Below are 54,858 nucleotides of genomic sequence, written 5' to 3' on the forward strand. Positions count from 1 at the left end.
ATGAAAAAACAGCAGCTTCATCAAAGCAAAATTTTTATTTCACTTTCTCTAATTGCGATCGCGGGTAGTGGATGTACTAAATTACACAACAACTCTCAGTTCAGTGGAAGCAATGAATTTACACCTATGTCCAACTCTGAGGAGTGGCAGGTGATTAGGGTGAGTGATGGGGATACGATCGTAGTTCGTCAAATGGACGGGCGAGAGAAAAAGTTAAGGCTTTGTGGAGTTGACAGTCCTGAGATAAAACATGGTAAGCAGCCAGGGCAGGCACTAGGTATAGAAGCAAAGGCTAATTTACAGCGATTAGTCGATGAGGCTGACAAAACTGTGATGGTGACAGAGATTGAGAGCGATCGCTATGGCAGAACTGTAGCTGAGGTCTTTTCCTCTAAGAATGGGGTGGAAAAGTCACTTAACGAGGAGCAACTATCAAGCGGATTGGCTATGGTCTACAGATCCTATGTAAAGAAATGTCCTAATGCGATCACTCTTGGCAAGGCAGAAGAAATAGCAAAGAATAAAAAGTTAGGTGTTTGGGGAGACTCTTCTACTGTCCCCCCTTGGGAATTTAGAAAACGGCAACGTCAAAATAATGGTAATTGACCGTTAATAATAGATTTGCCCACAACTTCAACGATTTTAAGCCAGCGCTTTTCTGAATAAAATCTCTGGCTTTTATACCATTCTTGTGGATTTCTGTCTCGCTTACTAGAATTACATGATAAACAAGCGGGGATAAGGTTTCCCAAACAATTAGGGCCACCTTGAGAAGACGGAACAAAATGATCTAAAGTTAAAGAACTCTTTTTTCCACAGTAAGCACATTGATTATTAAAAAGTTCCTTTAAATTTTGAACTTGCTCCAGTGTATAAAATACAGAGTGATTATTTAGTCGAGCTGCTTTTCTACGATGGTTGGATAATAATTTAACCCTTCTTCCTCCTTCAGAAGTAGAGTAACGGCGGTTTGTTTCATTAATGCGATCGCGGTTTTGATAGTAGTAACTGCGCTGAGTTTGCTTTCCTTTTTCAGATTGGTTATATCGCTTTTGTGTCGCAGCACGTAAAGCTTTGTTTTGGTGATACGACTCTCTAGCCAATTGATTATTGCGATCGCTAAAGAAATATTGTTCCAGTCGCTCCGTTACATTCCGGGCATCGCGGCTAAAAACCATATCCTCTCAAGTATTCCTTATCCCCCGCCGCCGCTCAACCCTCCATTTCACTCCGCTCCTTCCACGTTCGGCTCACTGCGTTTCGGTGCTGGTCGTTGAGTACCTAAAACCTCGGAAAAGATTGCTGTTACTTCGTAGTTATTTCCCTTCCTTGGAGTACCAAAGAAGGAGTCTTTTTTTAGAACCAAAGAGCTATTTTACCATGCCCGAAGACGGGCATGGAATAACTCTTTTTGGGGTTCTAAAAAAAGAATGGCAAATTGTTTTTTTACTAAAAGATAAAAAAACAAATTGCAGGAGGAAAAGAAGAGAAAGAAAAAGGAGAGGTAAAGGTATCTTTGCAATCAAGAAAGATACTCAAAAAAACCAGTTTTCGCATTCCTTCTTCACTGCTCGCTGCGCTCGCACCCGAAAAATAAAAGCTATTATAGCGCGTGTACAAGCTATAATGGATATAGTTAGATTTTTTACCAAGGGGGAAATTGTCATGCTAAATAGAATTGGTTTCGTTGATAAAGTTAAAGTTTGGAATTTTGTTAAAACTTACGAGAATTTATTAGAAGTTGAAAGATGGAATGGTAAGCAAAATTCTAGCGGTAGAAAATGTTTATGGTTTGGTTTAGGAGTTGAGTTAGGTTTTAAAAGTACAGTTTTCGAGGGTTTTGAGATTAATAATAGTTTAAGAAAAAAATGCAATGATTTATGGTGTGGAAGTGATTGGAATAGTATTTTATTATATAAATATCAAGCAGGTTGTGAGCTAAAAAATCACGTAGATCGGGATATTTTTGATAGCAAAGTTATTGTAATTAATATCAGCGAGGATAGTTTGTTAGACGGAAATGTTGAGTTTTATTACAACGGAAATATCGAAATTCTCAGCAATGGGGAAATTGTAGAATTTAACAGCAAAATATCTCATGGGATAAAAAAGCTTAAATCTGAGCGCTGGAGTTTGAGCATAAGAAAGATCATTACTGCGTAATCTTCACTGCTCGTGGGTCTTCCGCTACGCGCCCTGACCCACATCGCCGATCGGCTCCGTTCCCTGCGTTGCGTTCCGGCACTGTCCGCTTTAAGTGGCCAAGTTTTTGCATTTCGCTTGCAGCCCCCGCCGCTCCCAGTACCTCCACTCCACTCCGGTCACTCCGCAAAATAGCCCCAGTTTTTAAAAACAAAAAGAGTATTATTTTATACTATGCTTTCAACCATCTTCGACCGCTATAACTGCTTTGGTTTCTCTGGCTCCCGCAAGTGGGCCCAGTCTCCAGCCCCGTTGTCTAGTGCTGCTGCTGCTGTTTCCCCTGGCTCACGCGTCTTAGTCGGGTGCGCTGCTGGTGTCGATGCGTTTTTCCGGTTGGCTTTTCCTGCCGCCGAGGTGTTCGCGGTTTCCAGTGGCCAGTGGGGGCGAGGTCGTGGGGCGTTCGCGGCGCGGTCTGTGGCGTGTGTCCGTGCCGTGGGTGCTGGCGGGGGCCTGTGGGTTTCGTTCCCTACTTCCCCGTGTCCAGTTGGCCTCGTGCCGTCTAGTTCTCAGTCGCGCTGCTTTTCCGGCTCCGGCTCTGGCTCCTGGGCTTCGCTTGCTTTTGCGCTGGGGTCTGGGTTGCCTTGCGCCGTGTTTTTGGGGTCGTTACCTGTTCCCCCGGCGTGGGGTCTGTCGCCAGTTCCAGGTTTAACTGGGTGGTTTGGTTGTTGTCAGGTTGTTGCCCCGTCTCAGTCGCCAGTTCAGTTGTCACTGTTTTAGCAGTTTGGGCGGCCAGTTCCCGCCCCAGCTTCTCTACGATCGCATCTCTGCAAAAATCCCGATAGCGATCGCCCGCCACACTTTTTATTTCCTCTAAGAATGAAGGCGTTATCCGAATGGTCAGCGCCTGGCTTCTCACCTCTTCATTACCAAAATCAAATTTATACCTAGTCCCAAAATCGGGATTACCACCAGTCCTAGCCATATTTTTATCTATAATCTGCATTTTTATATTAGCCTGTACACGCGCTATATTATTAAAAATTCTGTAAAGACTTATCACTAATAGCGCGTGTACACGCTATTAGTGATATAATTAAGGTGTACCCGACCAAGGAACAAAGGCGAAGCCATGACACCTGACAAAAAAGCATTATTAGACAAAGAATGCACAGCCTCAATTTTTATTCCTGAGCTTAACGATTATGTAGAGATTGTTGGCGGCAAATGCGAACAAATCGACGGCAAGCAGTACCTAAGAATTATTTGCGAAGATTCCAAAGGTAACGAAGTTTGCCTAAATCCTTCAGATTTAGAGCTTTACTTTAAGCGGTTTATTGTTCCGTTTTAATTAGTTAACCAGCGATCGCCTTGGGTGCGATCGCTTTCTCTTCGAGACGCTGCGCGAACATCCTCTAAGAATTTATTGCGTATCCGACCATGAACGACAAAATTATCAAATCAGCTTTAATCGCATACTTGAACACTGCTAATTTAACAGATCAAGAAAGACAGGAAGCAATAACAGAACTGGAAAGCAGACAAGAAAATACAAGTGAATTTTGGGCAAATTTCTTAAGCGAAGATGAGGATTTAGCCTATCACTACTCAGATATTTTAGATGCTCAAGGCTCTGGTTTTTATGAATCACTACCAGAATTTTAGTTAGTTAATTTGCGATGGTCTACGACCGACCGTAGGTCATCGCACCTAACAGCGATCGCTTCCTCCCTTCATCTTCTAAGAATTTAAAGGTATCCGACCATGACAAAGTACGCGAGTTTTGATCTAGTCAGAAGTGAGCAGGTAAAAAGGGCAACTTTCTTTGTGATTATTAAACACGAAGACGGCATTTATTCCACTGGGATTTTAATAGATAATCCAGAGCAAAAAGGCGAGGGCGGCTGGCATCTTTTCGGTGAGCAAAAATTTAAGACAGAGTTGGCCGCAGTAATGGCATTTAACAAGCTTTGTGCAAGTATCCCCGTAAGAGTTCACGGGTAAATTTTAAAAGCGATCGCCCTTTGAAAGCGATCGCTCTCCTTCATCCTCTAAGAATTTAAAGGTATCCGACCAATGCAATTAATTTTTAACTCAGAGACAGACGCTTTATCTGTCGTAGAGCAACTTTACAATTTTGAGCGAGTAGGGAAGATTTTAATAGCTGAAAACATCGATTTTAGAGCTTTAGAATTAGCGGTTAGTTTGGCTGAGGTCAGTTTTCCCGCTTTTAGTTTTCCGATTGTTAGTAGCTTACGATCGCGGCTACCATTTCCACGCCATGAGCGGGAATGTACAGATGAAAAAACCCCTAAAATTTATGTAGCTTGCTTATCTGCTTACAACGCTGGGCATCTCCACGGGCTTTATATTGATGCGACCCAGGAACCGGAAGAGATAGAAGACGATATTAAATGGATGCTTTCATGGTCGCCAGTAGTACATGATAAAGCGTGTGAAGAGTGGGCGATACATGATTATGAAAACTGGATGGGAATCAAAATTGATGAGTATGAGGATATCGGTAAACTTGCAAAATTAGCCACTATTTTAGAAGAACATGGTAAAGCTTTTGCTATTTACTATAACTACTATGGCAATGATGTCACGGTAGAAGACTTTGAAGAATATTACTTAGGACTCTACGAAAGTAAAGAAGATTTTGTATATCAGCAGTGGGATGAATGCGGACAGCTTCAAGAATTAGAAAAGCTGGGGATTTCTAGTTATTACATTAATTGGGAAGGAATAGCTAATGATTGGTTTATCGATTCTTACCTTTCAATAAAAACTAGTTACCAAGAAGTACACGTATTTATTCGCCACTAATAATCCTGTTAGCAGCGATCGCTATAGTTGCGATCGCTTCATCCTCTAAGAAAATGCACTCGACCCACTGCGCTTTAGCTGTAATCAGGGAAAAATACTTCTCCCTACTACCGGATAGTGCGATCGCACCTTTAGAAACTGCTATCCAACTGTCAGAAAAATATCATAAAACTTGGTGGTCAATTTGGTGGAATTCTTCAAATGTTCGTACCAAAAACCGCATCAAAGGAGAATGCAACCATCTGGCTTTTGACTGCTACACCGCCATGATGGAATGTGCGATCGCACTTAATAATTATGCGGCAGAACAACAAGCACTTAATATCAAACCACCTAAATTATGGGTAGCCATGATTTCAACTCTACACTCCGCTTTTGAGTGGATAGAGAAAGAAAATTATTCAGAAATCAACCAACGTCAACTACTAATAAATCTGGATGTTCAAACCATGAATAAGCTATTTTCCGCCCACGCACATACCCGCGCTAACTACAATTATTCTATTTTTCACCAATCTTTACTGCATGAAAATAACGGTGAAGATTATGCTTTACGCCATATCTACAGTTTAGAAAACACAAAAGTATTACTTACAAAATGGGGCTGGTCAGCAGAGCAAATAAAGGTTGGGATTGACCATGCAACTGTTGATGTTTATAAGAGCGTTGTTTATCTCCACATCCCTAACAAAATCGAGAAGCGTAAGGAAACAATTAAAATTCGTGGCATATCTCGCTTCATTTCTAAAGCTGACTTTGTAAGCGTGTTAATAGAGCGCTGCTGGTCAAAGGCTGACCCCTACAAATTGCAGCCTGGGGATAATTGGGATGAATTAATCGCAATGGGTAACACTGGTGATTTTTACGAACTTAAACTTCACCGATATGAAATAACTTGTACTTGTCATGCCTACAGTGGTATTGAGAAAGCTTTTGCACAGGATGCAGTTGCAACTAAACATTTAATGCTGCACGACACTGTAAAAGGGCAGATACCTGATAAACATATCTTCGCGGTGTGGAAATATTTAGGCGCACAGACATTACAACAGTACGAATACTGCTGGATGGAGCGCAAGGAAGCTGCTATGAAGGAACAGGATAAATGCTCATGGCAATATGACCCTGAACCAGAGTTATCGGACTGGTGAGGTAGTTCGATCTTGGGGGTTTCCCCCATGAGAAACTACCGAACCCGTAAGGGTGAAACCCATAAGGGTAACTTTTCTGGCCGCCAGCCCACAGCCATAAGTGAGGGTATTACAAGGTATCCGACCAAAGATCCTATGTACCATTCACCATTTATGCACTTTTTCATATTACCTCAAGGAGCAAACAATGACACCTGAACAGGGAAAACAGATTTTGGAAGAGGCTTTGAAAAATATAACGGAGGTTTTTGAAAGTAAAGATGAACTTCTTCACTGGCACGAAAACTTTGGCAACAGCTTAGAAACTGCCATGACTTCAATTGAAAACTGCATTGATGACTTGAAAGAAAACGACGAGTAAACCTTTTTGCGATCGCCTAGATATCAACTAAGCGTAGGCAAAGCCCGCCGCAGGCATCGCTACGCGGGGTTACACAACCTAAACCTATCAATTTATCCTCTAAGAATTTATCATGACACCAGAACAAACTGATCTTTGGCTTGAAATTCAAAACCGCCAGATGCTGGCACTTGAGCAAATAGCTGACTGTTTAAGCCAACTGGCTCCCAAAACTGCACCAAACTATCAGCGAAATATTGAGGAATTTAAGCGTTTTGATTGGGCCAGTGTTGATGCAACTGTTGAACGTAGCGATCAGTATGGAGCGGCCATAGTAACTTGGAAAGGTTATCAGTTTATTAGGCGATCGCCCTCTAATAAATTTGGTGCGGCTGTTTGGTTCTCTCGCTGCACTGGTAAAGATGATACAGGTGAAAATCTCTATGAGCGGCTGATTACGTTTAAACCAGTCTCAGATAAAGAAGTCGAGCCATTGCCTGAGAAAGTTAGCCGTTATTTGGATCGCTAACTAAAAACAAACTCTGGTCAATGTGGCCAGAGTTTAACTTTGCTCCAAAACCACTGTTAAATGACTAATGACCAATGACGAATGACTAATGACCAATGACTTTTGAGCAGCCAAAAATGGAGCGAGGCTTAGACCCAGGACAGCAATAGGAGCCGCCGCGTTGCCGCAGCAGTTTTTTTCTTTGCTGTGTCTGGGTCTAAGGGCTGGCTCAGGGAACGCTTCATTTTTGGCTGCCTCCGCGACGCCGAATAGCCCGTCATAGACATCGCTATTCTGACTTAACTAACTCATAAAGAAGCGATGCCTGCGGCGGTAAACTACGCACGTTTGCACCTTATGAAGTAAATCCCAGAGACTACCTTCACTCGCCCTCTTTCAAAAGCTTTTTACCTTTGGCGATATAAGGGGCTATCTCCTTACGGATAACGTCACTCATGGTAGTAGCATTAGCCAAACACCAAGTATCAAAAGCTTTTTTGTCTTCAGTGTCTATAACAAATTGTATGTAATCTTTTTGGCGGTCTAACTTTTTTCTGGGCATGACTTCAATATTTGTTTACCCCATTTATATCATGATAGATATCATGATATAATATCAAGATGAGGGACAACAAATACACACCCTCACAAGGAGGTAAATTGACCCAATCAGGTAACGGAAAAAGGGAGTACAACCCGGAAGTTGAGTACGAACGGGTTGTTGACGACAGCGACGTGTTCTACAAGGTAAACCCGGAAACGGGCGACCGAGAAGACGTAGTAACAGCGAAAGACGTTATGGATGAAATCGACAAGGCATTGTCTGAACAAGACGAGGAGCCTGAAGATCCCGCCTAGCGCCTAATTAGCAGCCTCTAGCCCCACTAGGGGCTGCTTCTTTTCTAAAATAACACAGCGACCTGAAGCTCTCTTCACTTTTTTAGGCTTACTACTTCACAGGCCGGGTGCGGCGAAAGTAATTAACGGAGGAATAGAATGAATATTTGCATTCCCAGTTATCTTAGAGTTTTTTATCACGAATGTGGACGCATACAGCACATACTAGGAAGTTCATTTTACAATTCATCTGGTGAACCGCCTGATCTGGAATTTGCTACCCGTAAATACGAAATTTCGCGTGAATATCTGGCGACCGAGCTGTTTCGTGCTAGCGACGGGAGGTCAGGATATTGTATCGGTGATCTAAAGCAAAAGCAGTTTTATTACTGTGGTATTGATGTTGAGTCGGTACGCGAATGTTTGCGATCGCTCGGTATTGGGCGTGAAGATCCAATGGAGAGCCAATGATAAATCTCTAAAAAAAAGGGGCCGAAGCCCCAACAAACTAACCAGCGAGAACCAAACGACCGCCAAACCGACGCGCCAACTGAGGCCGCCCCAGCCACACGCGCACAACCACCGCCGGAGACAAACACGGAACTGACACCCGCCAACGCCGCCCAGTAAACCGAACTGCAAAATAAGTGTTGTCAGCGCCGAAGAACTCAACACCCACCGTAGCTGCAAACCGTAACGCTGCCGCCTCAGAAGCGAACGAAGACACACACACCCAACTAGAAAACGACCGAGACGACGGCCGCACCACAGCAAGCCCAAGGCCAGGGAAGCAACGGGCCAACTCGACAACCTCAACCGCCAAGGGAGCGGGACAGCCAACGAACGACCGACGAACGAGAGTGGACATGGCAAACCTCAACGCGAAACGACAAACCGAGAAACCCCCCGGCTCTTTCTTTCTTTGCGTAGCGTGTCAAGGGCGGGGTGGGGTCTGGGGTGTCCCCAGATATAAAAACTACGTAGTATCAGTTTCCCCCGCTTGCGAAGCCCTTGATGCGCGTAGCCATCCTGAAACAGCCGGGGTAGCCTCAGCGGCAATGAGCGCTCCCCTTGGGGCGGGGGGGGACATCGACCGGAGGGAGTCAAAAAACAAATTGCGTTCGCGTAGCGTGCCGTAGGCAAGCATCAACTTCTTATTTCGCGTAAGCGATTTGTTACCTGCGATCGCCGCCACAAAAAATATACTTTAATCCCTATGCAGTGTACACAGCATTAATGGTATTATTTAAGAATAGTATTCGACCAAAAACTATGCCAAACTATCACCCTAAAACAGAACATCTACCTAAGCAAAAAACAGCGTGGCAACATCTGCCAACTAAAGCGGTAAGAGTGCCTGAATTATTCTTAGAGGAAATTGAAGCTTATGCGCGATCGCTCGACGGACAAACTAGCCCATTCGAGACAATAATCTCTGCATTAGATAAACTGAACCCTGAAGAGATAGAGCAAATCAAACTAGCTATAGAATCCTTGTCTAGTGAAAAATTAGAGCTAGTTACAGTAAAAGAAGTACAGCGCAAAGCTCGCCACGGGGATACTCCCCGGTGGCAGACTTTGCCCCAAGAGCAACAATTATCTGATACTGAAATTGCGGCGTACACTGCAAAATTTGGGTTTGTGCCTTCAAAATATCAGATAGCGATCGCTGATTGGATTCTAAGAGGAAAGGGTCACGGGTGCTGTAACTCAGTTGCTGGATCTGGTAAAAGTACCACACTTAAGATTGTGGCTAAAACCCTTGAAGAATCAGGCTTAAGACCCAGTGAAATTAAAATCTGTGTATTTGGTAAACTCAACGCCCAAGACTTAATCAGAAAGTTTGGGCAAGCTTGGAAGGAATCGATTAGTACTTTGCACAGTGCTGGTTTCTCACTAGTAAAGAAAGAGCTTGGAATTAGGAGCAGTTATGATATTGAAGTTAGCGGACAGAAATATAAACGTATTGCCCAAGACTTAGACTTAATTGCTAAACGTGGTAATCCAGTCGGTAGATTAAAGACTGAGAAAATTATCGGCAGTGATAACGACTTTCTTAAGCTTATAGACTTGGTGAGGCTGACTAACCAACAGCCAACACAGGAGACAATAAAGGCGATCGCATCTCATTTTGAAATTGACGATGTTTGGGAACCTGACCTTATAGCTCGTTGGATTGAGTATTGCTTAAGTATTGGTGAGCAAAAGGCGATTAAGAAGGAGTGTTTGGATTTTACCGATCAGATTTGGTTGCCCGTAAAGTGGCGATTAAATGAGGCTAAATGGTTTCGTCCCTATGGCTTTGTACTGGTCGATGAAGCCCAGGATTTAAATGCTGCACAGCTAGAATTAGCTTTGATACTGGCTGGGTCAACCGGGCGTATTTTGGCAGTTGCAGATCCGAGACAGGCGATAATGGGCTTCGCCGGTGCCGACAACAAGAGTTATGAGAACATTGTCAGCCGCACCAGTGCTGTAGAGTTACCACTATCAATTTGTTATAGATGTCCGCGAAGGCACATTGCTTTGGTCAAAGAAATCTATCCCCAAATTCCCATTGAGCCATCCCCCAACGCTGCGGAGGGTTCTATCACTCAGATTCAAAGCAGTGATGTTGAGAAGTTAGTCAAGCTCGGTGATATGGTCATTGGTCGGAAGACTGCACCACTGGTTAGTTTGTGCATCAGGTTAATTAGTAGAGGTATTAAGGCAACAGTCAAAGGTAAGGATATTGGGGAATCTCTTAAAAAAGACCTTGAAGATATCGCTAAAATGCCGGGATATAGTTTTGAATTCTTCAATGATGCGACAGCGAGATATAAACAAGCTAAATCGTTGCAGTATCAGGGCTTAGATAATGAAGATCAGATGCTTGAAAACCTCAAGGATAAGGTGCAAGCGATCGCAACTATTTATCAGTGCCAACCACAGGCAAGGGGTATTGATGATTTAAAATACTACATTGATAGTTTGTTTAGTGATGAAAACTCGCCAATTACTTTAAGTACTTGCCACCGGGCTAAGGGATTAGAGGGCGATCGCATCTTTATTTACAAACCTGATGATATGCCCATGACCTGGAAAAATCAGCAACAGTGGCAACTAGAGCAGGAAAAGAATTTACTTTATGTGGCGTTGACTCGTAGTAAGTCTGAATTATTTATTGTGGGTGAATGTAGTTGGTATACGGCATCACCAGCACCAGAAACAGATAAAACAGTAAATACTAGTAAACAGTCTACTCATGATGATTACTTCTCCTTATATAGAGAAGCACGAGAAAAACTTGATAAGGAGTTAAGCCCAATCTTTAAAAATGCTGATTCCAGAGCAAAGTTTATCAAAACTGTGATTGATGAAGATATTGATTTAGGGATACTTGAAGACTCAGGCAAAATTAAATATACATCTGCTGAAAGCAAAAAAGCTGTGTACACTGCAATAGATAATTATTGGGTAAGATTTGGCGTTGCGTCTCGCTCCTTGGAAGAAATCGAGAATGAGTACGACACGCAACTTGACGAATATGATTTCTAGTTTCCTCTAAGAATTTAGCGATCACTTCGTGGGGCTACGCCTACGCCCCTCAACAAGCGATCGCCTACGCCCTTTATCCTCTAAGAATCTTACAGGTAAATTTTTTTGCACCTATTTAGACTCTTTTTCTGACCGACGAAACTCTACCAACGCTTTAAAAACTGTCTCTGCGTCGAAACCGCTAGCATTCTGTATATTAATTGATACATCAGAGTTGAGACTGACAAATGAACCTGTAATTACTGTTAGCCCTGATTCAGCTAAACCTAAAACTCGTGCTTTGGACTCAGCTGACAGCTTTTTCATCTGCTCTGTAAGCAGAACTTCTTTTTCTTCTTGTGACAAGCCATCTAGCAGTCTCTTCACCTCATCCAGCCCCACAAATTTAATTCCTTCCAGCATAAATAGATACAGCCTGATAGTTGATAGCTATCAATGATACTTGCTTATGCGCGATTAGACAGCGATCGCCGAGTCAAACCCCGTGTTGTAGTTACCTGAAATAGCCGAATTATGGCGTGTTCTCTTCCACTTGCGACCAATTGCTAATAATGCTGCTTCCATTTCATCATCATCAGCAGCCTCAATCATTTCCGCAAGCTTTTTACTCGTGTCCTTTTCTGCTAATGGTTCCTCAGCCAATAGCTGACAAAAATATTTTCTAGAGCCAGGGGCAAGCTGATCCATCCCCTCTAGTAAAGCTGCAAATACCTCTGGGCTTACCCATTTATGCCCGGAGCGAAACTGGGATAGGTGATTTTGGCTTATACCAGCTAGCGCGGCTAATTCCTTTCCTTGAATGCTGTATCGATCCATCGCCTGCTTAAATAGCTGGTAAATCTGCATAAACTTTTGTTTCCTAGTTTTATAACTACTAGATACAATCTACAATATAATTTATCTACTAGATAAACTCGATCAATTTAATTTATTTAAATTTATTAGGTTGATCAGACTACAATTCTACTCCAAATAAAACAGCCCTGATAAGCATACAGCTTATCAGGGGGATTTAAAAACTTGCGACTATAGTATGACAATCCTGTGTTTTTCTCAAGTATTGCCAGATGGATTTTTGTGTCTACTGGCTGTGACTGAGGTGCAGTCATGACAGAGCAACATTATCGGATGACATTAAGCGATGCGATCGCCAAATATCAAGGACATGATCTAACAGCAAAAGGGCTTGTACATTTTTACATCCTAATCAAATGTCGCCCCGGTTGGAAAATTCGCCTTGAACATCAAAAAGTTTGTGAAGAATTAGGCATTGCTAAAACTGCTTTTTATAGCGCTATCAGTCGATTACGCTCTGAAGGTTCAATTGATTGGGAAGCTCCAAAGGGTATTTTAGTGTCAATAAGTGGCAGTTTCCGCGAATGCGGAATGGATTCCACGATTGCGGAAACTGAGTCCGCAAACGCGGAATGGGATTCCACAATTACGGAAACTGAGTCCGCAAACGCGGAATGGGATTCCACGAATGCGGAAACAAAATCGCCAGAACCAATGAGTAGTGGATCTTTCAGCGATTCCCCAGATTTATTAACAGATTCTTATCAGTTTTTTAGCAACTCTCTCTCAGAAGGCGAGAGAGAGAATTTTATTGAATTTGGTAAGAAGAAGGCAGCCCAGTTACCCAAAGCACCTGAACTTCCTCTTAAATGGATTGAGAAGAACTTTGACGAGTTGCGATCGCAGTGGTACAAGTCCACGGGTAAAGTGTCCCCGGTGCAATCAGCAAAATGGGAAACTGACCCGCGTACTCGTGATTGGCTAGCCATCATCGAGGAGACTGGAAACCCTTTAGAGTTCGCGTCTGACAAGGAAAAAATAGAGTTTGTAAAGTGGTGTAAAGAAACCAAGCAGTTTAGTTGGCTCAGGGAGGGTAATCATGATTGATGACCTCCCAATCTTTGAGCGATCGCCAATCAACGAACAAACCGAGAATGAGGACAAGGAAATTTGGCAACCATCCTGGCATTGCTTCTGTTGCCAGGACACAGGGCTAATTTACAGGCATCTAGTAGAGCTAATAATTCCCAACTTCGATCCCAACCGCGATCGCATCCCCGTTTGTCAAGGCTGCAATAAATTTGACAACTACCATCTCAAAGAATACGGAGTGTTAGATTTACGATTTGACCTCTACATCTGCAAAAAATTGGATGCGATCGCTCGTGATGGGTGGAAAAAAACCACGGAGCAGCAGTTTGAAAAGTATAGAAATCAACTTGCGATTGCAACTGGTCAAATTGCTCAAGATCACAGTCTTGCAGTTGCAAACCGCACCTCTAATGATGAGCGCGAAGTACAGCAACGCAAAGCTGAAGTAGAGGCCATTAGCCCCCAAGAGTGGAAGGCGATGAATGAATCTTACTTAGTAGGTAAAAAAGATGAGTAAAGTTTCCTCTAAGAAATGGGTTATAGGCGATCGCTTTCAATCCAAGTGGGATAAAAGCATTATTTGCACCCTAGTAAAAATCAGGGAAGGTGGTAAAAAACCTTACACGCTCGAACATGACAACGGGCGGAAAGTTCATTGTGATGAATCTTCGCTATTAGATATGAAATTCTTAGAGGAAGAAGGAGCGATCGCATCGTGCTACTTTTACACGTCAGTTTCTTTGCAGGAATTGGAGGCTTTGAACTTGGAATCAAAGCCGCCGGAGCATCAGAACTCATCAAGACAGAACTCTTCATTGAAAATAACCCCGACGCTCAACGAGTCCTCTGTTACAGATTTCCCAATATCTCCATCCACAGCGACATCAAAGACTACTACTCAAAGCCGGGAGAATTCAACCTCTACACAATTGGATTTCCTTGCACAGGAACATCAATCGCAGGAAACGGAACCGGACTTGACCACCCAGAATCAAAACTCTGGTTTGAAGCCTTGCGGTGCATCGCAGACGGTCGTCCCAGTTTCATCATCATTGAAAATCCTACAGGACTTGTCAACAAAGGATTACGAGCAGTTCTTGGGGGACTCAGAATGGTTGGCTATGTCTGGGACGATCCGCAAATCATATCAGCTGCGGAACTCGGATCGCCCCAAGAAAGGGAAAGATTGTTTATCATTGCCTACACCAACAACGTATGCGAAAGGCTCAACGGGATGCAGACCAGCTGGGGCAACCAGATTGGAGCAGAAATTAAGGACATATATAACCAAGGGCGACAAGTTAAACCCAGCAGTACCGGGGTGGATGATGGGGTTCCCCGTTGGTTGGGCGGAATATCCTTTGATGGACACTGGCGAGACAATATCAGTGCAGCTCCCATTTATCCCGGAGTACGCCACCACCTCAATAAACGGCGAGATTGTAACGACCTCTACGCCCGATCAGTCTGCCCCCTCCAAGCAGCGATCGCAATTAAGCGAGTCTGTTACCTCGCCAATCTCGCCGCAACAGCTTAAGCAGTCAGATTTAAAACTAGACCTTTATATATGCGATTCTTCCTTAAGCATTGGCAAAGTAACTGAAGTTTGGCAAACCTGCTTTACTGTTGACTGGAAAAGTGAAACTAAGTGCTACTTCTGGGAAAGAGATAATCAAATTATTGGTGAGTTAGCGTTGGCGCAGCCCGCCGCAGGCATCGCACCCCAAGAATTAGTAGAAAAATTCTTAGAGGATAATCAACCTCAACTCTGCACAAAATGTTTTCAGGTAGTAGCCAAGTCTTACACCTGTGAAAAATGTCCACCTATCGAGTGTACACAGCAATCAGGTGATGTAGCTTGCCCTTCTTACAAAGTTGGGCGCACGGAAACCGTGACGCACCCACTTTGCGCTAGTTGTGAATCACCATTAATCAAACTTGATGACGGCTGCGGGGTGTGCGGATGGATACCCGAAAATTTCTTAGAGGAAACAGAGCCGCAACAGGAAGCTGTGCAGAAGCCAAAAGGTAGACAGCGCAAAGGATGCCTGTACAAATACATTGAGAATAAGAAATTGAAGAGTGGAGCGATCGCTTCTTACCCCCGTGTAATCGGTCACAGACACCCCAATAATCCTACTCATTGGAGATGGGGTTATAACTGGGAGGAAAAAATAGATGGGGAGTGGAAAGGGCGGAGTATTGGAAGTGTGCCAGTAGGTGCGATCGCACTTATCCAATCAATGCAAAATGAAGGGGTTAGTTTAGAAGAAATAATCGGCTTTATCAGGAGGGCTAAAAGTAAAAAGCTATTAGCTATGTAAGAGGGACGAAACTGTAAACTATCAACTTTAAAATGAGGTAAATTTATGCAATTAGGATTATTCCTTGACCTTGACGGAACCACGCGAGAATCGACTGAGGGTAAATTTATTCAGACACCCAAGGGACAGCGAATAATGGCGGGTGTACATGAAGCGATCGCCCATCATAAGCGCCAAGGTTACACAATCATTGGAATTACAAATCAAGGTGGCTGTGACACCATTAATCGTGATACTGGGAAGCCTTTGAAAAGTATTGAGGATGCGATCGCCCAACAGCAATACACCCTTGAATTAATCCCTCAACTGGAAGCAATATATTTTTGTCCAGATATGAGGGGCTTGATAGTGTATCGAGTCACTAGGAATAGTGCTGTTAAGCTTGCTGACCACACACCAGACGATGATTTCTTAGAGGAAAAATTTAGATACAGAAAGCCTGGGGCTGGAATGATCTATCAGGCTGTATTTGACTTTGGAATTGATTTAACTGTCTCATGGATGATAAGCGATCGCCCCGAAGACGAACAAGCCGCAGCCGCAACTGGACTTAACTTTATGTGGGCTGACGTGTGGCGAATGCGCTTTACACCTGGAATGTATGAAATCAGAACAGCCACGCCGCAGCTCTTAGAGTTTTTAGAAGGGATAAATTTAAATTAATGCTATTAACAGAAGCTGAAATACAACAAGTTTTAGAGCAAGTTCAAGCTGCTTTTCCCAACTTGACTGATTGGGAATACAACAATGAAAAGAATGAGGAGTATCTCGGCTTCTCTGTTTGGGGACATTTTGTTAATAACCCCGAAGAACTAATGCCACGGCGTTTTTTTATTACACTCGATACTTATGAAGACAAGTGGCAAGGATGTTTGAGCGTAGGACAACCCAGCTATTTGTGGTCGAGCGCTGATGTAGGCGATGCCCATTTAGTAGATACGGAACCAAGTGATACTTTAGAAGAGGCAATTTCAGCACTCAAGGCGAAAATAGTAGAACTGTTGGCAGCTTTTTCTGCTTAAGATAAGGAGCGATCGCGTGCAGAATGTATTGAGTAATAGCTATCCTATTAGATAGGGTTTTAGCTTTAGCAGGTGTATAACAATCAACTACAGCAATGTGAACTATGCCAAAGAGAGATGGAGAATTTAACTATCCATCACTTAGTTCCGCGACAAAATACCAAACGCAAAAAACAAGACCCAGGCCCAACAGCAAATATCTGTTCTGCCTGCCATCGTCAGATTCATGCGTTGTTTGATAACAAGTTACTTGCTAGAGAACTCAATACTCTAGAAAAACTCAGTAATGAGCCGCAAATGCAAAAATTCTTGGTGTGGGTAAGAAAGCAAGACCCCGGTAAGCGGATTGCAGTTCATCGATAAATAATAAAGTGTTTTGAGAATATTACACAGCAACTTGCTCCCAGTTAGTATTCTCCTCAAGAATATCTATTTCCACTTGAGAAAGTAATTTAGGTAGCATTTGTTGTAAGTCACTCAGCACGATTTTGACATCCTCAATCTGAAGTTTATAGTACTCAGTTAAACTCCCAATGGGATAATTAAAGTTACGATAACGATGTTTAAAATATAATTCAACATTACCTCGGTGTAACCAAGTTCCTAGTACCTTAATAGCAACAGTTTGGTAATGTGCGGCTAAATCTAGTTTGATTTCTGCTAATCGGTCTTTAATAGGTCTAGTGGTTACTCCTATCTTGTACAGAATACCTTTATCTGTTTGAACCTCTAAAAAATACAATGTACAAGATAAGATACGTTTAAATTGAGCGCGATACAGTTTTAAATCAGTGAGTCTGTATGCCAAGTCTGGGGCATTTTTGTACTTGGCATGGTCAAAAGCTAGCTTTAGCTTTAGTAGCTTTTTCAGTAATAATGGCTCTTGCACTTCGTTAAATAATTTCAACTCTAGCGTTCCGATGGGGATTTTTCCCAAATTCGTGAATTTATAGGCAGGCGGTCGAATGTAAACATTTTTTCTCAACATTCCTGCTTTGAGTAAACCAGGAGTAACTAAGTAGGAACTAATAGGATAACTTTTGACTCCGTACTCCTTCCATAGTAGTTTTAACTGTGCTAAATCCTTGCCAGATAGCTGAATATTGAAATTGTCATAAAGTGGCAGAGTTGGGAATTCTCGGTTAGCTATGGGGCGGCAGGTTTGGTCATTATGAGCAAAATGATGCTCTTTCACCTTGCCTTTTTTAGCCGTTAGACCACTATTACAGTAAGGACACTTAAGTGAAGTCTTACCTCTTGTGATATCTTCAATACATATCAAGATACCTTCTTCATTTACACCATATTTTAGCCACATTGCCACACCATTATTGAATAGTTAAAGTTGCTCCTACAAGTGTGCTTCAACTTTTCAAAAATGTATCTATCTTCTGGATTAGTGTAATGTTGATTTGAAGAATGTAAATGCAATGGAGTGAAGCCGCTTCATATTTTAAAGCTGAAGTATCTGTATAAATTAGTACTGAAAAATTTCTTAGAGGAAAACTCAATAACTCAACTTTCCTCGCTTGAATCTCAAGAATGGGAGAACGCCAACGGCGGGGCGTAGCAAACATAGCATTGCCTCAAAATTGACGTGCAGAGGCGATTTTAGCAGAATTGGTAGTGCTTGGGGTGCGATGCCTGCGGCGGGCGGAGCCATCGCACCTTATATCTAATTAGGGGGCTTTGGGTTTGATGAATTTGAGGGTCATGCGATCGCTCTCTCCAATGGCAAGGAAGCGTTGCCTATCTTTTTGACCTTGGCTCAAGGTTGGAGGTAGTGTCCAAACTCCGCCCGGATAGTCCTTGGTATCTTTTGGGTTGGCATTAATCTCTGATTTGCCTACCAATTTGAAGCCAGCCTTCTCTACAGCAGCAATTACCCCATCAAGAGACATATAGCCAGTTTTAATACTCTCTTCTAAAGAAATATCTGGTTTGCCACGGTGTTCTTCCACTCCCAGAATGCCCCCTGGCTTGAGTGCTTTATAAGCCGCCGCATAAACCTGCTCGTCATAGCCAGCTTTGACCCAGTTGTGAATATTGCGGAAGGTAACAACTAGGTCTACAGAATTGTCTGGGGCTAGGGTGAGTTCGGTTGGGGGATTGATTTGAGCGACTTTGACCTTACCAAAAACCTCTGGATTAGCTGCTAGTTTTTCTTGGAAAGCCAAAGCAGGTTTACTTGTGCTGGAAGCAAAGTTAGTAACTATGAGTTGCCCCTTTGCCGCTAGAAATGGGGCTAATATCTCAGTATACCAGCCGCCCCCTGGCCACAATTCAACCACAGTCATATTTGGACGCAGACCGAAGAATTGCAAAGTCTGGGCTGGGTGGCGGTACTTGTCTCGGTCACGATTTGCAACGGAGCGATGACTGCTGGTGAGTATGGTTTGGAGCGTGATTGTGCTGTTGAATGTCGCTTTTTCGCTCTCGTTGGCTAGAACAGTTGGGGGCATTACAGATGCCAATACAAGGATTGCTAGAGTCAGGGCTTTCAGTAAGCCTTGGCGGCGGGTGAGATTTTGTGCAAATTTCATAACTGTTGTTTTTACTTTCCGCTTTAGCATAGGGCAAATAGCGTTCTCATAAATGAGTGCGATAACGTACCCGTCTACTATAGGTATTACTCTCCCGTTATCCTCTGGTGCGATCGCTACTCGCGTTCGCTCTCATTCAAGCGTAGGCGCAACCCCTTAAAGTAGACATCGCACTCCTAAACCCGTTAACAGCTTTACTTGATTCAGTTCTAGGGGATAATCAGCTAGTTGGCACGCTCCCCGTAATACCCTTGGAACCCAATCAGCTAAACCTATTTCCAGAAGTGAAGCCCACGCCAGCACGTAGAGCAGAGTCGCTGGTGATGAGTGCTGATGCCCTGCTGAAGTGGAAAGCGCAAATTTTGGACTATCAGCAACGGGTGAGGGAAACCAAGCCAGTGCAGCAGGCGACATTATTCGACATTGCACCAAAGCACTGCGACCCAGACCGGATTGATCCGTTGCAGTTGTCAGTGCGATCGCTCTCTTTTTGGAGGATGCCAGCAGACAGCCCCGGCGATGCGTGTCTGTACTTCATCGTTGACTCTGCGGCTGGACTAGTGCTGTATGTGGGTGAGACGTGCAGAAGTAATAAACGGTGGAAAGGGATTCATGCCTGCAAAGACTATATCGCCAGCTACCAGGATTTGCATTATCGCTATGGAATGAAGACTGCGGTCAATGCGGCATTTTGGTGGGATACTCCCACAGACCGACGCGCACGGCAGGAGTTGGAATTGAGTCTGATTTTGAAGTGGCGCAGTCCATTTAACAAAGAAAACTGGGAGCGCTGGGGGCAACCGTTTGGGAAAGATTAGAGCGATCGCACTCTTCATCAGCTAATTAAACCCAAGTAAAACAAAGTCAACATCAAAATACTGGTGTTATGATTGACTTTTTTCAGATTAATTCTCACAAAATATAAGGCAGAAAAATAATGAAAGTGCGACCGCTACCTATTTTAGTGACAAGCGTAGCAATTTTTGGTGCTATTTTTGGCTGTCTACAATTAGTAACAGCTGCACCTGCACCATTATTTAGACCAGTCCTTAAGGATATTCGCAGCCAACTTCCGAAGGACATGGTGATAAGATTACCTGCCTTTGTACCTAATGCTGATATCAAAGGTGTAAATACTTATGCAATAGTTCGCGGATACCAAAGTGAATACGGGGGAGGTTTTTTTGCAGTTGACTTTGCTTCAGTACCTGATTGTTCAGCTACTTTTTGCAATATGGGAAATATCTTTGTGATGCGAGATAATCCTAAAGATGAAAACAGTGGACTAAGTGAGGATTATCGCAATGCTAAACCAATTAATTTAAAATCAGGAATTCGGGGTTTTTACTTTTATGCGCGTAGTGGCTCTGCTGGTTACAGACATCATGTTTTTTGGAAACAAAACGGCTTATTTTTTGAGGTACAATCTAGGGCTTTATCTAAGCAGCAAGTTATCAATATGGCAATTTCAATGGTTCAGGAATCTACTATTAAAAGTGCGAGATAATTATTAAACTCGCTTGTGTGCTTCGCGCCATTACTCGAAGTTTCCTCTAAGAATTGGGAAGCGTCGCTATCCTCTCAATTCATGTACACGTTGCCATTCCTGTTGTGTAATTTTGTAATTTGTAGCGTTCGGCTGACGAATTACAATCAAGTTTTTCAACACGAGGTCTTCTTTTAAGTTTTCCCTCACCAGTGGCTTGTCTAACAATTTGCTGGTAAAGCGAATCTTGGCGCAAGGTTTAACACCAACGCGACTGGTATCAATCCAATAGCCAATATCAGGGGGGTTAGTGATAATCTTGGGGGACTCGATAATCTCTGCGATCGCATATATTCCTGCCTTATCCCCAGCTTTCCAAATCAGCACTCCATCACCAGGGGCCATATCTTTGGCGTAGCGAGTTGCCAGCCACGGCATCTGCTCAAAGTCGCGGATGCCGTCTATAATGCGGTAATACTTGGGGTTGCCTTGAAACAGCCAGTAACTCATTGTTTGGTAGATTTCCTCTAAGAATTTTTTGGGCTGGGCGATCGCACCTAGATAAATTTCCCTTAAGAATGGGAGGATGATATTGATGTTCATGAAATTATGCCCTCAATAAAAGTGCAGCTAAATAAACTTTGATACTGGTAGATTTAATCCCTTCATCTAGAATCAGATTTAATCTGTCTGTATCTTCTACTAATTGAATAACGAAATCCTCATTATCTAAACCTGCCTTATTACCATCGGTATACTCTTTTAAGAGTTTTTGTACAGACTTGTTTTCCCGCCAAGAATTGAGCTTTTTGAGCGTACCTCTGACTGCTGCACGGTCTAAACCCTCTGGCAAGCTATCAAACATACTCAGCCGACGCTGAATTTGGGTAATGCGTTCAGATGTGACACTGATATTTTCTAAGGTTTCTGGTTGTTCTAGCTCTGCACTGCGTTGTTGCTTTAATTTCACCAGTTCGTTGTAAATTGATTGAGCGCATGATAGTAAATACTTTGTAGAAAATATATTGCTGGCTACTGGAGTTTTGATAGCAGTAGCGATCGCTAAACCATAACCATCTTTTTCTCCTATTCGGTCATTCCAGAATAGGGTTTGCTGTTTGTCTGTAATTGGTTCGCCATTGGGGCCAAAATATTGCACTGTTAACGCTACTAATCCAGTTGGTTCATCTAGTTCATTTGTACGCCCTACAGCAATGGGGTTAGCTTGATAGTCTTCACCTAATTTTTTTAGCAGTTCACTCAATTCTTCACTGTGTAAAATTTCATTCTGGGTATAAAGGTCACGGTTAGTTTCCTGTTTTTTATAGGCATCTTCTTGTAAATTGCCCTGTTCCATTTTTCTGGCTTTGACTAAGCTTTGAAGAAAGTCAATATATCCTGGTAAAATTTCATCATCAAATAGGGTGTCACCATAAATAGAAGCCCCCAATGTGTTGACACTGGAAATGGTAGGGATGTTGGGGTTAGGCTCAATACTAGCGATGTCTCCATCCTTTTGGGCTAAGTCTCCTACCAATTTTTTATGCAGATTTGATAGGCGAGAGGCTTGGCGTAAAAGTTGGCTTTCACTGTTGGCATAATAAACATAAATGTTCTTAGCTTTATGTTGTTTTGGTCGGTCAATCCGTCCAATGCGCTGCTCCAAAATCATAGGATTCCAAGGCAGATCAATATTAATCAAGTAATCAGCATCTTGTAGATTTTGACCCACTGATAGAGTTTCTGAACCAATTAATACTGCAATTTCTTCTTCTGGTTTGGGGCGTTCTGTGAGATTTTTACAAGTTGCATCTGGGGCAAACAGTCTAAATATTTCTTGGCGATTTAAAGTAACTGGACTACTTTTTGGTTGCAGTACGTGACCTGGACTTACTTTTTGAGCTTGCTCTGAATTGCTGGGGTAATACAGTTTTGTAGAGCCAATCAACATCCCAATACCTTTAGATGCGATCGCACTGTCACGAGCCATATAACGGTAGTAATCAATTACGGTGTCACTGAACGTAGAAATTAGCAGTACCTTATGACCTTGACTTACCAGTTCTCTTACTTTTTGCGTAACTTGCTTGCGTTTGTGGTCAACAAGAAATTCATCTACTAACAGGTTTTGAATCTGTTCTAGCTGATGTAAGTCGCCTTCACAATCAGTTAGCATTCGGTTATAAACTGATTGAGCGGTGATTGGGTCTTTTTGCAAGGCATCAGTAACTTTATTAATAGAACTAAGTAACTGCTGACGCTTTTGCTTTTCTTGTTCCGGCTCAGTTTCTTCGTTTTCATCTTCCTCCTCTTCATCTTCACCCCAACTTTCACGGTCGAAGTCATCTTGCTTATCTTTCTTATCTGATTCAAAATTGTAGTGAATCAGCAAAAATTCTTTCAGCCCATCGGCATCTGGAGAAACCGATTCTAGACGTTGCTGCATTTGCCTAATACGATTACCAAAGTTTTTAATAGTCCGATTGAGGGCATACATACTGGATTCAGCCCGTTGCAAGAAAAATCGGCGTTGGTTAGCTAGTAAGCTTCGCTGTTCAACATTACCTGTTAAATAGCGAATAGGGTCAGCAAAGGGAATGAAAAGACTGGTTTCAAACTGGGTAAAAATTTGGTCAAGTGCCTGTTCGGTACTGAGTTCAAAATGCACAGGTAGCCATTCTGCTATCCGTTTGGCATACAAGTTTAAATCTGGGGTGGCTTCTCGCAGCATTTGTCTAGTGCGCTGAAGAAACAGTTCCCGGTAGGTGCGGCGAAACAGTTCAGTATTATCTGTAAAATTTTCAACCCCAATTTCCCGGTTTTGAAACCATTGGGCAACTTCTGCGGGAAACTTTAAATCATTGAATCCTTCAGGACGACTGATAAAGGGCGAGAGAATGTTATAAATATCTTCCCGGCGATTGTTCCAAGGTGTAGCGGTTAACAGTAGAAAGTAACGCTGTCTGCCAGACTTGCGATCGCTTTCTTGAATTGATGCACAGGTTTTATGAATACGGTTTTTATAATTGCGAATGCCTTCGTGGGCTTCGTCGATGATAACTAGGTCAGGGCCACCGTAGCGATTGAAGTCTGCCAGGAAGTTACTACCTTTGCGGCTCATCAGGTTTTTATTGTAGAGTTCATAATCACCTGATTTAAACCCAAGTTCAGCCATTTCTCGTTCCCAGTTGGGGTAGAGTTTCTTAGCAGCGATGATCGCAATCTTAGCTTGACCGTTCTGCTGGCGATACAACCATGAGACAGTAGCCGCTAGCCGAGTTTTACCCAAACCTACGGCATCAGCACAGACGGCAACACCAAAATCTTGCATTACTCTTAGACAGTGTTGCGCTCCAGACTTTTGATGTTCAAATAAAATGCCTTGATTTAACAGTTCATCCAATAAATCACTACGTTCAACCCGGAACTGACGGGGGCGCTGCTGTGCCAACCAGTAGAGAAAATCGTTAGGTGTGCCGTGATTCCCTGCCAAAATGATTTCTACAGCTTGTTTAAACCCTTCTATCTCACTGAAATCTGGTATTTCTAGGGATTGGCTGACTGCTGGGGGATTTTCGGGTAAGTTGTGATAAGTGCCTTCGGTGGTTGTAACTTTGAATTCGGTTAACTTTGTCGGCGGATGTTCTGGGTCTACCTCAACTTGACCAATAATCCGTTCAGAATCTTGGCTATCAATGGTGATTTTAACCAATTCATCATTTACAACCTCAATGCTTTCTATTTTGTCTAAATTTTGACCTATGATTTCAACTTGGGTGGTTTCTCCAGGGGCAAACTCATCAGGATTGATAGATTCAATAACTGGTTCTTTTAACTGGGCACGGCGATCGCGTTCCGTCAACACCTGCTGTAAAAACTCTTGGGTTAAGTCAAAGGTGATGTCATCTCGCTGCCACTCAGCATCAAACTGACCAATACTTTCAAATATAGCTTCTGCATCTAAACGAGAATCCCAAGAGTAGAGAAAGGTTACACTCTCAGCATTTTTGGAATGTGCTGCACGAGTGAAATTATCTGAGCCTTCATGCAGAATGTGGTTTTCTAACTGGTCGCTCATGATGCCAGTTTTTTTGTGATAAATAGCTCGTCCTGATTCCATTTTGACGAGTTTAATTTGCAAAAAATTGAGGCGAACTAACTCTGCCAAAATTTCTGTACCACTAAAGGCACTATCTTCTAAACCCTTAAGGAATTCAGTTAGGGTAAGATGAGCAAATTGGGCGCGGTAATTAGGGTCTTGTAATTTCTCCAGTTCTTGGACATCCGCTTGCTTAGTGAATCCCTGCCAGTCCATCAATAAGCGAATTTGACCTTCAGTTTGCACAATTGAAGCAAGAGGTTCTTCATATAGTTTCAGCACACCACTATCAAAGTAAGCCGTAGAACGGCGATAAATTTGGGTGCGTTCTAGGGCAGAGCCGATGAAGACATTGTACTTATCTAGCTGATCAGGCAAATTGAATCTACGAAGACGACCTTTAATTTCTAAAAAGCTGCCTGCAAGTAAAGCTTTTTCTTTGGTTACACTTTCTTTATGAAGAAATTTTTCAATAACATTTAAATTACTAATTCGCAGCAAAGAGACACTAGGTACATTTCCATCTTTAATGGGAGTATATTCAAAAACCTTAGCGCTTTTTGGATCAATTCGTAGTATTCTGTAAGTCGCTTGTTTCCCACCAATACCTAAGAACTTCACAACTGTTTTTAACAGCCTGTCAGCATCGCGGTGCTTGAAGACGAGCCAGTATTGATTGTCAACACCTTTGATGGGATTACCTTGGAGTAGGTAGTAGGGGCGTTGTTTGCGAATTAGGTCTTGGATAAAGTTCTCAAGCATGGATTAGCATTTCTCGAAAATTAACGAAGTTAATATTGTCAAATATTGTCAAAGTCTAGGCTAATGTACTCAGGAAAATAAAGTTTATTATTAATTTTGATATTGAAAGCTTCTTCTACCCAATTCTGACAAGCTGTTTTAATTAACTTTCTAGCCTCATCAATAGGCATAGTGTCTTTGATATCTTTATTAGGTATAGCGTGTCTAGCTTCATCTCCAGCTTCAATAGAGAAGTTAGCTGTTCCAGTAAACTTGTTCCAATTTTTTTTCGATGTAATTTGAGCTAATTTTTGTTCACCTAATTTTTTTTTTAAGATTTCATAAATTTTGTATAAATCCATCCATTGTATATTTTTATGACTTCTGCCCATTAATCGGAGAACCTTATGATAGTTATCATGCTCATGTCTTCCTTTCATTAAAATATCAATATGGCTGCGAAATTGAGCATAAAAAGCAATATCTGATTTTTGCTTATAGTAAATATTAGGACGAATAGAACCGGGGATAAATTTCGTAAAAGTTAAGTTCAATAAATAACAAACGCCATTGAATATTACCAACAATTCTTTTGCTTTATCTAAAGCTTCTGATTCTTGTTCTACAGAATTTAATAAACTGGAAGTAAAATAGTAAAAAGGGTGTTCTGAGAGGTTATAATCTACAATTATTCTACCTTCATCACTTCCATAGTTTGGAAATTGAGTGAAAGAATCTAATAAACTACCATTACCATAAATATCCAATAGCCATTTATACATTAAAATCTTCTCCTAATAAATGGGGAAACTAGGAATTGCGTCATCAATTAACTGCATTAACTTAATAGTCTCTTTGAGTGCAATAATTACACGCTGATAATGTTGAATATCATCATCGTTTAGGGTGCGCCCTTTGCGGTCTTTAAGCCATTTTTGGCAGACTTGATAACCACCTACGTAAAAGTTCCAAACTTCTTCTGGTATGCCTGTAAATTTATCTCCTTTTTTGTTGATTATGACAGCACCATTAGTATATTTTGGGTGTCCTGCATCAACTATTTTATTACCACCATTTCCTGTAAATTGCGTGATAATTTTGTTTAATTTAGGTGACTTCATTAAGTGAAGCGCTACTAATTCTTCACCGTATGTTGCTAGTTGGGTGAAGATTTTATTGTCGCTGGTGAGAGGTACGCGGGGAAAGTCGATTTTGAGGAATTCGGCGTAACGGTTGCGGTAGGTGGGAGAGTGGAAGATAGCGTAGATGTAGTAAAAGATTGCTTCTGGAGTGGGGGTGTAGCCGAGGTTTAATTCTATTTTTTTAAGGAAGTATTCAGAAAAGTTAGGGCGTTTTTCTTGTTGAAGTTGTTGGGGTTTATTTGTGTCGGGGTAGAGATAAAGAGGAAATATTGAAGCTGCACCTCTTGAACAAGCAAAACTTCTATCAATAGCTGGAATTTCAGACACAAGTACATGAGAATATGTAACTTTATCTTGCATTTGTCTAATAGCTAGTAAACACAAATTATCTTTACCAGCAACATGATTAATTAACTCGCGTCTAGGACGATCTATTATAGTTGTACTATAATAACAAAAACGCCAATCAAAAGGACGATACAAGCAATTAATTATTTTATCTTCCCATTTATAATCATCTTTAATAACTTGACGGACATCTTTTATTTGCCAATCGTTATTTTCTTGTAAATCATATTTTCTGACATAATCTTGATTAGAAATATTTTCATCTCGGATTTCTACAATACGTTTATAAATTTCTTCTCTTTCAAAATCAATAGCAAAATTATCTCTATGAGTTTGAAAGCCTAAAACATTAACAGGCAGAATATCATTAATTTTAAAATACTGCTCATATTCTGCAAATAAATCTGTATTTTGAGGAATTAATAAATAAAACTCAGATTGTGGTTTTACTTCCTTAAAATTAGTAGTATTAACTGTATTTTCAGCCAATACATTATATTTATATTTCCTTAAACCGTATAAATGAGAATGATTAATATATTTGTCTTTTCCCTTAATAGCTAAAGTAATACTTACGCCTTGTTGAATATCAAAAACATTTTCATCTTTACTTCCATCAAAGTCAGTTTCTTTTTTCTTGCTATTTCCATGCAAATCATAAATATAAATCCCGTCGAAACTATTAATTAAATGCTGACGCATTCCCCTAAAAGTGGGATTATCTAAGAAACCGTGATTACTAATAAAAGCTAAAATACCTTGACCTGATTTATCAATTCGCCATTGTGCAAATCTAATAAATTTAACATAATCATCTTGTAACCATTTAGAATTTTTTTCACCCAATGGTTTCCCATCTACAAAGTAATAATTATTAACTAATTCCTTAATCCAAGGATTATTATTTTCAGAATGCCCCGAATAAGGAGGATTACCAATTACTACCATAATAGGCTCTTGTTTTTTAATTCTAGAACCTGCTCTAGCTTCTTCAGCAATTAACTTTTCCATTTGAGGGATATTCAAAGTTAACTGCTGTGTTTCTTCCCTTGATGTAATATCTTCTAAAGTATTAATTAAATAAATTTCTAATCGGTTACTACTATCAACTTGATACCCAGTCTCTTCTAAAAATAGCCCTATTTTCAAATGTGCGATTGCATAGGGAGACATCAACAACTCAAAACCAAATATTCTAGGTAATAACCGTTGTTTAACATAACCAGACCAAGACTTATCATCTAAGCCGTCTGTGAGTGCTTCTGGTGACTCCTGAAACCGTTGATATATGAGTTTACAAATCCATAATAAAAACGTACCAGTACCACAAGCAGGGTCAAGAATCATCACCTCTGGATCAGCCAAACCCAAAGGTTTATTAAACTTTTCCTTCACTAAAATATCCACAGAACGCACCATGTAAGACACCACAGGCTCAGGTGTATAATAAACACCCCGACGTTCTCGCATTTGTGGTTTATATGCTGCTAAGAAATCTTCATAGAACCGAATAATAATATCTTCCTGTCCAATCTTCTTCTCAAAATCCGACAAAATTGCATCCATCTTGGTGGCGCGGAGAATACCAAAGATATCTGCGATCGCACCTATCAACTCATCCCCCAATTCTTCAGCTTTCCGCTCAGATACATCTTTAAACAGCTTGCGGAGAAATGGGTTAGTTTCTGGTAACTGATGCCAAGCTGATTCGCGGTCAAAATGCGTTTCCTTCTCGCGTCCCTCGCGCTTATCCTTTACATAGCTGAATACCTTTGCTGTAAACAGTGCATAAGCAATGGTTTGGGCGTAGATATCGGCAAAACTGTAATCCTTCTCATTATCTGAAGTCAATTGCAGTGTGGGCAGTAGCTCCCGTTGAAAACTCTTCAATAGGTTGTGTAAATACCCATCAGCTTTTTCTTTTTTATAGACCGAAGGAATTGCCTGCTCAATTCGACGGGCTGCTTCAGCCAACAACTGCGCTAGTTCCTTCGCCGTCTTAATCGGTTCATAGAAAACCCACTCCACTAAGGGAACCGAACTTAGCCCCTTAGCAGCAATCGGCAGTTCCCCTTGTTTTAAACGCTTTAATCGTGCTATTAGTTGCGGTTCATTCCAATCAAAAGTCTGGATTTGCCGTTGGCGTAGTCCACCTTCACTTGGCAGCACTAACGGCACTCGACCTGTAGCTTCTTTAGTTGGCAGAAGCAAATACATCACTGGTTGCTGTTCAGCAACTCGATTTGTGTAATGCCCATAAATTTCTTGTTGCTGTTCTTTTGATGTCAAAAATCTTTTGATTTCTTGGTCTGTTGCCCCTGATAGTTCCTCATAAAAGCCAACAGCAATTGGGCAAGTCTCCTCAGCTTCTGATTCATCCGTACCAGGACGCAAATACCAAAACCGAGAACCTTGAGGGTCACGCTCTTTCACCGGATATCCTAACATCTGCCGCAGCGCTTCAAGACGATTTATATCTGTACCACCTATCACATCCTGCAACTGTTCTTTGGTGAAAACCATTTGTGTTCCTCGTGAATCTCTAATTGCCACGTCAAATCTGCGTAGGCATAGCCCGCCGCAGGCATCGCACCCAAAAGCGATCGCTCATACCAAAACTGAGCAAACAACTAATTCGGTAAATACTTAACCAACAAATCCTGCCCCTGAGCGCCCATCTCTTCCAACATCCCCTCAATCTTCTCCATCGCTAGCGGCGACGGTTTAGAGCGTCCATTTTCCCAACGATTAATCGTGGTATAAGTAACGCCTAGAGTGGCTGCATACTGTTCTTGCGTTAGCCCAGCCAAAAGCCGCAAATCACGAATGATCTGCCCCACCTCTGGCTGGTTGATAGCCAAGGGTTTTTTGATAGTCATTTAATGAAAGAAACTTTACCTTCTAGCTTAAGTAGCTGATGCTATATTATTTGTTACATATTAACCATGCGAAATTTCCGCTTCCATCAGTGAATACGCGCAATTTGTGTTTTTATAGTAAAATTTCTTGCTTTAATGAAGGCAAGTTTTTTAAGTGATGTTGAACTTGAATTCTTAGAGGAAAAGTTGCTAGGGGAGTGCGATCGCTTTCCCGTTTTCCTCTAAGAATAGGAGCGATCGCCTTTATAGAATTCTTAGAGGAAAAATTAAACGAGGTAGAGGAGCGTAGTTTACCGCCGCAGGCATCGCTCTAGGAGTGAAAATCAGCTTTATTGATTCAGTTGTTGTAAAGCGATTTTGAAGAGTCAGCGATCGCCCAAAGCATCCACTGATTCAGTTGCTACTATGGGCAGATATACAGAAATCCTTATACTGAACCTGAAACATCCTCTTCTTTTCGTGGAAGAAACATCAACCACATCAAAAGCCCCCTTCAGAGGGGCTTTTTTATGGCGGTGACAGCAGCGATCGCCCCTGCGTGATGAAAGATTCAAGCGAACGCGAGTGGCGTCTCGTAGAGAAGAAATGTAGCAGACAGGCGCTCGTTCTGGCATCTGTGCAGAATTCAAGCGAGTCAAAATTGCTTTTGGTGCGATCGCTCTTTTCCTCTAAGAAAATGCCTGCGCCAGACTTAAGAGCGAAAATAAGTGTGCTTGAAAGCGTTGAGTTTACGGAATTGCTTGTGGTATATCTGTATCTAAAAACAAATTTAGATGCTGCCACCTACTATGTCCCAGGACTTTCCGGTCAAAATCGTCGTGGTTTCTGCTTTACAGAGTGTGCAAAACTTTTGTTGTGTTAGATATATCACAACTGAGATTTGACCAATGCCATTCTAAAAGGTGTAATGTAATCTTTTGGCAAGTAAACACGGAAATGCGTACTTCACTATTTAATACACAATCAATTTTATGAGCGAAGAATTACAAGTCTCCGAATGGGATAATTTCACTCCTGAACAGAAGCACTTGTTGCAAGTTTGGATTCAATCACTTCAAGAAGCTCAAGTGGCTAGTATAGAGTTAATCAAATCCTTTAAGGATAAAGAAACTACCTCTGAAGCAATAACTACATTAAATGCTGTATCATTTCCTCGAACTCTTCCGCTTCCTGAAAGTCCTCCAGAAGTTGCTTGTGATGTACTACTAGTGATATGTAAAGCAAAATGTAGGTTCAATTCTAATAGTCAACAATGTCTTGATGATTGTATGAAAAATAGTAATTGTAGATAGCTGATTTGAATAAATTTCCAATTTTTTGCCACTTCACATCGTTTGTAATCTTCTTTTTTGAGGATAGGAGTGGCAATCAGAAAAATGTTAAGTATATAAATAAATGTTTAAAGATTTTTCTGGACAGAATCTTTGTGGAAAGTCTTTTAAAGGTGAAAACCTTACTGGTGCTAATTTTAAGGGTGCTGATATTCGAGGTGCAAGCTTTACAAAAGCTATCTTAAAAGAAGCAAACTTTAGTTATATAAATTCTGGTTTACAATCGATTACAATATTTTATTTAGTTGTATTTTCACTAGTTTTAGTAGCTTTAGCAGGAATTATTGCAGGACTAAGTGGTATTTTTGCATTTTATTTTACTTTGCATCTTAAAACCATAGATATTGTTGATTTTGTATCTAATACATTTATTTTATTTTCTTTATCAATTTTTATTGTAATTACTTTATGGAAGGATTTTATATATGGTTTAGTTTTAGGATTATTAGTACTAGTTCCAAGTTTGCTGATTGGTTTGGCTTTAATTGGACATATTACTGCAATTAGCCAAGCATTTTTTGTTGGCATAGGAGCATTATCTTTAATTGCCACTAGTCTTGCAGCTATAGCTTTGGCTCATACTGTAATTATAATGATACTTAACTCTGTACCTATAGCTATATTTGGAAGTTTCATAGTGGCTATAGTTTCAGCAGCAACTTTACATATAACAGAATCAACTCCGACTGCTGCCATTATTTCTGTGTTAGGAAGTTACATTGCTTGGCAAGCATCAAAAGGCGGTGAAAAATTTACCTGGATTCAAAAAATTGCTGTTGCCGCAGCCGCTACAGGTGGCACAAGTTTTCGGGGTGCAGACTTAACTGATGCTAATTTCACTCAAGCCAAACTAAAAAGTACAGATTTCCGAGGTGCTATTCTTATCCGCACCTGCTTTCACCAAGTAAAGATGCTTGACCGTGTTCGTCCTGGCACAACTTACCTGCAAAAAGCACAAGCGCGTCAGGTGTTAGTTACAGGTCAGGGGCAAGAGAAGAATTTTGACCGTGAAGATTTACGAGGGGTAAATTTTCAAGGAGCGAATTTGGTAGATGCAAGTTTTATTGGTACTAACCTAAGTCAAGCTAATTTACAAGACGCAGATTTATCAAGGGCGAAATTAATACAGACCCAACTTGACGGCACAGAGTTTACAGGTGCTACTCTCACCGGAGCCTTCATTGAAGATTGGGGCATTACCACTGATACCAAATTTGATGGGGTTAGGTGTGAATACGTGTATATGCGACTCCCCACAAAAGAGAATCCTGACCCACTTCGCAAACCTGATAATAACAAAGAGGTATTTGCTGATGGGGAGTTCGGTGATTTTATTAAACCAATTTTTGACACACTCGACCTGTACCATAACCAAGGTGTTGACCCAAGAGCGATCGCAATTTCCTTTAAGCAGTTAGCAGAGAATCACCCTGATGCTGACCTCCGAATTGTAGGAATGGAAGTGCGGGGTGAGGATAAATTTCTACTCCGTGCCAAAACCATACCACAAGCTGATAAGTCTGAACTGAGTGCAGAATATTTTGATACTTATAATGAGATAAAAGGTTTGCCGGAGCGAGAGATTAAATTATTACTAGAAGAAAAAGATAATCAAATTCTCAGATTAGAGAATATGGTAATGACGGCGTTAGAGCGCCCTAGCTTTTATTCAAACGTAGAACAGGTAGGTTTTATGACTAACAACCCAGGTGGATTTTCAGTTGGTGGTTCAGTTGGCGGCAACGTCAACAACGTTCAAGGTGATAACAACCGAGCAGTTCAAGGGGACAATAATCAGGCTGTCCTTGGTGACAATAATCAAGTAACTCAACAAAATCAAGTGGGCGCAGATACCGGAGAATCGCTCACTAAAGAGGATGTTGTCAAGTTACTGGCAGAACTTGAAACTTTAATTCAAGGCGCAGAACTCCCAGCCAACACTAAAGAAGAAGTAATTGAAGACTTGAGTGCAGCGAAGAAAGCAACGGATAAAGAAGAACCAAATAAGCAACGAGCATTAGAGCGTTTGGGAACTGTGGCAGAAACACTTGATAAAACGAGTAAGGGTGTGGAAGCTGGTCAGAAAATCTGGACAACAGCCAAGCCGATTATTGTAAAGATCGCAACTTGGTTAGGTGCTGCGGCTGGTTCTCATCTATTGGGATTGTAGAACGCATTTATGAGTCAGTCACCTCATAACTCTGATGCACAACAGCCTGATGCAAATTCAACGCAGCAGGCTGATAGTTTTGCACCTCAAAATTTAGTGCAGGGGAATCAAAACCGAGTAGTTCAAGGTAATGATAACCGGGTTGTGCAAGGTGATAATAACACAGTAATTCAAGGTAATAACAATACACAGAATATCATTATCACCAAGAATTATTATTCTGAAGCAGTTAGTAACGCTTTTGTAAAACCTGTCCAAGAGACTAAAAAAACTTTACAAAATCAACGATATGATTTAAATGCGAAACCAGAGAAAGAAGTCATAACACGACCTAAGTTTAAGCCCAGTCTCCAAAAGTATCGGTTTGAATATGCAGAAGTCGTTAAGCCTTCTAAACTATTTGGATTGGTAAGAAAACCAATCATCAACTCTCACAGAAAGGAAGCTAAGTATTTTCTTGAAGATTTAGGTGGGGGAGTGGAATTAGAAATGATTGCTATCCCTGATGGAAAATTTTTTATGGGATCATCTGAAGAAAAAAATGCAAGTAGCTCAGAATTTCCTCAACATCTGGTATCTGTTAATTCCTTCTTTATTGGGAAACACCCCATTACTCAAAAACAATGGAAAGCTGTAGCTTGCTTACCACAGATCAATCACCCCTTAGTAGTTGATTGTTCTAAATTCAAGGGAGACAGCTATCCCGTAGAACAAGTTTGCTGGGATGATGCTGTTGAATTCTGCGATCGCCTGTCCCAAAAGACAAATCGGGACTACCGATTGCCTAGTGAAGCTGAATGGGAATATGCCTGTCGTGCTGGAACTACAACTTTATTCCACTTTGGAGACATTATTACTTCTGAGTTGGTAAACTATCAAGATTCTAAAGATTCTAAATCTTCAAGAGAATTTTTTCATAATCAAACTACTCCTGTTGATAACTTTAAGTTTCCAAATCTCTTAGGGTTATATGATATGCACGGGTTAGTTTGGGAATGGTGCATGGATCACTGGCATGATAACTACAAGAGAGCGCCCAATGATGGGAAAGCATGGGTCAACAATAGAGATAACCAATTTCGTGTAATTAGAGGAGGTTCTTGGGCTGATATTCCAGTAAATTGCCGTTCCGCATCTCGCAAAAAAGCTCGAATTGATGAACAAGGAAATTACCTTGGTTTTCGAGTAGTTTGTTGTTAAATCAATGTTCGGTATAAATCAAGCCAACTAAAGCAATTTGACGTTTAATAATGTTTTATTTATCTAATATAAAAAATGAACCCACCTAATCTTATCCCATTGATAATCGTTTTAATTATTGCTGGAATAATTTGGTTTATAACTAAGAAGAAAGAAGAGGAAAAAACTACACCTGTTCGTTCCCACAAAAGAACGATAACTGTCAAAGGGTATTCTAGAAGCAAACCCAAACCTAAACCCAAGAGCAAAAATCGTCGTAGCGGTAAACGATGAAACAATGAAAATTGCACACTTTCTCTACCATTGCCCCCATTACTCATGCCTCTAACTCCGCTGTAAACTCATCCAACGCTTTGACTACTGCCTCTAAAGTAATGTTATGAAAATTCCCAACAGCGATCGCCCCCAGAAAATTCTTAGAGGAAAAGCCAGCTTCAAGAGCGATCGCTTGTGACAAAGCAGTACACTGGTACTATGAAAATCCCAGAGTGCGATCGCTGTCTCCTCTACTCACACAATCCCCACCTTTTCTGTGCAGTTCACCCAGCAGGGCCACAGGGGGATAGTTGTTTGGACTTTCGACTTGATCCCAACGCCCAAGCAGAGGAACTATGGGAACCGGAGGGGGCCACTTATTACAACGGCGAACTAATTTTGCAACCGCAACAGCGATTGACGCAACAGCAACAGCAAGAACTTCTAGATACCCATCCTATGTTTACAGGTAGATGCCCCCGGTGCAATGCTGAGTTTGACCGCGACTGGTCAGCACGGGTGCATTGGGATTGCTCGGAATGTGGTTGGATGGATGATACGGTATAGGGCTTGTTGCAGCTTTTGGGATAATACAAGAGTGAGGTGCGATTGCCCTATGATGATGGCTTATGACTAAAACTAATTCAGAAATTATTGACCAACTTCATACAGCAGCGAATGGTTTACTCATGATGAGTGAGTCTGAGTACCCGTTTGAAGTTTTTTTGTGGGAAGGTGTTGCACCTGCGACACCCCAAAAAGTTGTACAGCAAACAAATCATCCACAAAATACGCCCGTTGAAATTGTGGGAGTTGACGATTTTTTTCAAGTGGCAACGACAGCAGAAGATTGGCATGAGGAAGAAGAGAAAGCAACCGTAAAACGATTTCAAACTCTTGTACAGACACTTAAAGAAAACCTGAGTAATTTGCAGGTGTATTGCCTGGGCAATAAAGAGATTGATACTTATATTGTTGGTGAAACCCCGGCGGGTAATTTAGCAGGACTTTCTACTAAAGTTGTGGAAACCTAGCAGTAGCTATTTCTCACAGCCAATGCCGTCTTTATTCTTATCAAGTTTATGTGGGTCGTTTGGCAGTACTTTGAAGTTTTTATAAGGAATATCCCCGCAGTTTAAATCAGGTGGTGAAGGTTTGATACAAACATCAGGATATGCTGGGTCACAATTACTTTCAGACTGTGATTGATTTGATTCTATAGTTCCTGTCTGTTTAAGGGTTTTATCTGGAATTGTTTTACTTGGTACAAAAGTATTAATAGGTGTGTTTGTCACTCTTGGGCGTGGTGAACTGACCACCACATCATCAATTTTTGACTCAATACTTTCTTGAATGTTTGGAGAAACATTAGAAAGAAAATCATAACCTGTCAAATTTTCGAGTTGGTCAACACTGACTTTGTAACTTCTCCAGTCATTGTTGATTTCTTGTTCATTCGGTACGTTAACCGCAATGACACGAGTATTAGCGGTAATACCGTTAAGCTCAGAGCCGGGATTATCTAGTACGACAACGATTTTCCAAGTTGATTTGGGAACTGTCACCTTACTCTTAAGCGGCTGTCCTTGACTGCCAAAAGGGCCTGCAATGATGTAAAGTTCTTTACCTTGGCTTACCAGTTCTCGACAATAATCTTCTAAATTTCCCCAAGTGTTCCGGTTGTTGTCTGGTGTCTGGGGCATCATGTTGCTCATGAGGAAAGTGTCGCTGTTATCTTCAACTGACCTAGTACGGTCTGCTGAGGGTGTAACATGACCTTTGTCATAACCTGAACCACTGTATATAGTTGGAGTTACCCGTAAAAAGTTTGTAGGTAAAGTGTCATCAGGTCTAAAATTATTTTGTCTGTCAGCAGTTCCTAGCCATGACTTGTTAAGCTGCCAAGCTACCCAGTTGGGAGTTCCCTTGCTGTTGTTGTAGGAAAGTGCATATTGATTTTTTACCATTAGATAATTATCTGGATTCGTGACAGTTGCGATCGCACCACTAGGATTGCCTAGCAACAAGTGGGGGCTTATTGAAGGCTTGGCAGGTGTTGTCTGTTGTGGTTTTTGTGTCGTCGGTGACTGAGTTGGAGTTGGTAATAAGGTTTGACTTGGTGAAGAAGAACAGCCAACCAGTAAAGTAATGACCACAGTAGCAGCCCATGCCCGAAGGCGATTCCTGTTCAGGCTAAAACTAATAATTTTCAAATAAAACCTCCTTACAGCTACAAGCATTTCCCTAATATCAAATATCACCGCGCAATGCCCACAATTCGTAAATATTACAGTTCTCAACAACTAGGCTGGCTTGGTCGAAAAGTACATTGTTCACAAGCGATAGCGTAGCGTTAGCGAGTATTCGAGCGTCTGCCTGCGGCGGGCTACGCCTACGCCCTATTGCTCAAGTTTCCTCTAAGAAAATAGCGTAGGCGTAGACATCACTTTGGCTCTACAATCAGTTCATTGCTATCAAATCTGATATCAAATGACTGACCACAAGACCCCACCAAGCGAAATGATTCGCGTGCCTACTGCCTTAATTCCAGTAGTACGCCAACTATCCCAACTGCACAGAGAGGGGCATACAATTGCCTTGCTGCAAGGATTAGAGGAATTGCTCTCTAGGTTTGATAGCAATCTTGATATCGATGTTGCCCCAAGCAGTAAATCAGTTTTGCAGATGGAGAAGAAGCTGGAAACCAAACTAGAGGCTATCTCTGGGCAGTTGGAAAAATTGTCACGAGCTATTTCATCAAACAGATACAACAGTCAACCCAAACAAAGAAGACAAGCTAACCCATACCAACTTTCCCCAGTTGAACTGCTTGCATTGCCCCCTGAAAACCTAGCACCGCGACTAGGTTTAAGTCCGTCGAGCCTCGCACCGGAACGAGAAAAACTCACTACCAAAGAATTTATCAGTTGGACTCGTAACCGTGACCCCAGAGGCATAGGTTGGGAATGGAATGCAAAAGATGGGCTGTACCATCCGGTGAAATAATTTCAACTGTCCCCTAACTTGGGGTTTAATGAGGAAGCATTCAACATAAGAATGGGCAATGTTGAATACTCCCGCTACGCTCACTAACACCGAACTCATCGACCTTTGGCTGCACGGTAAAAGCAAAAACACCGTTGACGGCTACCGTCGCTATGCCGAGCGGTTTTTTTCTCATGTCAACAAGCACCTCTCGGATTGCACCCTCATGGATTTTCAATTGTGGGTGATGACACTCGGTAGTTCTGACAACAGCAAGCGGGTAGCAGTGGGAGCAATAAAGAGTCTATTTTCCTTTGCTAAACAGTTGGGGGTGGTATCGGCTAACTTGGGAGTGTTAATCAAGTCACCCAAGGCGAAAAATCGATTGGCAGAGCGAATTCTTACTACTGAGGAAGTACAATTACTGATAAATTCCACGACAAATGGACGCGATCGCACTCTGGTTCGTTTACTTTACTTTGCGGGTTTACGGGTATCGGAACTATGTGGCTTAAAGTGGCGCGACCTCAAAGCCCGTGGTGATGGTGGACAAATCACGGTATTCGGTAAGGGTGATAAAACGAGAACTGTATTAGTGGGTGCTGGTATCTGGCGGGACATTAATGAGTTAAAGGGTTACGCCAAACATGATGACCCAGTGTTTGTTTCGCTTAAAGGCGGTCATCTGTGCCGCAGTATGGTTTTTCATATTGTGAAAAATGCTGCTACTCGTGCAGGCATTGAGGGGAATGTTAGCCCTCACTGGCTTAGACACAGCCACGCTTCCCACAGTCTCGACCGGGGAGCGCCGATACATTTGTTACAGAAAACGCTGGGGCATAGTTCCGTTGCTATCACGGAAATGTATCTCCATGCTAGACCCACTGATAGCAGCGCTTTGTATTTGCCAGATGATGATGAGTGATAGGAGGGCGATCGCTCTACCTTGCTCTGACTAAACGTAACTGTTTCATTATGTAAAATGGCTGTACTAATACAACCATCCAATCATCACCAGGAACTTCATCAAGCTCTTTGTAAAATCTGATTTCGTCTGCCTCTGTCCAAGCCTCCACTATTTCTAAGTTGTTGTGATAGAAAGCGTGTGCGACTTGTCCCAAATTTAACTCATCCTTGGTTATATAAACCCAAGCGTGAATTTGCTCTCTATAAGGTTTTAATCTTTTGCGGTCTGCTGGATCGGCGAGTTTCTCAAAATGTAGTATTGTAGTCATATATTCTTAGAGAAAAGTGGGAGCGATCGCCATTAATTTAATTATGATCAATATTATTAATATCTTCTTCCCAAATGATGAATCCTCTATTTTCCATTTCTTGAAAACACTCCTCCTCCAATAAACAGAGGGTATCATCTGGTAGGAGTTTCAGCAACATTTTAAGTATTTTTTTCATATTCTTAGAGGATAAGAGAGCGATCGCTTTTCCCTTAACGATCGCACTAAGCACTAATCATTAACCAAAAAATGGTTATCTGATTTAGAGAAAATCAACTTGCAACCAAATTCAACTACATAAACTTTTGTTAGTTCAAATTTCTCTGCTCTTTCATCAAAAAGACAAGTCACTGTCTTGACTTCTTGAGTACCAGAATTACAATACTTAAATGTTGCAGTAATAGTTCTAATGTTAGTTGGTTTATCTTCACCTTCAAACATAATTTATTCCTATTTTCTTAGAGGATAGGTGCGTAGTTTACCGCCATAGGCATCTCTACGAGAGGCTGCGCCAACGCCCCATTTATAACTGTATCTTGGCTTCATTATCTTCATCGCCTGAATACCATGCTTTAAAATCATAGCCATCTATGGTTTTTTGATAGTCATATTCCATATCTAAAGCTTCAGCCGCTTCAATAAACTGTTCTAGTGTGCCATCATGCCAGCTAATATACTCACTGCCTATCGCCTCAATAATTGCCTTAGCTGCATAGCCCTGCTGGATAGATATCAGTTGGCTTTGATGCTGCCAAGTTTGACAGATGCGGCAGCTATAACCCCAGTCATATTTTAAATCTTTGTAATGATGAGTTTTCATTTCACAATTACGGCAGTATAGGAATTTTGATAGGTCTAATGCAGTTGTCATAAAAAAGGAAATTGAACGCTAGTTATATTTTTCCCAATTGAACAAGAGTTTTATTCAATTTTATTTGACTTCCTAGCTTCATTTGCTAAAGCTATACTCTGTGCTGCCGCCCCCGTTATAAAGCCAATTGGAGCAACAGCGATCGCTACGCTGGGCTTAAACCAAATAGTTATCAGGCATGAAAACCCACCACACATTAAACCAGTGGCGACAATTAATCCTCTTACTAACTTACGGTTTTGTTCTATTGAATCGAATTGAACACTCTCCACTAGCAAGGATTGGTTAGCTAGCCGTTGCACTATGGTTTTAATATCTTCTTCTGCAACTTTTTCAAGTCTACTAATTGCTTCTCTGTCCTTAGCAACCGGACTAGTTGCCAAAATTGTTAATGCTTCAGATAAATCAATCATTTTATGTTTTTCTTCCTTTTTTGGAATAACGAAATTAGAAATCTGCCCACCCGTAAAACTATTACCCAAAACCAAAACTTGAATCTTAAGCGCCAAGCTAGTCTTACAACATTGTGGTTATTCAAACCACCCAATTGCTTCCAGACTTTTATGTAGTGAACACTGTCTGGGCGATCGCTGCGTCCATAGCTATTGTGGTGACAGTTTTCACAGAGCGGAAACGCATCGTAGCCAATAATTTCTCGTCCAGACACTGTTAGTCTGGGACTGTGAAACAAAAACATTCCCAAGATTCGCCTTATGTGACTGCGCTTATATTTAACATGATGTACAACTACTGCCCTACCGTGCATGGGGTTGCAAGTGCAAAAGGGCATTAAACGTAATCCTCTTTTACAAGTCAGTCGCCAGTTGTCGGCGTACTCGAATGTCGTTTTTTGCACTACTAGCCTTCCTCGTCTTTTAACATCGCTGACAACTCGCCATTGTCAAAGTTATCAATCAGCCAACGAAATAACGTTTTCCCGTGAACGGTGTACGACCGCGTGGGATGTTGTTTGTTTTCACCGCACTTTAAAACAGTTCTGATAATCTCTCGCTGAGTCACCCCATCATTTACTAAATTGCGAATGTCATTGAACAAAGTTTCTGCTGTTGCGTCTGGATAAAATTCGCTGACTTTGCGAATTGTCCAAACGAAGTTGATATCAGCTTTATCTGCACTGTTATACAAACGTTCGTACTCTCTGTACTCCTCCCTCATATCCGAAACAATGCCAAGAATAAATTCTCCGGTGTCTGCGTTCGAGGACAAAATCATTGGGCGCTGTTCTTGCACAGACAAAGTTTTAGCCTGTGGAAAAACATCCCTTATGCGCTCTCGCTCTTTAGAATCAGCGATGACGTGTTGATTAGCGATCGCTTGGCTAATAATTTCGTAATTACCTTGATTTTTCTTGGTGTTTCTAAATGCTTGATACATCAGGATTACACCTGCACGTCCACCTTTGGAAGACAGGAATTTTAAGTCTTCAATGTTACTTGATTGTGTTCCAACATAAGCAGCAACATCAAGCTCTCGACCATTAAAAATAATCTCTGCCATCCCAGCATTGAAAGCATCGCCCAAAGTGATTTTCTGAAAAGCTCCAGACTCTTCAGGATAGCGGACAATTTTTTTACTCAGCGACGAACTCAACAGCTTCTGCTGTGACATAAAATCGTCCAAGATTAAAATTACTGGAGAATCTTGACAGTATTCTTCTCTCTCTGATTTGGGAAGCGCTGCCCGTTTGCGTAGTTCTGTGATAACTTCTAACAATATTTCATAACAAACATTAGAATCCGCGTTTAACCGCCCGACTTTTGCACCAGAAAAACCATCATTCTTCATAGCGATCGCAAACAATCGAACTCTGTCCCCAAACCGCTTTTTCTTGCGACCGACAACAACGCCAAGAGAAACAGATTTACCTGCTCCCGGTGTCCCCAGAAAAATCAGACTTTGGCTGGTATCTACCAAACCGTCTATTGCTCTTGAACCAGCTGCAACAAATGAACTCAATGCGTTACTGTTTACTACTATGGGTGAACTGTCCTGAATAGGATCAGGTGAATCCTGATCAGATGTAGTAGTCGCAGGCGTTAAGGTTGTAGTAGTTTCAACAGTCTGAGTCTCAATTTGGACAGATGGTTTCTCAGCCAAAATCTGCTCTGCTAATTCAGGGTTATTTTCCAGCAGCAGCATGGCATACCCATCAAGTAGCTGCTGCTCAAAATCCTTAAATCGAATATCCGATGACAAAACCAGCTTCTTCTCTTCCTCGTCGGCTAAAATCGCCTGTCGCTTTTCCTCTAAGAAAGCGTCGGTTTCTTCTTGTTTTGCGATCGCAGCCAGCCCTTCAACTTCCAGCCCGGAAATAACGTAGCCCCCAGCCAAGAGCGCCATCGCTACTAATCCCAGTGACAGCCGCATTTTGCCATTCCCTGCTAAGACAATTGCATCCTGCGCTGTCTTGGGAGGTGCAACATCAACAGAAATCGCAACTCTGGTACAGGGGTTTGTTGCTGCATCACAATAAGCTAATCGGGAATTGAAGTAGCCCGACAAGCTGCCGATAGCTGCGATCGCTCCACAAATAAAAAGCCCCGCACAAGCGGGAGCATAAAGTTTGTGTAGCATATATTACTTCAAGAAAACTAAGAACAATATCATTGCTACCAGCACCCCTAAACCAACAAAACCAACTTGCCATGTTGGAAGAATCCAGTAACCCAGAGTAATCGGGTTGCTCAACGCCATAAACAGCACATCCCAGAAAGCAGCGATCGAGAGCGCCATTGCTAACCCGCTCAAACGCCGAAGCATTAAGGTTTCTTGCGTTGCGTCGTCGGGTGGAATTAAGAGAAGCCAACCGGCGATCGACAACTTCAAAGCAATGTAAATAATCCACCCTCCCACCAGCAGGCGGGAGAAATGGGCAGCGCTCACACCGAGCGAAAACCAAAAGCCGTATGCACTACCAAAATGCACAAGTCGAACCATTTTGAGGCGCTTTGAAACCTTTGCCATTGCCTACTTACCTGACAAGAATTCAAAAACTGAATTGGCTGCTGTTCCATTTTTCATCCCATTTTCAGAAACAGCAGCCGATTTTGTTGGAGCAAACGCCTTCGGGCTGGTCGTCCCATATTGCATCAGCCGCCGCAATCGCGCCCTCGTGTCCAGAACTGCAACCATTTCTACAGGTTTTTCATTCGGTTCGGTTTCAGATTTAGCTATCTCCTTCTCCTTGTCAGCTTTGAGTTTTTTAGCAGCTCGCTTCAAAGCCGCCTGTAGTTTGTGTTCTTGAAGGTCAACATAATTCTCAACTTCATTGTCAATTTGAGCTACAGCCGTGCTGCTATCGGCTGCGAGTTTCTTTTGATCTCCCAAATAGCCTTTATGAGCAATGAAGATATCAAGAACCGACTGATCAACTTTTTTGATACCAAAAACACCTTCTTTAACGCAGCGATTCACAAATTCGTGATACTTCACCACTCCTTCGATATAACTGCGAAGGTTCTGCTCAATTGCAGGCAGATTGTCAAGAAGGATGTTTAGCTGATCTAGCTGATCGGCCATCTGAGCTACTTGGTTAGGTGTCATTCCTGGCAACTCTGCCAGAAAGTCTCCAATTCCGAAATAGCTATTCAGCAATCCTTTCATTTCAGGCGCTGAATCAAAGGATTTAATCAGGGGAGCGACTGACGGCGCAATCGGTGCATTTGCTCTGTCAGCAAAGCTTTTCGAGTTGTCAGAAGCGTCAGGTGCTGACGAACTTCGGGCATTTTCGTTGTGCTTGACCAGTGCATTCCTAAAAGCTGAAGCAAAGCTGTTGGATTTGTCCATTTTCACCTCCTTAACAAAACGCCCTTTATCAGCCCTTCTGACTCTGCTTTCTGGCGCTCAAGTTGAGCGCTACAGGCAGCATTATCTAATTCCTTGTTTTGAATTTCCTGCTTCAATCGGGCGTTGTCCGTCCAGAGAAAGACGATCATTGCTGCGATCGCTATCATTCCGAACAGGTCGAACAGGCTGAACTGTTGTTTCTCCGCCATTGCCCCCAACCCAAAAACTACTCATTACATAGGCAGAAAATCCCCCCCCGATAATCCCTAAAACAACCAAAACCCAAAGCACAACGTCAACGAACTTGGTAATTTTTTTCATATAAAACAACATCAGGATGCTTTGGGCTTGTCGGCTGGCGCTAGGGCTTTGAGCGGTTTCTTGTGCCACTCTGTCAGTTGCTTTACTTGCTCCCCCAAAGCGCTCAAAGTCCCGGCTTCAAAGGATTTGAACATTGCCGGAGCAATTTTCCCCATATCTCCACCAGCGATACGAGTTAGTACTAACTGCATAATCCGAGCGCCACGTAGGTCAACAATGCTGTCTGCAACGGCTATGTCAAAGCTCTCAAACTGATCATCCATCTGAAATCCGGCTTCTTGTCCTGTTTCTTCAGAGCGAGTCTCAGGAGACTTGGCAGCACCTTTAGCGGCTTGTTGTGCAGTTTTGTAGCTCATAAATCTCCTCCATTGTTTGGTGAATTAATCTAACGGCTGTATCGTACTGGTACTTTTTGACCAGTTTTCTAAATTCAAAAAGCACCTCAATAGAGCTTCTTTTAAAGCTTTCATCTTGAGGGATAAAATTAAATCCAAGTGGTCTAACTTTCATTGGCACAAGACATAACAAGTCTCTCCTCAGCGTGCTGTCTGCCCCTCCATAAAACTCTTGAACTACAGCTTTTCTTGGAAGTTCAGCGATTGCCTTGGGAAGTACGTTATCTAGCCTTTTTAAAGCCCATTCTGTTTTGTAAATGTCAGACCATGATCTGCTCATGGTTGTGTTCATGAATTGCTCACAATCTGCTCACGTCTCTACAATAAAAAACCCGCGCTTGGCGGGCAATAACTAAAGTAAATTAGTAACTTAAAAAATTAAAGGCGGTGGTGCTTCAATACCTGCATTTTTAAGAACGTCTAGCAGCTGAATCACTCTGACAGCCAACTCTCTAGGTTGTGTTTTGTTTGTGTTCCACTGTGAGACAACCTTTGGACTTGTACCTAACGCGATCGCTGCCTGTGCCTGACTTGGATAACTTGCGATCGCATTAAGCACGTATTCCCTTTTTTCCTGCTCTGGACTCATAATGTTAATTGCCTCCAAGACTATTTGGATGGAACTGCCTACGGGTGGGAGCGATCGCGTCTTTGCCGGGGCGATCGCTTTAACTTTTGTGATTTTATCACTATAGCCTCAGATTTGGGGCAAAAATAGAGTAATAAGCGGTAGTTGTGCTGTATCTTAAAATTAATGGCCAAAATAGACGTAACGATCCCAGATGACCTTAAAGAGATGCTACAGGAATTGGCGGATGATACTGGACAGTCGTTATCAGCAGTCGCGGCAGACTGCATAAAACTAGGAATTTTAGACTTCATTGAATCTCGTACCAAGATGGAAGTTTATAGAAAACTCCGCCGCCAAAATCAACAGAAGGGAGAATAATATGCCTATACCTAAGACTATCGAGCAATTGCAACAGTTTCTAGAAACTCATGAGGATTTTGGTAAAATCAACGGTCAGGAAGTAGTCTCAGTTCGAGAAGATATAACAGAACTACGTAATATTTTTGTTCTAAAAGACACTTACTATAAAGCAGTTCTTAGAGGAACAGTCTTAACCTATTCCAAATCTCAAATAGCGGAATCTGCGCTGACTCTGTTTTTAACAGATGAATCAATTTATGGTAGGCAAATTGTCCCCAAACCAGCAGATTCCGGCTGGTACAATACTGAATATCCTGCCCTTGTGCCAGCTAATACTTATGAATTAGCTTGTTCTAGAGCAAGAGAAATCGGTTTTAGTGAATCAGATTTACTGACCTATGCTTTAAATTTATTTGTAAATAATCCTGGAATAAACCAAATTTATGATGCTTACATTGAAAATTTATGCAAACAGAACAATGTCAAAGCTGACTATGTTGAGTTGAAAATCCTGGGATGGCTGAAGTATCAAGCTAGGAAGAAAAGGCTTGAGCTATCATTAGCTGCTGGCGAGTTTGTCGATCGCGCTAAGTTGCCATAATCATTTTCTTAGAGGATAAAAGCGATCGCTCTTTTGGGGTGCGATCGCTTTACTAACAATGGGAATCTCAACTAAATATGAGAAAATCAAAAAGACGACTAAAACCCGGCGACCAAGTAGAATTTACTTCTCATGATGAGAAGTGCAAGCCATTCAAACAAACAGGAATCGTAAAGGTCTATCTGTATCCAGACTTTCATCCAAACGGATACATTGAGATTGTTGACGATAACGGAGACACGATCCTTTATGGGAATGCAGGCGACAATATTCAAAAATCAAAGTGAAAAGGCGATCTAGTTGGACTGCGATCGCATCTGCACTTAACTAAAATGTACACTTCAGAACAACGTCACCAACGAGAATTGGAATTTGTTGTTAAACTTGCAGCCTATGAGAAGAAAGGAAGTTGACCCTTCCACAATTCACTTAGCATCTGAAACTTTATCCTTGGGTAAAGCGTTGGCTAGAGCTATCAAGAAAGTTACTTGATGTAGTAGAACAGGCAATTTCTTAGAGGAAAAGGGCGATCGCGGTTTGGGGGTGCGATCGCTTTTATTTAAGTTAAGTATCTTTAGACAAGCCGCTCCTCCATTTTTAGAGGAAAGTAAAATAAGAAAATCAAAAAGGCGATCCGAGGTACGATAATCTTTATGTTTGAGTAAGCACGCTCACACCCATTACTAATACATCAGCGCCACAAGTCAACAAGGAAATTGTAGAAGTGATCTGTCTTCATTTTAGTCAAACTGGAAGCTTTTATCTGAGCAAGTAACCTACATAACCAGCTAAGAATAACTTTGAAAACTCATAGAGTATTGTCCTAGCTGATGGATCTATCACTGATAGAGAAGCTACAGTAATGAAGGTTGCTGCAAATACATAGACCAGAATCTGTTCCTTACTCATATAAACCTCATGAAGTTAGTTCTGAAAGCCTGAAACGACAAAGTTTTCTTAATACACGTATGACTTTTAAAAATAGACTTTACTCAATTATTTTTCTTTCAGCTTCTTGTAATGCGTAGCCTTGACAGGTATATGTCCATTTTGCCCATCAACAGATTGAGTAATTTTATAGTTTGCCAAAAATTTCTTCTTAGGAATTGGAGTTTTTTTTATATCTATTGATTTTGGTTTTTTCTCTTCTTTGTTAACATCTGGAACCCTTGAAAAAAGAAAATATGCCAAAGCCTTCGGCAAAAACTTTTTTAAGATTGAGATAAAAGCTATTAGTGGAAAGTTCATATACATTTGCTCCTCTTTTAACCACGAGATATCTCAATCTTAATTAGTTCATCGCCATCTGGACTCTCAAAATAAACTGCTCCCCCTTTATTCATGTGTTCACGAATTAGCTCATCTACTTTGATAGCCTGCTCGATTGCTTCACTGAAAGAAATTCCCGTTTCCTTTGCGTATTTTTTCAGTTTTTCTAATTCTGGCTTTGGAAGAGAAATTGTAGTTTTTGCTACACTTGGACGACCTACTTGGATACTTTGAATCTTGCTGGAATCTGGTTGCTTTTCTTTCATTTTTTCAATTATTGAACTCCAAACCTTACATTTATATTCTTCACCAAAGATTCTAAAATTGACTCTGCTTTAAGAAGTACATTTTTAGAATCTTTAGATAACCTGCCGTAAAAGATGAATATTCATACCACTAAAAGTATTATACATCATCCATCACCAAGGTACCACCATCACAGGCTGAGTCAAGTATTGCGGTTATGCGATCGCTCCTTCCCATCCTCTAAGAATCATCGGAGCATCATGATTGAGCAACAGCCACAGCAGTTCCTCGCTCGAAAATTTCAGGCGATCTAGGGGGGTGCGATCGCCACTATTTTTAGAGGAACATGACAAAAAATCTGCTCATGAGTGCGATGAGCAGGCTTGAAAGTAAGATGTATAGGCGATGCCTACGGCGGCAAGCTACGCACAAACACTACAAAGGGAGTGAGGGAAGCGATCGAGCTGATCGCCTTTGCTTTTGAGTCTAGAAAAAGTGATTCTTCCAGAACAGCACCAGAACCACAAGCTGGATCAAAGAGTCAGGGGAGGGAAGAGATCAGTTTCTTAGAGGAAAAGGCGACCCAGTGCGTAGTTTACCGCCGTAGGCATCGCCTTTATTTGTTGAGAGCGATCGCAGTCCAACTAGATCGCCTGTCTCCAACTTCTCACTTCAATCCAAACTGTTCTTTACTCTTGAGCTTATCGTTTTCAAAAACAGCAGTGATTGTAGAACCATCAGGATTTTCCCAGACAAAGGTTGCTATGGTTGCAGAGCGGCTAACCTCAATACCTGGGTTCAAGATTGACCGCACATCTGTTAAGGACATCCCTGTTTTTAACTGTTCGTACTCTGCGCGACCAAAGCGACGTGGTTCAGACTGAGCAGATTGTTTATGCTGCTGAGACTGAGCAGATTGTTCATGCTGCTGAGGATGAAAAGCAGTTTGAACAGAACCATACAAAAGACCTGAACCAAGCATGACCTGCACTGAAAGAGCAACATTCATCAGTGAGCGCAAGAGAGTATTATTAGATTGGGTGGGGTTAGTTCTATTAACCATTTAATTAACCTCATTGAGTAGATTTTTTGGTGCTAGTTTGGTGGCCGCCAGACTAGCTTTAACTGTCATATCAGTTTGTAATGGGTACATATTAGGCTTTTGCAGTTTCAGCAAATTCAGTAACCTCCTTATTCTTGTTGATATGCAAAGGCTATTTATCAAGATATACTCAACCTAGCAGAAGCCATGAACGCAAATCCCTATCAGAGGTTTAAGCAAATCGAATAACTTCTTCTATGTGGGTTAAATGGGAAGTATCTCCCGTTAGTTCTAATAACCATTCTGGTTCCTGGCGTACCACTTTTACCAAAGAACACAAAGAAGCTTTAACTTCTGTTTTGGCAATTTCCCCTACTAACCCCATTGCTGCGCCCAACACAGATGCACCATGTGCCACTAGCAGGATATCCTCTGGGAAGAACTCAGTAGCTAAACATCTCGCAGTTTGCCCAGAACGTTCTCGTACTTTTTCGTGAGTTTCAGGAAATTTGGCGGCAATGCGCGAAGTATAGCTGGTATCAATTCTAGGGAATAACTTTGCTAATGCTTGAGTTGAGAGTCTTTCCGGTTCTTCTGTCATCCAAACTGGATAAGGTTTTTTACACTTTTTAGCTGCTGGCTTATGATGAAACTGTTTAAGTGAAAGCATTATTATTTCCTTTTTTGTGTTTTATGTAAACTGCTAGTTTGGTGGCCGCCAGACTAGCTTTAACTGTCATACCAGCTTGTAACTCGTAAAAAGTAGGCAATGTAGGTTTTCTGACAACAATATTAAAACCAACACAAATTTTATCAAGGTCAATGGCTTGGCTTAAATATGCTGGTATTGCAGTAAAAAATAGGCGATCGCAGTCATTACAACCGGATCGCCCCATAAATTTTATTTACTTAAATACTGCATTACTGCATCAATTACTGCATTACTCTTCTACATCCTTAAGTGCTTCATCCAGTAAAAGCCGCACAATCTCAACCTTTTTCCTGCTTGTCTTAGCTGCTAGCACAGATAACTTACGGTGCATTGATTCAGGCAAATCAACAGTTAGTCTGATTGTTGGCTCTTTAGAAGGTTGTTGAAGTTGAGACATGAGATTAAACTTAGCTGGTTGCGGGGCGGATATAGGTGATATAGGTAATATAGGTTGCTGCTCTAGTATTGGCTGAGTCTCGCTTTGAGTATCTGAGTCTACAGTCTCCTGGTTTGGTAAATTCTCCCGCAGCGCTGATTCACCATAAACAAACTCATGAGCAAGGGCATCATCTAGGGGCTTTCGCTTTTTGGCAGTCATTTCACCATCCCCAGAATTTCCTTAAATAACCGTTCATACTCCCGCGCTGACTCTGCCGCTTGACGACCAGGTAAGTCCCAAATTGTTGCAGCTTGACCAAAAGTATCTGCGATCGCTTGTTTTTGGTGAATCACAGTTTTTAACACCGTCGCTTCTTTGGATTTAGATAATAGTGCGATCGCTTCACCCAGTAATTTTGTACCTTTCACAGCACGACTGATGAATATAGCGGCTTGGGGCGCACCACCGCGAACAGACTGAGCTTGTCTGATTAACCTAACAGCGTCACTCGCTGACTGCAAATCTAACCCTGTGGGCTGACAGGGAACTACAGCTAGATCGGCTCTAAATAATATTGCTCTGCTGGCTTCAGACAAACCGGCTGGGCCATCCACTATTAGATGGTCACATTGCGCTGCTAACTCTGGAATTTGCTCTAAGAGTTCATCGGGTGATTGCAGTACAGTTGTGGGAATCGTGTTTTCCTCCATCGAAGACAGCCAAATCGAGCTGCTACGTTGAGCGTCGGCATCTAAAAGCTGGACTTTGTGAGCTTTGCGGGATAACCAGCACGCTAGATGAACGGCAGAGGTAGATTTTGAGCAGCCCCCTTTTTGATTGACAAGGGCAATTACTGTCATACTGCATTACTGCATTAATTACTGCATTCAGTATACACTGTATTACACAGGATATTGCTCATTAACAATGATTACGTTCATAACCTGCCATCACAGAAAGACCAATTCCAGAACTCCCTGCACAACAGCAAAATCTCAAAGTACAAAAGCAAAACCGTTACTGTGATTAACGATTTTCAAGCCAAACCAGAAACCTTAGCAAATTTGGTAAAACAGTTGAAAACCCAATATGGTATGGGTAGAGGCACAGTACTAAGTTACAAAGCCAAAATTAGAATGGTTAATGAGTGCGGTTTACCGTATCTTGGACGGTGAGATAACTCACATAAGGAATGTAATAGTAGAAGTAGGAACCTTTGAGCAAACACGTATTACTAGTACGTATGCTCAAAGGCTCTTCCAAATTCTGACTGCAATCAGAATGAGGGTGTTGTATCAAATAAGTTTTTGCTCTTTCGCCGCAGTCTTTTAAGATTGCGCTAATTCCATAATGGCACAATCTCGTAGGTCTAGGTTTTCCATATCAGCTGATCTTGCAATTCCCCAAGCGGCTGTTGTTGCAATGCTTAGTTTCTTGTTTGGTGCAGGTTCTGTTTATGGCGTTATTCGCACTGAACAACGCCAGCATCAGTCAATTAATCAAAATCAGTCGATTGAACAGCAGTGTCAAGTTTTACCGCCAACCCAACAAATTCCTACACTACGTAGAGATACGAAGGACTAGTTAAGCGTCACAGTCTGGTGAAACTTCACAATACAACCCGTAATTTCACCAGACTGTATGCCCTACTGTATGCCTGACAATAGAATGAAAAACTGGCATACAATCCGCTCTTTATGGCAGACACTCAACCCGATATCATCCAAGCTGACGGCGAAGATTCTCAAAAAGAAGAGAATTTTTCTAAAATTTCTATATTAGATTTGCAGAAAAAATATGAGATTGGGCGCGATCCACTGTACGCCCGGATGCGCTACCTACAAATCAAGACTTGGAAAGTGTCGGGTAAAGCCTACTTGTACGCTGACCAGATAGCCCAGATGGACGCACTACACGACCACATCAAAACTACTGGACGGATGGAAGGCTACCCAGTGCCGGAACCATCTGGGCCAGTTGAAGAGGAGCAACCAACGTCTAGTACTCTGGCAGTAGCAGAAACTCAGCAGCTATCCACTACATCTAACTACGCACCCAAGCAGAAGCGATCGCAATCCTCGCAAGTAGACGACACCGCGGCCATCGTGCAATCTGCTCAGAACAAAGCAGCTGGTACACTCATTGCAGAAAACATACTAGCCAGACACTTCATTGAGAACCCAGAGTTACTGCCAGACAACCTCAAAGAGCAAATCAAGCAATCGGGGGAAATGCCAAGCATTGACCCTTTCGCCTACGCAGACTCATTGATCAGTGCCGCAATGGCTTCTATCAGCGCGGCTTGAAGTTTTTGGGAATGCTGGCAACTGGGGCGATTGTTGCCGTCAATGGGCTGAATCCTTTGTCAATTATAGCTTTGGCAATAGGTGGGGTATTGGCGATCGCCCCTAAACTCACTTCAAAACTTTCCTCTAAGAATCCGACTACTCAAGACCCAGCACCAGCAATAGAACAGATACCCACGCCTGGAGAGTTCCGCATCTACAGACAAGCAGAACTCAACCGGACTATAGCCTCGCTTAAAGCCAATGGTGCAATCCTCATTGCTGGTGAAGATGGGAGTGGTAAGTCTGTACTAGCTGGTGCAGTTGTAGAAAATTTACAGGACGAGGGCTTTATGGTGGCATTTATTGAGCCTGCCACCCCTAAGCAAATGTTGCTAGAAATAGCACATCAATTTGATATTCCTACAGAAGACCTAGAGGGCAAGTCACTAACAGCTGACAAACTCAAAAGGGCGATCGCCACTTTCTTAGAGGAAAACACAGCCTTCCTTGTCCTCGATGATGCTCACTGTTGCGATGCCAAATTTAGAATGTGGCTGAAGCAGTTGCGACGAAGTGACGCGCCTATGCTTCTCTTGGCAACTGACCCGCCACGCACCGACATCTTTATCAACATTCCCCGAATTGAACTCAAACCCCTGCCAGAGTACGCAATTCGGGAGATTATGGTGCAGGCTGCGGCAGAAAGAGCGATCGCACTTAAACCCTCGGAATTATCTAAGCTCCAAGAACGCGCCGGGGGTAATCCCATGCTGGCGGCTCGTGCTGTGGATGAGGAATATTTGGGGCTGGACGTTGAAGGGGCAGACCATCGCCGCTACTTTGACATCACCCCTTTAATACTCCTGGCGGGAATTGCTTTTGTGATAATGCGCTTCATCGGGTTGGGAACTGGCGATCAAGCATTGTACATTTTTGGAGGTATTGCGGCGGCTGTATTCCTCGGTCTTTCTCGCCTTCTGTATAATCTGCCACCAGAAGACAGGAGGATACGATAATGCTGGGAATTTCACACCTATTAATTAGTGGCACTGCTACCAGCCTGTTGCTCGGAACTGCAAACCCTGCTGTTATTGCGGCGGGTGCGATCGCTGGCTTACTCCCCGATATCGACATTTCCACATCGCCCGCCGGCCGTGTCTTACCGTGGGTAAGTTCATTTTTTGAGAGCAGAATGCCTCACCGCAGCTGCACACACAGTTTAGTTGCCAGTGGTGCGATCGCAATTATGGGGTACACCGCAGCGCTATTTAACCCCAATCTCTTAAACCTCGCTCACGCCTTGAGTGTGGGCTACTTTTTTGGATGGTTTGCTGACATTTTTACTCGTGGCGGGGTGGAGATGTTCTGGCCTTCCCCGGTGCGTTGTGTCTGCCCAGGCAATCGTAATCTTCGGCTAAGAACTGGCAGCAATGCAGAATACTTTATTTTGATATTGCTGATTGCGATCGCTCTCGGCACTTTCAGCATCAACAACTCAGGAGGAATCCTAACCCAATTCAACAGGCTAATCGCGTCCCCCTCTGGTGTACAACATATTTTCAATGAGTCGGGGTCAACTCATTTGATTAAGGCAAATATTAAGGGGGTAAGGACGGGCGATCGCTCTAAGATAAACGGGCAATATCTAATTATCCAGGTGCAGGGAACTGGTTTTTTAGTCCAATCCGACGACGGGCGGATTTACAAAGCCTCGACTGAACCCGATGCACAGATTTTCTTAGAGGAAATTACAGCTGATGTAGGTCGGCCAGCCATCACTAATATTGAGGCTTTGACTCTGGAGGATGAACCGATAGGAAGTGCGATCGCACAATTTAACCGCACTGGGGCGATGGTATTCATTTCTGGTCAGTTAACAGTTGATGGACTGGAAACTTCAGGTTTACCCCGTGACCCGTACCAATTCCCCACCATCAAAGCGACTGATACCAGCATCACTCTAGAAGCTGCACCCCTTGCAATTGTTCAGAAAAACCTGAGCGAAGAGTTTGCCACAGGCCAACTTCAAGTGAGGGTGATTAATAGCGCCAGTCAATAAAGAAAGTTTGGCCAATGCCCAATGCCCAATATCTAACTCCTAACTCCTAACTTAAACACAATGCCCCCTAAACCACTACCAGCAGCTACCTTAAAGCCTAATCAATCTAAGAAATCTACTACAGAATCAGCAACAGACGGTATTCTTTTAGGTGATAAAGTTTACTGGAATCCTGAGAACTTACCTAATGGTCACGTTGCTATCATTGGCGCTTCGGGTTCTGGGAAAACCCAAACTCTGAAAGCGATCGCTTATGAACTCCCGCGCTTCTATCCGAATGTACGCTGCATAACCATCGATTTTCATGGTGATCAGGAACTTCCTGGCGAGGTGTGCTACCCGCTCAATATGGAATCACCTTATGGAATTAACCCGTTAGTTGTTGACCTTGACACCAAGGGCGGGGGCCCATCACTACAAGCGATCGCAGTCTCCGCTATCCTCAAAAAGGCGCTCACAATGGGCGTGAACCAGGAAGGGCTAATCATTGATATTTTGACCACCTGCTATAGGCAAAGGGGAATTATTCAGGATGAACCCGCTACCTGGAGGCGTGAACCTCCCACCTTTGCTAATGTACGGGAGGAGATAGACGGCAGGATTAAGAGTGGCTGTAAGGAATCATCTAAACTTGCTCTGAAACTCGCGGCGATGTTTGAGTATGGTATCTTCACTCGCCCTCAGCCATCCCTTGATGCTCAGATTATCCGATTTGATTTATCAGCATTAGGTAAGGTTCCGGGGCTGGGTGCGATCGCAGCTGAAGCACTAATCAAACAAGTGATGGATGCTCACAGAATTCTTGGAGAAATTGAGGGGAAAATTCCTAGAAGTTACTTTTTCATTGATGAAGTAAAAGAAGTTAAATCATCCAGAATTTTAAATATCGTTTTAGCAGATGGCCGTAAATATGGACTTGGTGCTGTAGTGGCATCTCAACGAAAAGAGG

The 54,858-nt window shown here is 42.1% G+C and carries 70 protein-coding genes and 3 pseudogenes (1 of these 73 only partly in view); 37 read left to right on the forward strand and 36 right to left on the reverse strand.

Annotated features, from left to right (window positions below):
• Nucleotides 1–606: a thermonuclease family protein gene (locus tag NLP_RS32030; RefSeq protein ID WP_104910224.1), complete on the forward strand. Its 606-nt coding sequence runs from the start codon at nt 1–3 to the stop codon at nt 604–606.
• On the opposite strand, the gene NLP_RS32035 is transcribed toward NLP_RS32030, so the two are convergent.
• Nucleotides 588–1,178, reverse strand: coding sequence for an HNH endonuclease (locus NLP_RS32035; protein ID WP_104910225.1), 591 nt, complete (start codon nt 1,176–1,178; stop codon nt 588–590). The two genes, NLP_RS32030 and NLP_RS32035, sit on opposite strands and share 19 nt — an antisense overlap.
• A 202-nt stretch (nt 1,179–1,380) precedes the next feature.
• Between NLP_RS32035 and NLP_RS35400 the strand changes: the two genes are divergently transcribed.
• A complete protein-coding gene (locus NLP_RS35400) occupies nt 1,381–2,163 on the forward strand; it encodes a hypothetical protein (RefSeq protein ID WP_234017412.1) in 783 nt (260 codons plus the stop codon).
• On the opposite strand, the gene NLP_RS32045 is transcribed toward NLP_RS35400, so the two are convergent.
• The gene (locus NLP_RS32045; RefSeq protein ID WP_234017413.1) at nt 2,153–2,332 is read right to left on the reverse strand and encodes a hypothetical protein; all 180 of its coding nucleotides are present in this window, start codon (nt 2,330–2,332) and stop codon (nt 2,153–2,155) included. The two genes, NLP_RS35400 and NLP_RS32045, sit on opposite strands and share 11 nt — an antisense overlap.
• A gap of 369 nt (nt 2,333–2,701) precedes the next feature.
• Nucleotides 2,702–3,145 carry a hypothetical protein gene (locus tag NLP_RS32050; RefSeq protein ID WP_104910227.1) on the reverse strand — a complete coding sequence of 148 codons (444 nt, stop codon included), beginning with the start codon at nt 3,143–3,145 and terminating at the stop codon, nt 2,702–2,704.
• Between the two features lie 126 nt (nt 3,146–3,271).
• Here NLP_RS32050 and NLP_RS32055 point away from each other — a divergent pair, with 126 nt between their 5' ends.
• The 7 genes from NLP_RS32055 (at nt 3,272) to NLP_RS32080 (ending at nt 6,988) form a co-directional block, all read left to right on the forward strand.
• Nucleotides 3,272–3,490: a hypothetical protein gene (locus NLP_RS32055; protein ID WP_104910228.1), complete on the forward strand. Its 219-nt coding sequence runs from the start codon at nt 3,272–3,274 to the stop codon at nt 3,488–3,490.
• An 89-nt stretch (nt 3,491–3,579) separates the two neighbouring features.
• Nucleotides 3,580–3,804: a hypothetical protein gene (locus tag NLP_RS32060; protein WP_104910229.1), complete on the forward strand. Its 225-nt coding sequence runs from the start codon at nt 3,580–3,582 to the stop codon at nt 3,802–3,804.
• A 99-nt stretch (nt 3,805–3,903) separates the two neighbouring features.
• The gene (locus NLP_RS32065; protein ID WP_104910230.1) at nt 3,904–4,143 is read left to right on the forward strand and encodes a hypothetical protein; all 240 of its coding nucleotides are present in this window, start codon (nt 3,904–3,906) and stop codon (nt 4,141–4,143) included.
• Nucleotides 4,144–4,215: 72 nt separating this feature from the next.
• Nucleotides 4,216–4,968 (forward strand): antirestriction protein ArdA, encoded by a 753-nt coding sequence (locus tag NLP_RS32070; protein WP_104910231.1) that lies wholly within the window; start codon nt 4,216–4,218, stop codon nt 4,966–4,968.
• 53 nt (nt 4,969–5,021) lie between these two features.
• Nucleotides 5,022–6,119, forward strand: a complete 1,098-nt coding sequence (locus NLP_RS35405; protein ID WP_234017414.1) for a hypothetical protein — start codon at nt 5,022–5,024, stop codon at nt 6,117–6,119.
• Between the two features lie 187 nt (nt 6,120–6,306).
• Nucleotides 6,307–6,480, forward strand: a complete 174-nt coding sequence (locus tag NLP_RS33905; protein WP_158680635.1) for a hypothetical protein — start codon at nt 6,307–6,309, stop codon at nt 6,478–6,480.
• A gap of 112 nt (nt 6,481–6,592) precedes the next feature.
• Nucleotides 6,593–6,988 (forward strand): single-stranded DNA-binding protein, encoded by a 396-nt coding sequence (locus NLP_RS32080; RefSeq protein ID WP_104910232.1) that lies wholly within the window; start codon nt 6,593–6,595, stop codon nt 6,986–6,988.
• Nucleotides 6,989–7,349: 361 nt separating this feature from the next.
• Here NLP_RS32080 and NLP_RS32085 read toward each other — a convergent pair whose 3' ends face one another.
• Entirely contained in the window at nt 7,350–7,529 is a 180-nt protein-coding gene (locus NLP_RS32085) for a hypothetical protein (RefSeq protein ID WP_104910233.1), read from the reverse strand.
• Nucleotides 7,530–7,627: 98 nt separating this feature from the next.
• Here NLP_RS32085 and NLP_RS32090 point away from each other — a divergent pair, with 98 nt between their 5' ends.
• Together NLP_RS32090 and NLP_RS32095 are read left to right on the forward strand one after the other, a co-directional pair.
• Complete coding sequence (locus tag NLP_RS32090; RefSeq protein WP_104910289.1) at nt 7,628–7,825, forward strand: hypothetical protein; 198 nt, start codon at nt 7,628–7,630, stop codon at nt 7,823–7,825.
• Nucleotides 7,826–7,963: 138 nt separating this feature from the next.
• Nucleotides 7,964–8,275: a hypothetical protein gene (locus tag NLP_RS32095; RefSeq protein WP_104910234.1), complete on the forward strand. Its 312-nt coding sequence runs from the start codon at nt 7,964–7,966 to the stop codon at nt 8,273–8,275.
• A 37-nt stretch (nt 8,276–8,312) separates the two neighbouring features.
• Here NLP_RS32095 and NLP_RS33910 read toward each other — a convergent pair whose 3' ends face one another.
• Nucleotides 8,313–8,531 carry a hypothetical protein gene (locus NLP_RS33910; RefSeq protein WP_158680636.1) on the reverse strand — a complete coding sequence of 73 codons (219 nt, stop codon included), beginning with the start codon at nt 8,529–8,531 and terminating at the stop codon, nt 8,313–8,315.
• 545 nt (nt 8,532–9,076) lie between these two features.
• Between NLP_RS33910 and NLP_RS32105 the strand changes: the two genes are divergently transcribed.
• Nucleotides 9,077–11,341 (forward strand): UvrD-helicase domain-containing protein, encoded by a 2,265-nt coding sequence (locus NLP_RS32105; RefSeq protein ID WP_158680637.1) that lies wholly within the window; start codon nt 9,077–9,079, stop codon nt 11,339–11,341.
• 111 nt (nt 11,342–11,452) lie between these two features.
• On the opposite strand, the gene NLP_RS32110 is transcribed toward NLP_RS32105, so the two are convergent.
• Nucleotides 11,453–11,743 carry a hypothetical protein gene (locus NLP_RS32110; protein WP_104910237.1) on the reverse strand — a complete coding sequence of 97 codons (291 nt, stop codon included), beginning with the start codon at nt 11,741–11,743 and terminating at the stop codon, nt 11,453–11,455.
• A 54-nt stretch (nt 11,744–11,797) separates the two neighbouring features.
• The gene (locus NLP_RS32115; protein ID WP_104910238.1) at nt 11,798–12,187 is read right to left on the reverse strand and encodes a helix-turn-helix domain-containing protein; all 390 of its coding nucleotides are present in this window, start codon (nt 12,185–12,187) and stop codon (nt 11,798–11,800) included.
• Nucleotides 12,188–12,448: 261 nt separating this feature from the next.
• Between NLP_RS32115 and NLP_RS32120 the strand changes: the two genes are divergently transcribed.
• The 7 genes from NLP_RS32120 (at nt 12,449) to NLP_RS32150 (ending at nt 16,937) form a co-directional block, all read left to right on the forward strand.
• Nucleotides 12,449–13,243 (forward strand): hypothetical protein, encoded by a 795-nt coding sequence (locus tag NLP_RS32120; protein WP_104910239.1) that lies wholly within the window; start codon nt 12,449–12,451, stop codon nt 13,241–13,243.
• Nucleotides 13,236–13,745, forward strand: a complete 510-nt coding sequence (locus NLP_RS32125) for a hypothetical protein (protein ID WP_104910240.1) — start codon at nt 13,236–13,238, stop codon at nt 13,743–13,745. The genes NLP_RS32120 and NLP_RS32125 overlap by 8 nt, the downstream gene beginning before the upstream one ends.
• Nucleotides 13,746–13,943: 198 nt before the next feature.
• Nucleotides 13,944–14,765 carry a DNA cytosine methyltransferase gene (locus tag NLP_RS32130; RefSeq protein ID WP_158680638.1) on the forward strand — a complete coding sequence of 274 codons (822 nt, stop codon included), beginning with the start codon at nt 13,944–13,946 and terminating at the stop codon, nt 14,763–14,765.
• Complete coding sequence (locus NLP_RS35410) at nt 14,668–15,552, forward strand: hypothetical protein (protein WP_234017416.1); 885 nt, start codon at nt 14,668–14,670, stop codon at nt 15,550–15,552. The genes NLP_RS32130 and NLP_RS35410 overlap by 98 nt, the downstream gene beginning before the upstream one ends.
• Nucleotides 15,553–15,597: 45 nt before the next feature.
• On the forward strand, nt 15,598–16,215 hold the full coding sequence (locus tag NLP_RS33915; RefSeq protein ID WP_158680639.1) for an HAD hydrolase-like protein: 618 nt from the start codon (nt 15,598–15,600) through the stop codon (nt 16,213–16,215).
• A complete protein-coding gene (locus NLP_RS32145; protein ID WP_104910242.1) occupies nt 16,215–16,574 on the forward strand; it encodes a hypothetical protein in 360 nt (119 codons plus the stop codon). Before NLP_RS33915 ends, NLP_RS32145 begins: the two co-directional genes overlap by 1 nt.
• 72 nt (nt 16,575–16,646) lie before the next feature.
• Nucleotides 16,647–16,937 (forward strand): HNH endonuclease, encoded by a 291-nt coding sequence (locus tag NLP_RS32150; RefSeq protein ID WP_267894961.1) that lies wholly within the window; start codon nt 16,647–16,649, stop codon nt 16,935–16,937.
• A gap of 22 nt (nt 16,938–16,959) precedes the next feature.
• Here the strand turns inward: NLP_RS32150 and NLP_RS32155 are convergent, their stop codons facing one another.
• The 3 genes from NLP_RS32155 to NLP_RS32160 form a co-directional block, all read right to left on the reverse strand.
• Nucleotides 16,960–17,892, reverse strand: a complete 933-nt coding sequence (locus NLP_RS32155; protein ID WP_104910244.1) for a GIY-YIG nuclease family protein — start codon at nt 17,890–17,892, stop codon at nt 16,960–16,962.
• A gap of 189 nt (nt 17,893–18,081) precedes the next feature.
• Entirely contained in the window at nt 18,082–18,237 is a 156-nt protein-coding gene (locus NLP_RS33920; protein ID WP_158680640.1) for a hypothetical protein, read from the reverse strand.
• A gap of 16 nt (nt 18,238–18,253) precedes the next feature.
• Complete coding sequence (locus NLP_RS32160; protein WP_234017415.1) at nt 18,254–19,117, reverse strand: class I SAM-dependent methyltransferase; 864 nt, start codon at nt 19,115–19,117, stop codon at nt 18,254–18,256.
• 323 nt (nt 19,118–19,440) lie between these two features.
• On the opposite strand from NLP_RS32160, the gene NLP_RS32165 reads away from it, so the two are divergent.
• Nucleotides 19,441–19,935, forward strand: coding sequence for a hypothetical protein (locus NLP_RS32165; RefSeq protein WP_104910246.1), 495 nt, complete (start codon nt 19,441–19,443; stop codon nt 19,933–19,935).
• A 119-nt stretch (nt 19,936–20,054) separates the two neighbouring features.
• A complete protein-coding gene (locus tag NLP_RS32170) occupies nt 20,055–20,624 on the forward strand; it encodes a hypothetical protein (RefSeq protein ID WP_104910247.1) in 570 nt (189 codons plus the stop codon).
• A gap of 66 nt (nt 20,625–20,690) precedes the next feature.
• Here the strand turns inward: NLP_RS32170 and NLP_RS32175 are convergent, their stop codons facing one another.
• From NLP_RS32175 to NLP_RS32195, 5 genes are all read right to left on the reverse strand, one after another.
• Nucleotides 20,691–21,113 carry an EVE domain-containing protein gene (locus NLP_RS32175; RefSeq protein ID WP_104910291.1) on the reverse strand — a complete coding sequence of 141 codons (423 nt, stop codon included), beginning with the start codon at nt 21,111–21,113 and terminating at the stop codon, nt 20,691–20,693.
• A gap of 97 nt (nt 21,114–21,210) precedes the next feature.
• On the reverse strand, nt 21,211–25,464 hold the full coding sequence (locus NLP_RS32180) for a helicase-related protein (RefSeq protein ID WP_104910248.1): 4,254 nt from the start codon (nt 25,462–25,464) through the stop codon (nt 21,211–21,213).
• Between the two features lie 38 nt (nt 25,465–25,502).
• Nucleotides 25,503–26,225: a hypothetical protein gene (locus tag NLP_RS32185; protein WP_104910249.1), complete on the reverse strand. Its 723-nt coding sequence runs from the start codon at nt 26,223–26,225 to the stop codon at nt 25,503–25,505.
• 12 nt (nt 26,226–26,237) lie between these two features.
• The gene (locus NLP_RS32190) at nt 26,238–29,456 is read right to left on the reverse strand and encodes a type ISP restriction/modification enzyme (RefSeq protein ID WP_104910250.1); all 3,219 of its coding nucleotides are present in this window, start codon (nt 29,454–29,456) and stop codon (nt 26,238–26,240) included.
• Nucleotides 29,457–29,563: 107 nt separating this feature from the next.
• Complete coding sequence (locus NLP_RS32195) at nt 29,564–29,812, reverse strand: helix-turn-helix domain-containing protein (RefSeq protein ID WP_104910251.1); 249 nt, start codon at nt 29,810–29,812, stop codon at nt 29,564–29,566.
• A gap of 541 nt (nt 29,813–30,353) precedes the next feature.
• Between NLP_RS32195 and NLP_RS32200 the strand changes: the two genes are divergently transcribed.
• The 4 genes from NLP_RS32200 to NLP_RS35415 all read left to right on the forward strand — a co-directional run bounded on the left by NLP_RS32200 (nt 30,354) and on the right by NLP_RS35415 (nt 34,513).
• A complete protein-coding gene (locus tag NLP_RS32200) occupies nt 30,354–30,674 on the forward strand; it encodes a hypothetical protein (RefSeq protein ID WP_104910252.1) in 321 nt (106 codons plus the stop codon).
• 109 nt (nt 30,675–30,783) lie between these two features.
• Complete coding sequence (locus tag NLP_RS32205; protein ID WP_104910253.1) at nt 30,784–31,104, forward strand: hypothetical protein; 321 nt, start codon at nt 30,784–30,786, stop codon at nt 31,102–31,104.
• Nucleotides 31,105–31,207: 103 nt separating this feature from the next.
• Nucleotides 31,208–33,313, forward strand: coding sequence for a pentapeptide repeat-containing protein (locus NLP_RS32210; RefSeq protein ID WP_104910254.1), 2,106 nt, complete (start codon nt 31,208–31,210; stop codon nt 33,311–33,313).
• Nucleotides 33,314–33,322: 9 nt separating this feature from the next.
• On the forward strand, nt 33,323–34,513 hold the full coding sequence (locus NLP_RS35415; RefSeq protein WP_234017409.1) for a formylglycine-generating enzyme family protein: 1,191 nt from the start codon (nt 33,323–33,325) through the stop codon (nt 34,511–34,513).
• Nucleotides 34,514–34,829: 316 nt separating this feature from the next.
• Here NLP_RS35415 and NLP_RS33925 read toward each other — a convergent pair whose 3' ends face one another.
• Nucleotides 34,830–34,970 carry a hypothetical protein gene (locus NLP_RS33925; RefSeq protein ID WP_158680641.1) on the reverse strand — a complete coding sequence of 47 codons (141 nt, stop codon included), beginning with the start codon at nt 34,968–34,970 and terminating at the stop codon, nt 34,830–34,832.
• A gap of 17 nt (nt 34,971–34,987) precedes the next feature.
• Between NLP_RS33925 and NLP_RS32225 the strand changes: the two genes are divergently transcribed.
• Together NLP_RS32225 and NLP_RS32230 are read left to right on the forward strand one after the other, a co-directional pair.
• Complete coding sequence (locus NLP_RS32225) at nt 34,988–35,335, forward strand: hypothetical protein (protein ID WP_104910256.1); 348 nt, start codon at nt 34,988–34,990, stop codon at nt 35,333–35,335.
• Nucleotides 35,336–35,397: 62 nt separating this feature from the next.
• Nucleotides 35,398–35,802, forward strand: coding sequence for a nuclease A inhibitor family protein (locus NLP_RS32230; protein WP_104910257.1), 405 nt, complete (start codon nt 35,398–35,400; stop codon nt 35,800–35,802).
• Between the two features lie 288 nt (nt 35,803–36,090).
• Here NLP_RS32230 and NLP_RS32235 read toward each other — a convergent pair.
• Nucleotides 36,091–37,008: pseudogene (locus tag NLP_RS32235) on the reverse strand (DNA/RNA non-specific endonuclease); the annotation flags it as partial.
• Between the two features lie 250 nt (nt 37,009–37,258).
• Between NLP_RS32235 and NLP_RS32240 the strand changes: the two are divergent.
• Both NLP_RS32240 and NLP_RS32245 read left to right on the forward strand, forming a co-directional pair.
• Complete coding sequence (locus NLP_RS32240) at nt 37,259–37,774, forward strand: hypothetical protein (RefSeq protein ID WP_104910259.1); 516 nt, start codon at nt 37,259–37,261, stop codon at nt 37,772–37,774.
• Nucleotides 37,775–37,832: 58 nt separating this feature from the next.
• The gene (locus tag NLP_RS32245; protein WP_104910260.1) at nt 37,833–38,678 is read left to right on the forward strand and encodes a tyrosine-type recombinase/integrase; all 846 of its coding nucleotides are present in this window, start codon (nt 37,833–37,835) and stop codon (nt 38,676–38,678) included.
• Nucleotides 38,679–38,694: 16 nt separating this feature from the next.
• Here NLP_RS32245 and NLP_RS32250 read toward each other — a convergent pair whose 3' ends face one another.
• The 11 genes from NLP_RS32250 to NLP_RS32305 form a co-directional block, all read right to left on the reverse strand.
• Nucleotides 38,695–38,988, reverse strand: a complete 294-nt coding sequence (locus NLP_RS32250) for a hypothetical protein (RefSeq protein WP_104910261.1) — start codon at nt 38,986–38,988, stop codon at nt 38,695–38,697.
• Between the two features lie 231 nt (nt 38,989–39,219).
• A complete protein-coding gene (locus NLP_RS32260; RefSeq protein WP_104910263.1) occupies nt 39,220–39,429 on the reverse strand; it encodes a hypothetical protein in 210 nt (69 codons plus the stop codon).
• An 82-nt stretch (nt 39,430–39,511) separates the two neighbouring features.
• Nucleotides 39,512–39,808 (reverse strand): hypothetical protein, encoded by a 297-nt coding sequence (locus tag NLP_RS32265; protein ID WP_104910264.1) that lies wholly within the window; start codon nt 39,806–39,808, stop codon nt 39,512–39,514.
• Between the two features lie 101 nt (nt 39,809–39,909).
• A complete protein-coding gene (locus tag NLP_RS32270) occupies nt 39,910–40,272 on the reverse strand; it encodes a hypothetical protein (protein ID WP_158680642.1) in 363 nt (120 codons plus the stop codon).
• Between the two features lie 445 nt (nt 40,273–40,717).
• Nucleotides 40,718–42,454 (reverse strand): hypothetical protein, encoded by a 1,737-nt coding sequence (locus NLP_RS32275; protein WP_104910266.1) that lies wholly within the window; start codon nt 42,452–42,454, stop codon nt 40,718–40,720.
• A 3-nt stretch (nt 42,455–42,457) separates the two neighbouring features.
• Nucleotides 42,458–42,844, reverse strand: coding sequence for a hypothetical protein (locus tag NLP_RS32280; RefSeq protein ID WP_104910267.1), 387 nt, complete (start codon nt 42,842–42,844; stop codon nt 42,458–42,460).
• A 3-nt stretch (nt 42,845–42,847) separates the two neighbouring features.
• Nucleotides 42,848–43,666 carry a hypothetical protein gene (locus NLP_RS32285; protein WP_104910268.1) on the reverse strand — a complete coding sequence of 273 codons (819 nt, stop codon included), beginning with the start codon at nt 43,664–43,666 and terminating at the stop codon, nt 42,848–42,850.
• 81 nt (nt 43,667–43,747) lie between these two features.
• A complete protein-coding gene (locus NLP_RS32290; RefSeq protein ID WP_158680644.1) occupies nt 43,748–43,987 on the reverse strand; it encodes a hypothetical protein in 240 nt (79 codons plus the stop codon).
• A gap of 11 nt (nt 43,988–43,998) precedes the next feature.
• Complete coding sequence (locus NLP_RS32295) at nt 43,999–44,343, reverse strand: hypothetical protein (protein WP_104910270.1); 345 nt, start codon at nt 44,341–44,343, stop codon at nt 43,999–44,001.
• The gene (locus NLP_RS32300; RefSeq protein WP_104910271.1) at nt 44,312–44,674 is read right to left on the reverse strand and encodes a hypothetical protein; all 363 of its coding nucleotides are present in this window, start codon (nt 44,672–44,674) and stop codon (nt 44,312–44,314) included. Before NLP_RS32300 ends, NLP_RS32295 begins: the two co-directional genes overlap by 32 nt.
• Nucleotides 44,675–44,752: 78 nt before the next feature.
• The gene (locus tag NLP_RS32305) at nt 44,753–44,971 is read right to left on the reverse strand and encodes a hypothetical protein (protein WP_104910272.1); all 219 of its coding nucleotides are present in this window, start codon (nt 44,969–44,971) and stop codon (nt 44,753–44,755) included.
• Between the two features lie 165 nt (nt 44,972–45,136).
• On the opposite strand from NLP_RS32305, the gene NLP_RS32310 reads away from it, so the two are divergent.
• Together NLP_RS32310 and NLP_RS32315 are read left to right on the forward strand one after the other, a co-directional pair.
• Nucleotides 45,137–45,331, forward strand: a complete 195-nt coding sequence (locus NLP_RS32310; protein WP_099102778.1) for a ribbon-helix-helix domain-containing protein — start codon at nt 45,137–45,139, stop codon at nt 45,329–45,331.
• A 1-nt stretch (nt 45,332) separates the two neighbouring features.
• Nucleotides 45,333–45,914, forward strand: a complete 582-nt coding sequence (locus NLP_RS32315) for a hypothetical protein (RefSeq protein ID WP_104910273.1) — start codon at nt 45,333–45,335, stop codon at nt 45,912–45,914.
• Between the two features lie 996 nt (nt 45,915–46,910).
• Here the strand turns inward: NLP_RS32315 and NLP_RS32325 are convergent.
• From NLP_RS32325 to NLP_RS32355, 8 genes and pseudogenes are all read right to left on the reverse strand, one after another.
• Complete coding sequence (locus NLP_RS32325; RefSeq protein ID WP_104910275.1) at nt 46,911–47,162, reverse strand: hypothetical protein; 252 nt, start codon at nt 47,160–47,162, stop codon at nt 46,911–46,913.
• A gap of 17 nt (nt 47,163–47,179) precedes the next feature.
• Entirely contained in the window at nt 47,180–47,449 is a 270-nt protein-coding gene (locus tag NLP_RS32330) for a ribbon-helix-helix domain-containing protein (RefSeq protein WP_104910276.1), read from the reverse strand.
• A 195-nt stretch (nt 47,450–47,644) separates the two neighbouring features.
• Complete coding sequence (locus tag NLP_RS33940; RefSeq protein ID WP_158680646.1) at nt 47,645–47,782, reverse strand: hypothetical protein; 138 nt, start codon at nt 47,780–47,782, stop codon at nt 47,645–47,647.
• A gap of 314 nt (nt 47,783–48,096) precedes the next feature.
• Nucleotides 48,097–48,492 carry a hypothetical protein gene (locus tag NLP_RS32335; protein ID WP_234017410.1) on the reverse strand — a complete coding sequence of 132 codons (396 nt, stop codon included), beginning with the start codon at nt 48,490–48,492 and terminating at the stop codon, nt 48,097–48,099.
• A 211-nt stretch (nt 48,493–48,703) separates the two neighbouring features.
• Nucleotides 48,704–49,081, reverse strand: a pseudogene (locus NLP_RS32340) (histidine phosphatase family protein); the annotation flags it as partial.
• A gap of 46 nt (nt 49,082–49,127) precedes the next feature.
• Nucleotides 49,128–49,367 (reverse strand): hypothetical protein, encoded by a 240-nt coding sequence (locus tag NLP_RS32345; RefSeq protein ID WP_104910277.1) that lies wholly within the window; start codon nt 49,365–49,367, stop codon nt 49,128–49,130.
• Between the two features lie 45 nt (nt 49,368–49,412).
• Nucleotides 49,413–49,781, reverse strand: a complete 369-nt coding sequence (locus NLP_RS32350) for a CopG family transcriptional regulator (protein ID WP_104910278.1) — start codon at nt 49,779–49,781, stop codon at nt 49,413–49,415.
• The gene (locus NLP_RS32355) at nt 49,778–50,422 is read right to left on the reverse strand and encodes an AAA family ATPase (RefSeq protein ID WP_104910279.1); all 645 of its coding nucleotides are present in this window, start codon (nt 50,420–50,422) and stop codon (nt 49,778–49,780) included. The genes NLP_RS32350 and NLP_RS32355 overlap by 4 nt, the downstream gene beginning before the upstream one ends.
• 86 nt (nt 50,423–50,508) lie before the next feature.
• On the opposite strand from NLP_RS32355, the pseudogene NLP_RS32360 reads away from it, so the two are divergent.
• The 6 genes and pseudogenes from NLP_RS32360 to NLP_RS32385 all read left to right on the forward strand — a co-directional run.
• Nucleotides 50,509–50,698, forward strand: a pseudogene (locus NLP_RS32360) (translation initiation factor); the annotation flags it as partial.
• 214 nt (nt 50,699–50,912) lie between these two features.
• Nucleotides 50,913–51,146 (forward strand): hypothetical protein, encoded by a 234-nt coding sequence (locus tag NLP_RS32365; RefSeq protein WP_104910280.1) that lies wholly within the window; start codon nt 50,913–50,915, stop codon nt 51,144–51,146.
• Nucleotides 51,147–51,259: 113 nt separating this feature from the next.
• Nucleotides 51,260–51,868 (forward strand): hypothetical protein, encoded by a 609-nt coding sequence (locus tag NLP_RS32370; RefSeq protein ID WP_199784909.1) that lies wholly within the window; start codon nt 51,260–51,262, stop codon nt 51,866–51,868.
• Between the two features lie 11 nt (nt 51,869–51,879).
• Complete coding sequence (locus tag NLP_RS32375; RefSeq protein WP_104910281.1) at nt 51,880–52,866, forward strand: AAA family ATPase; 987 nt, start codon at nt 51,880–51,882, stop codon at nt 52,864–52,866.
• A complete protein-coding gene (locus NLP_RS32380; RefSeq protein WP_104910282.1) occupies nt 52,866–53,909 on the forward strand; it encodes a metal-dependent hydrolase in 1,044 nt (347 codons plus the stop codon). Before NLP_RS32375 ends, NLP_RS32380 begins: the two co-directional genes overlap by 1 nt.
• A gap of 60 nt (nt 53,910–53,969) precedes the next feature.
• Nucleotides 53,970–54,858: the 5' portion of an ATP-binding protein gene (locus NLP_RS32385; protein WP_104910283.1), read on the forward strand. 197 nt of this gene lie beyond the right edge of the window; 889 of the gene's 1,086 nt are visible here — the first part of the coding sequence; its start codon is at nt 53,970–53,972; its stop codon lies beyond the right edge, outside the window.

This window comes from Nostoc sp. 'Lobaria pulmonaria (5183) cyanobiont' (assembly GCF_002949795.1).
In the GTDB taxonomy this organism is placed as follows: Bacteria; Cyanobacteriota; Cyanobacteriia; order Cyanobacteriales; family Nostocaceae; genus Nostoc.

Coding starts and splice junctions, on each gene's coding strand:
- NLP_RS32085 (WP_104910233.1), bottom strand. CDS start 7,529: ATGCCCAGAAAAAAGTTAGACCGCCAAAAAGATTACATACAATTTGTT.
- NLP_RS33920 (WP_158680640.1), bottom strand. CDS start 18,237: ATGGCTCCGCCCGCCGCAGGCATCGCACCCCAAGCACTACCAATTCTG.
- NLP_RS32185 (WP_104910249.1), bottom strand. CDS start 26,225: ATGTATAAATGGCTATTGGATATTTATGGTAATGGTAGTTTATTAGAT.
- NLP_RS32330 (WP_104910276.1), bottom strand. CDS start 47,449: ATGAAAGAAAAGCAACCAGATTCCAGCAAGATTCAAAGTATCCAAGTA.
- NLP_RS32270 (WP_158680642.1), bottom strand. CDS start 40,272: ATGATTGATTTATCTGAAGCATTAACAATTTTGGCAACTAGTCCGGTT.
- NLP_RS32175 (WP_104910291.1), bottom strand. CDS start 21,113: ATGAGTTACTGGCTGTTTCAAGGCAACCCCAAGTATTACCGCATTATA.
- NLP_RS32275 (WP_104910266.1), bottom strand. CDS start 42,454: ATGCTACACAAACTTTATGCTCCCGCTTGTGCGGGGCTTTTTATTTGT.
- NLP_RS32225 (WP_104910256.1), top strand. CDS start 34,988: ATGAAAATCCCAGAGTGCGATCGCTGTCTCCTCTACTCACACAATCCC.
- NLP_RS32305 (WP_104910272.1), bottom strand. CDS start 44,971: ATGAGTCCAGAGCAGGAAAAAAGGGAATACGTGCTTAATGCGATCGCA.
- NLP_RS32155 (WP_104910244.1), bottom strand. CDS start 17,892: ATGTGGCTAAAATATGGTGTAAATGAAGAAGGTATCTTGATATGTATT.
- NLP_RS35405 (WP_234017414.1), top strand. CDS start 5,022: ATGCACTCGACCCACTGCGCTTTAGCTGTAATCAGGGAAAAATACTTC.
- NLP_RS32265 (WP_104910264.1), bottom strand. CDS start 39,808: ATGAAAACTCATCATTACAAAGATTTAAAATATGACTGGGGTTATAGC.
- NLP_RS35415 (WP_234017409.1), top strand. CDS start 33,323: ATGAGTCAGTCACCTCATAACTCTGATGCACAACAGCCTGATGCAAAT.
- NLP_RS35400 (WP_234017412.1), top strand. CDS start 1,381: ATGCCCGAAGACGGGCATGGAATAACTCTTTTTGGGGTTCTAAAAAAA.
- NLP_RS32170 (WP_104910247.1), top strand. CDS start 20,055: ATGAAAGTGCGACCGCTACCTATTTTAGTGACAAGCGTAGCAATTTTT.
- NLP_RS32030 (WP_104910224.1), top strand. CDS start 1: ATGAAAAAACAGCAGCTTCATCAAAGCAAAATTTTTATTTCACTTTCT.
- NLP_RS32065 (WP_104910230.1), top strand. CDS start 3,904: ATGACAAAGTACGCGAGTTTTGATCTAGTCAGAAGTGAGCAGGTAAAA.
- NLP_RS32080 (WP_104910232.1), top strand. CDS start 6,593: ATGACACCAGAACAAACTGATCTTTGGCTTGAAATTCAAAACCGCCAG.
- NLP_RS32240 (WP_104910259.1), top strand. CDS start 37,259: ATGACTGACCACAAGACCCCACCAAGCGAAATGATTCGCGTGCCTACT.
- NLP_RS32350 (WP_104910278.1), bottom strand. CDS start 49,781: ATGACTGCCAAAAAGCGAAAGCCCCTAGATGATGCCCTTGCTCATGAG.
- NLP_RS32380 (WP_104910282.1), top strand. CDS start 52,866: ATGCTGGGAATTTCACACCTATTAATTAGTGGCACTGCTACCAGCCTG.
- NLP_RS32355 (WP_104910279.1), bottom strand. CDS start 50,422: ATGACAGTAATTGCCCTTGTCAATCAAAAAGGGGGCTGCTCAAAATCT.
- NLP_RS32120 (WP_104910239.1), top strand. CDS start 12,449: ATGACAGAGCAACATTATCGGATGACATTAAGCGATGCGATCGCCAAA.
- NLP_RS32300 (WP_104910271.1), bottom strand. CDS start 44,674: ATGAACACAACCATGAGCAGATCATGGTCTGACATTTACAAAACAGAA.
- NLP_RS32180 (WP_104910248.1), bottom strand. CDS start 25,464: ATGCTTGAGAACTTTATCCAAGACCTAATTCGCAAACAACGCCCCTAC.
- NLP_RS32370 (WP_199784909.1), top strand. CDS start 51,260: ATGGCAGACACTCAACCCGATATCATCCAAGCTGACGGCGAAGATTCT.
- NLP_RS32315 (WP_104910273.1), top strand. CDS start 45,333: ATGCCTATACCTAAGACTATCGAGCAATTGCAACAGTTTCTAGAAACT.
- NLP_RS32335 (WP_234017410.1), bottom strand. CDS start 48,492: ATGGTTAATAGAACTAACCCCACCCAATCTAATAATACTCTCTTGCGC.
- NLP_RS32050 (WP_104910227.1), bottom strand. CDS start 3,145: ATGCAGATTATAGATAAAAATATGGCTAGGACTGGTGGTAATCCCGAT.
- NLP_RS32260 (WP_104910263.1), bottom strand. CDS start 39,429: ATGTTTGAAGGTGAAGATAAACCAACTAACATTAGAACTATTACTGCA.
- NLP_RS32290 (WP_158680644.1), bottom strand. CDS start 43,987: ATGAAAAAAATTACCAAGTTCGTTGACGTTGTGCTTTGGGTTTTGGTT.
- NLP_RS32145 (WP_104910242.1), top strand. CDS start 16,215: ATGCTATTAACAGAAGCTGAAATACAACAAGTTTTAGAGCAAGTTCAA.
- NLP_RS32195 (WP_104910251.1), bottom strand. CDS start 29,812: ATGACTATCAAAAAACCCTTGGCTATCAACCAGCCAGAGGTGGGGCAG.
- NLP_RS32200 (WP_104910252.1), top strand. CDS start 30,354: ATGAAAGATTCAAGCGAACGCGAGTGGCGTCTCGTAGAGAAGAAATGT.
- NLP_RS32125 (WP_104910240.1), top strand. CDS start 13,236: ATGATTGATGACCTCCCAATCTTTGAGCGATCGCCAATCAACGAACAA.
- NLP_RS33915 (WP_158680639.1), top strand. CDS start 15,598: ATGCAATTAGGATTATTCCTTGACCTTGACGGAACCACGCGAGAATCG.
- NLP_RS32160 (WP_234017415.1), bottom strand. CDS start 19,117: ATGAAATTTGCACAAAATCTCACCCGCCGCCAAGGCTTACTGAAAGCC.
- NLP_RS32205 (WP_104910253.1), top strand. CDS start 30,784: ATGAGCGAAGAATTACAAGTCTCCGAATGGGATAATTTCACTCCTGAA.
- NLP_RS32110 (WP_104910237.1), bottom strand. CDS start 11,743: ATGCTGGAAGGAATTAAATTTGTGGGGCTGGATGAGGTGAAGAGACTG.
- NLP_RS32060 (WP_104910229.1), top strand. CDS start 3,580: ATGAACGACAAAATTATCAAATCAGCTTTAATCGCATACTTGAACACT.
- NLP_RS32245 (WP_104910260.1), top strand. CDS start 37,833: ATGTTGAATACTCCCGCTACGCTCACTAACACCGAACTCATCGACCTT.
- NLP_RS32285 (WP_104910268.1), bottom strand. CDS start 43,666: ATGGACAAATCCAACAGCTTTGCTTCAGCTTTTAGGAATGCACTGGTC.
- NLP_RS32230 (WP_104910257.1), top strand. CDS start 35,398: ATGACTAAAACTAATTCAGAAATTATTGACCAACTTCATACAGCAGCG.
- NLP_RS32095 (WP_104910234.1), top strand. CDS start 7,964: ATGAATATTTGCATTCCCAGTTATCTTAGAGTTTTTTATCACGAATGT.
- NLP_RS32375 (WP_104910281.1), top strand. CDS start 51,880: ATGCTGGCAACTGGGGCGATTGTTGCCGTCAATGGGCTGAATCCTTTG.
- NLP_RS32070 (WP_104910231.1), top strand. CDS start 4,216: ATGCAATTAATTTTTAACTCAGAGACAGACGCTTTATCTGTCGTAGAG.
- NLP_RS32365 (WP_104910280.1), top strand. CDS start 50,913: ATGGCACAATCTCGTAGGTCTAGGTTTTCCATATCAGCTGATCTTGCA.
- NLP_RS32310 (WP_099102778.1), top strand. CDS start 45,137: ATGGCCAAAATAGACGTAACGATCCCAGATGACCTTAAAGAGATGCTA.
- NLP_RS32345 (WP_104910277.1), bottom strand. CDS start 49,367: ATGGGGCGATCCGGTTGTAATGACTGCGATCGCCTATTTTTTACTGCA.
- NLP_RS32210 (WP_104910254.1), top strand. CDS start 31,208: ATGTTTAAAGATTTTTCTGGACAGAATCTTTGTGGAAAGTCTTTTAAA.
- NLP_RS32250 (WP_104910261.1), bottom strand. CDS start 38,988: ATGACTACAATACTACATTTTGAGAAACTCGCCGATCCAGCAGACCGC.
- NLP_RS32295 (WP_104910270.1), bottom strand. CDS start 44,343: ATGAGCTACAAAACTGCACAACAAGCCGCTAAAGGTGCTGCCAAGTCT.
- NLP_RS32055 (WP_104910228.1), top strand. CDS start 3,272: ATGACACCTGACAAAAAAGCATTATTAGACAAAGAATGCACAGCCTCA.
- NLP_RS32325 (WP_104910275.1), bottom strand. CDS start 47,162: ATGAACTTTCCACTAATAGCTTTTATCTCAATCTTAAAAAAGTTTTTG.
- NLP_RS32105 (WP_158680637.1), top strand. CDS start 9,077: ATGCCAAACTATCACCCTAAAACAGAACATCTACCTAAGCAAAAAACA.
- NLP_RS32190 (WP_104910250.1), bottom strand. CDS start 29,456: ATGGTTTTCACCAAAGAACAGTTGCAGGATGTGATAGGTGGTACAGAT.
- NLP_RS32115 (WP_104910238.1), bottom strand. CDS start 12,187: ATGCAGATTTACCAGCTATTTAAGCAGGCGATGGATCGATACAGCATT.
- NLP_RS33905 (WP_158680635.1), top strand. CDS start 6,307: ATGACACCTGAACAGGGAAAACAGATTTTGGAAGAGGCTTTGAAAAAT.
- NLP_RS32280 (WP_104910267.1), bottom strand. CDS start 42,844: ATGGCAAAGGTTTCAAAGCGCCTCAAAATGGTTCGACTTGTGCATTTT.
- NLP_RS32165 (WP_104910246.1), top strand. CDS start 19,441: ATGAGTGCTGATGCCCTGCTGAAGTGGAAAGCGCAAATTTTGGACTAT.
- NLP_RS32035 (WP_104910225.1), bottom strand. CDS start 1,178: ATGGTTTTTAGCCGCGATGCCCGGAATGTAACGGAGCGACTGGAACAA.